This is a genomic window from Marinobacter sp. UBA3604, assembly GCF_002375325.1.
GTDB lineage: Bacteria > Pseudomonadota > Gammaproteobacteria > Pseudomonadales > Oleiphilaceae > Marinobacter > Marinobacter salarius.
The window spans coordinates 1-54,960 of sequence record NZ_DFMB01000055.1; the positions used below are offsets into that span (position 1 = coordinate 1).

56 protein-coding genes are annotated in these 54,960 nt (G+C 58.8%); 34 read left to right on the forward strand and 22 right to left on the reverse strand.

Features of this window, described 5'->3' with window-relative positions:
* Positions 1-4 precede the first annotated feature (4 nt).
* A complete protein-coding gene (locus B2590_RS16070) occupies positions 5-187 on the reverse strand; it encodes a hypothetical protein (RefSeq protein WP_286809995.1) in 183 nt (60 codons plus the stop codon).
* A 179-nt stretch (positions 188-366) separates the two neighbouring features.
* The gene (locus B2590_RS16075; RefSeq protein WP_007154203.1) at positions 367-840 is read right to left on the reverse strand and encodes a Dps family protein; all 474 of its coding nucleotides are present in this window, start codon (positions 838-840) and stop codon (positions 367-369) included.
* Positions 841-1,063: 223 nt separating this feature from the next.
* Here B2590_RS16075 and B2590_RS16080 point away from each other — a divergent pair, with 223 nt between their 5' ends.
* Positions 1,064-1,339 carry a DUF2061 domain-containing protein gene (locus tag B2590_RS16080; protein ID WP_007154204.1) on the forward strand — a complete coding sequence of 92 codons (276 nt, stop codon included), beginning with the start codon at positions 1,064-1,066 and terminating at the stop codon, positions 1,337-1,339.
* A 20-nt stretch (positions 1,340-1,359) separates the two neighbouring features.
* Here B2590_RS16080 and B2590_RS16085 read toward each other — a convergent pair whose 3' ends face one another.
* Positions 1,360-2,802: a dihydrolipoyl dehydrogenase gene (locus B2590_RS16085; RefSeq protein WP_286809996.1), complete on the reverse strand. Its 1,443-nt coding sequence runs from the start codon at positions 2,800-2,802 to the stop codon at positions 1,360-1,362.
* Positions 2,803-2,977: 175 nt separating this feature from the next.
* On the opposite strand from B2590_RS16085, the gene B2590_RS16090 reads away from it, so the two are divergent.
* Complete coding sequence (locus B2590_RS16090) at positions 2,978-3,634, forward strand: LysE family translocator (protein WP_286809997.1); 657 nt, start codon at positions 2,978-2,980, stop codon at positions 3,632-3,634.
* A gap of 173 nt (positions 3,635-3,807) precedes the next feature.
* On the opposite strand, the gene B2590_RS16095 is transcribed toward B2590_RS16090, so the two are convergent.
* Complete coding sequence (locus tag B2590_RS16095; protein ID WP_286809998.1) at positions 3,808-4,866, reverse strand: 3-deoxy-7-phosphoheptulonate synthase; 1,059 nt, start codon at positions 4,864-4,866, stop codon at positions 3,808-3,810.
* Between the two features lie 361 nt (positions 4,867-5,227).
* On the opposite strand from B2590_RS16095, the gene B2590_RS16100 reads away from it, so the two are divergent.
* Positions 5,228-6,013: a secretin N-terminal domain-containing protein gene (locus tag B2590_RS16100; protein WP_286809999.1), complete on the forward strand. Its 786-nt coding sequence runs from the start codon at positions 5,228-5,230 to the stop codon at positions 6,011-6,013.
* Positions 6,014-6,019: 6 nt separating this feature from the next.
* Here B2590_RS16100 and B2590_RS16105 read toward each other — a convergent pair whose 3' ends face one another.
* On the reverse strand, positions 6,020-6,538 hold the full coding sequence (locus tag B2590_RS16105) for a DnaJ domain-containing protein (RefSeq protein ID WP_286810000.1): 519 nt from the start codon (positions 6,536-6,538) through the stop codon (positions 6,020-6,022).
* Between the two features lie 314 nt (positions 6,539-6,852).
* Here B2590_RS16105 and B2590_RS16110 point away from each other — a divergent pair, with 314 nt between their 5' ends.
* From B2590_RS16110 to B2590_RS16135, 6 genes are all read left to right on the forward strand, one after another.
* Positions 6,853-7,953: an efflux RND transporter periplasmic adaptor subunit gene (locus tag B2590_RS16110; RefSeq protein WP_286810001.1), complete on the forward strand. Its 1,101-nt coding sequence runs from the start codon at positions 6,853-6,855 to the stop codon at positions 7,951-7,953.
* Positions 7,953-11,036: an efflux RND transporter permease subunit gene (locus B2590_RS16115; protein WP_036211011.1), complete on the forward strand. Its 3,084-nt coding sequence runs from the start codon at positions 7,953-7,955 to the stop codon at positions 11,034-11,036. The genes B2590_RS16110 and B2590_RS16115 overlap by 1 nt, the downstream gene beginning before the upstream one ends.
* Entirely contained in the window at positions 11,033-11,356 is a 324-nt protein-coding gene (locus B2590_RS16120) for a DUF3301 domain-containing protein (RefSeq protein ID WP_007155520.1), read from the forward strand. Before B2590_RS16115 ends, B2590_RS16120 begins: the two co-directional genes overlap by 4 nt.
* A 154-nt stretch (positions 11,357-11,510) precedes the next feature.
* Positions 11,511-12,437: an esterase/lipase family protein gene (locus B2590_RS16125; protein ID WP_036211008.1), complete on the forward strand. Its 927-nt coding sequence runs from the start codon at positions 11,511-11,513 to the stop codon at positions 12,435-12,437.
* A gap of 86 nt (positions 12,438-12,523) precedes the next feature.
* Positions 12,524-13,618, forward strand: a complete 1,095-nt coding sequence (locus B2590_RS16130; protein ID WP_278367052.1) for a lipase secretion chaperone — start codon at positions 12,524-12,526, stop codon at positions 13,616-13,618.
* A 76-nt stretch (positions 13,619-13,694) separates the two neighbouring features.
* On the forward strand, positions 13,695-15,437 hold the full coding sequence (locus tag B2590_RS16135; RefSeq protein ID WP_278367053.1) for a hybrid sensor histidine kinase/response regulator: 1,743 nt from the start codon (positions 13,695-13,697) through the stop codon (positions 15,435-15,437).
* 5 nt (positions 15,438-15,442) lie between these two features.
* Here B2590_RS16135 and B2590_RS16140 read toward each other — a convergent pair whose 3' ends face one another.
* Complete coding sequence (locus tag B2590_RS16140) at positions 15,443-16,105, reverse strand: response regulator (RefSeq protein WP_051947072.1); 663 nt, start codon at positions 16,103-16,105, stop codon at positions 15,443-15,445.
* A gap of 186 nt (positions 16,106-16,291) precedes the next feature.
* Between B2590_RS16140 and B2590_RS16145 the strand changes: the two genes are divergently transcribed.
* From B2590_RS16145 to B2590_RS16155, 3 genes are all read left to right on the forward strand, one after another.
* Entirely contained in the window at positions 16,292-17,032 is a 741-nt protein-coding gene (locus B2590_RS16145) for a substrate-binding periplasmic protein (RefSeq protein WP_036211002.1), read from the forward strand.
* Between the two features lie 92 nt (positions 17,033-17,124).
* Complete coding sequence (locus tag B2590_RS16150; RefSeq protein WP_036210999.1) at positions 17,125-18,420, forward strand: pyridoxal phosphate-dependent aminotransferase; 1,296 nt, start codon at positions 17,125-17,127, stop codon at positions 18,418-18,420.
* Between the two features lie 49 nt (positions 18,421-18,469).
* Complete coding sequence (locus tag B2590_RS16155; protein WP_286810004.1) at positions 18,470-19,294, forward strand: inositol monophosphatase family protein; 825 nt, start codon at positions 18,470-18,472, stop codon at positions 19,292-19,294.
* Here B2590_RS16155 and slmA read toward each other — a convergent pair.
* The 9 genes from slmA to B2590_RS16200 all read right to left on the reverse strand — a co-directional run bounded on the left by slmA (position 19,285) and on the right by B2590_RS16200 (position 27,866).
* Positions 19,285-19,881: a nucleoid occlusion factor SlmA gene (slmA, locus tag B2590_RS16160; protein ID WP_286810005.1), complete on the reverse strand. Its 597-nt coding sequence runs from the start codon at positions 19,879-19,881 to the stop codon at positions 19,285-19,287. The genes B2590_RS16155 and slmA overlap by 10 nt on opposite strands.
* 190 nt (positions 19,882-20,071) lie before the next feature.
* Positions 20,072-20,881 (reverse strand): thiazole synthase, encoded by an 810-nt coding sequence (locus tag B2590_RS16165; RefSeq protein ID WP_286847998.1) that lies wholly within the window; start codon positions 20,879-20,881, stop codon positions 20,072-20,074.
* 54 nt (positions 20,882-20,935) lie between these two features.
* Positions 20,936-21,136, reverse strand: coding sequence for a sulfur carrier protein ThiS (gene thiS, locus B2590_RS16170; RefSeq protein ID WP_286810012.1), 201 nt, complete (start codon positions 21,134-21,136; stop codon positions 20,936-20,938).
* A 27-nt stretch (positions 21,137-21,163) separates the two neighbouring features.
* Positions 21,164-21,484: a DUF423 domain-containing protein gene (locus tag B2590_RS16175; RefSeq protein WP_278368397.1), complete on the reverse strand. Its 321-nt coding sequence runs from the start codon at positions 21,482-21,484 to the stop codon at positions 21,164-21,166.
* 61 nt (positions 21,485-21,545) lie between these two features.
* Positions 21,546-22,346: a symmetrical bis(5'-nucleosyl)-tetraphosphatase gene (locus B2590_RS16180; RefSeq protein ID WP_036210987.1), complete on the reverse strand. Its 801-nt coding sequence runs from the start codon at positions 22,344-22,346 to the stop codon at positions 21,546-21,548.
* A complete protein-coding gene (gene rsmA / locus B2590_RS16185; RefSeq protein WP_036210985.1) occupies positions 22,339-23,169 on the reverse strand; it encodes a 16S rRNA (adenine(1518)-N(6)/adenine(1519)-N(6))-dimethyltransferase RsmA in 831 nt (276 codons plus the stop codon). Before rsmA ends, B2590_RS16180 begins: the two co-directional genes overlap by 8 nt.
* A complete protein-coding gene (gene pdxA, locus B2590_RS16190; protein ID WP_278368391.1) occupies positions 23,166-24,167 on the reverse strand; it encodes a 4-hydroxythreonine-4-phosphate dehydrogenase PdxA in 1,002 nt (333 codons plus the stop codon). Before pdxA ends, rsmA begins: the two co-directional genes overlap by 4 nt.
* The gene (locus B2590_RS16195) at positions 24,164-25,486 is read right to left on the reverse strand and encodes a peptidylprolyl isomerase (protein WP_278368392.1); all 1,323 of its coding nucleotides are present in this window, start codon (positions 25,484-25,486) and stop codon (positions 24,164-24,166) included. Before B2590_RS16195 ends, pdxA begins: the two co-directional genes overlap by 4 nt.
* 64 nt (positions 25,487-25,550) lie before the next feature.
* The gene (locus B2590_RS16200; RefSeq protein ID WP_286810013.1) at positions 25,551-27,866 is read right to left on the reverse strand and encodes an LPS-assembly protein LptD; all 2,316 of its coding nucleotides are present in this window, start codon (positions 27,864-27,866) and stop codon (positions 25,551-25,553) included.
* A 329-nt stretch (positions 27,867-28,195) separates the two neighbouring features.
* Here B2590_RS16200 and B2590_RS16205 point away from each other — a divergent pair, with 329 nt between their 5' ends.
* The 4 genes from B2590_RS16205 (at position 28,196) to B2590_RS16220 (ending at position 31,071) form a co-directional block, all read left to right on the forward strand.
* On the forward strand, positions 28,196-29,233 hold the full coding sequence (locus B2590_RS16205; protein WP_127401891.1) for an aminoglycoside phosphotransferase family protein: 1,038 nt from the start codon (positions 28,196-28,198) through the stop codon (positions 29,231-29,233).
* On the forward strand, positions 29,230-29,910 hold the full coding sequence (gene murU / locus B2590_RS16210; protein ID WP_127401892.1) for an N-acetylmuramate alpha-1-phosphate uridylyltransferase MurU: 681 nt from the start codon (positions 29,230-29,232) through the stop codon (positions 29,908-29,910). The genes B2590_RS16205 and murU overlap by 4 nt, the downstream gene beginning before the upstream one ends.
* Positions 29,911-29,913: 3 nt before the next feature.
* Positions 29,914-30,669: a DnaJ domain-containing protein gene (locus B2590_RS16215; RefSeq protein WP_127401893.1), complete on the forward strand. Its 756-nt coding sequence runs from the start codon at positions 29,914-29,916 to the stop codon at positions 30,667-30,669.
* Between the two features lie 114 nt (positions 30,670-30,783).
* Entirely contained in the window at positions 30,784-31,071 is a 288-nt protein-coding gene (locus B2590_RS16220; protein WP_127401894.1) for a type VI secretion system PAAR protein, read from the forward strand.
* 7 nt (positions 31,072-31,078) lie between these two features.
* Here the strand turns inward: B2590_RS16220 and B2590_RS16225 are convergent, their stop codons facing one another.
* A complete protein-coding gene (locus B2590_RS16225) occupies positions 31,079-32,104 on the reverse strand; it encodes a DUF3530 family protein (RefSeq protein ID WP_127401895.1) in 1,026 nt (341 codons plus the stop codon).
* A 148-nt stretch (positions 32,105-32,252) separates the two neighbouring features.
* Here B2590_RS16225 and rpe point away from each other — a divergent pair, with 148 nt between their 5' ends.
* The 6 genes from rpe (at position 32,253) to trpC (ending at position 37,762) form a co-directional block, all read left to right on the forward strand.
* Entirely contained in the window at positions 32,253-32,939 is a 687-nt protein-coding gene (gene rpe / locus B2590_RS16230) for a ribulose-phosphate 3-epimerase (RefSeq protein WP_127401896.1), read from the forward strand.
* Positions 32,936-33,625, forward strand: coding sequence for a phosphoglycolate phosphatase (locus B2590_RS16235; protein WP_127401897.1), 690 nt, complete (start codon positions 32,936-32,938; stop codon positions 33,623-33,625). The genes rpe and B2590_RS16235 overlap by 4 nt, the downstream gene beginning before the upstream one ends.
* Before the next feature lie 176 nt (positions 33,626-33,801).
* On the forward strand, positions 33,802-35,289 hold the full coding sequence (gene trpE, locus B2590_RS16240; protein ID WP_127401898.1) for an anthranilate synthase component I: 1,488 nt from the start codon (positions 33,802-33,804) through the stop codon (positions 35,287-35,289).
* A gap of 16 nt (positions 35,290-35,305) precedes the next feature.
* Positions 35,306-35,887 (forward strand): aminodeoxychorismate/anthranilate synthase component II, encoded by a 582-nt coding sequence (locus B2590_RS16245; protein WP_036210957.1) that lies wholly within the window; start codon positions 35,306-35,308, stop codon positions 35,885-35,887.
* 11 nt (positions 35,888-35,898) lie between these two features.
* Positions 35,899-36,927 (forward strand): anthranilate phosphoribosyltransferase, encoded by a 1,029-nt coding sequence (trpD, locus tag B2590_RS16250; RefSeq protein WP_127401899.1) that lies wholly within the window; start codon positions 35,899-35,901, stop codon positions 36,925-36,927.
* A gap of 13 nt (positions 36,928-36,940) precedes the next feature.
* Positions 36,941-37,762 (forward strand): indole-3-glycerol phosphate synthase TrpC, encoded by an 822-nt coding sequence (gene trpC, locus B2590_RS16255; protein ID WP_286810009.1) that lies wholly within the window; start codon positions 36,941-36,943, stop codon positions 37,760-37,762.
* Positions 37,763-37,924: 162 nt separating this feature from the next.
* Here trpC and B2590_RS16260 read toward each other — a convergent pair whose 3' ends face one another.
* From B2590_RS16260 to B2590_RS16275, 4 genes are all read right to left on the reverse strand, one after another.
* Positions 37,925-38,539, reverse strand: coding sequence for a DUF4202 domain-containing protein (locus B2590_RS16260; RefSeq protein ID WP_286810010.1), 615 nt, complete (start codon positions 38,537-38,539; stop codon positions 37,925-37,927).
* Positions 38,540-38,543: 4 nt separating this feature from the next.
* A complete protein-coding gene (locus B2590_RS16265) occupies positions 38,544-39,161 on the reverse strand; it encodes a glutathione S-transferase family protein (protein WP_036210943.1) in 618 nt (205 codons plus the stop codon).
* 96 nt (positions 39,162-39,257) lie between these two features.
* Positions 39,258-39,992, reverse strand: a complete 735-nt coding sequence (locus B2590_RS16270) for an alpha/beta fold hydrolase (RefSeq protein WP_127401901.1) — start codon at positions 39,990-39,992, stop codon at positions 39,258-39,260.
* Positions 39,993-39,994: 2 nt separating this feature from the next.
* Positions 39,995-41,095 (reverse strand): M14 family zinc carboxypeptidase, encoded by a 1,101-nt coding sequence (locus tag B2590_RS16275; RefSeq protein WP_085678757.1) that lies wholly within the window; start codon positions 41,093-41,095, stop codon positions 39,995-39,997.
* 297 nt (positions 41,096-41,392) lie between these two features.
* Between B2590_RS16275 and B2590_RS16280 the strand changes: the two genes are divergently transcribed.
* The 4 genes from B2590_RS16280 (at position 41,393) to B2590_RS16295 (ending at position 45,541) form a co-directional block, all read left to right on the forward strand.
* Complete coding sequence (locus tag B2590_RS16280) at positions 41,393-42,361, forward strand: ABC transporter substrate-binding protein (protein ID WP_127401902.1); 969 nt, start codon at positions 41,393-41,395, stop codon at positions 42,359-42,361.
* Between the two features lie 104 nt (positions 42,362-42,465).
* Complete coding sequence (locus B2590_RS16285) at positions 42,466-43,500, forward strand: ABC transporter permease (RefSeq protein ID WP_091642485.1); 1,035 nt, start codon at positions 42,466-42,468, stop codon at positions 43,498-43,500.
* Between the two features lie 11 nt (positions 43,501-43,511).
* Positions 43,512-44,570 (forward strand): betaine/proline/choline family ABC transporter ATP-binding protein, encoded by a 1,059-nt coding sequence (locus B2590_RS16290; protein ID WP_036210930.1) that lies wholly within the window; start codon positions 43,512-43,514, stop codon positions 44,568-44,570.
* A 104-nt stretch (positions 44,571-44,674) separates the two neighbouring features.
* Entirely contained in the window at positions 44,675-45,541 is an 867-nt protein-coding gene (locus tag B2590_RS16295) for a substrate-binding periplasmic protein (RefSeq protein WP_036210927.1), read from the forward strand.
* Here the strand turns inward: B2590_RS16295 and B2590_RS16300 are convergent.
* Positions 45,516-46,478: an META domain-containing protein gene (locus B2590_RS16300; protein WP_127401903.1), complete on the reverse strand. Its 963-nt coding sequence runs from the start codon at positions 46,476-46,478 to the stop codon at positions 45,516-45,518. The genes B2590_RS16295 and B2590_RS16300 overlap by 26 nt on opposite strands.
* Before the next feature lie 139 nt (positions 46,479-46,617).
* Here B2590_RS16300 and B2590_RS16305 point away from each other — a divergent pair, with 139 nt between their 5' ends.
* A complete protein-coding gene (locus B2590_RS16305) occupies positions 46,618-47,355 on the forward strand; it encodes a glutathione S-transferase family protein (protein ID WP_127401904.1) in 738 nt (245 codons plus the stop codon).
* Here B2590_RS16305 and B2590_RS16310 read toward each other — a convergent pair.
* Complete coding sequence (locus B2590_RS16310; RefSeq protein ID WP_127401905.1) at positions 47,345-48,364, reverse strand: helix-turn-helix domain-containing protein; 1,020 nt, start codon at positions 48,362-48,364, stop codon at positions 47,345-47,347. The genes B2590_RS16305 and B2590_RS16310 overlap by 11 nt on opposite strands.
* Positions 48,365-48,498: 134 nt before the next feature.
* Between B2590_RS16310 and B2590_RS16315 the strand changes: the two genes are divergently transcribed.
* The 7 genes from B2590_RS16315 to B2590_RS16345 all read left to right on the forward strand — a co-directional run bounded on the left by B2590_RS16315 (position 48,499) and on the right by B2590_RS16345 (position 54,855).
* Positions 48,499-49,422, forward strand: a complete 924-nt coding sequence (locus B2590_RS16315; protein ID WP_127401906.1) for a sterol desaturase family protein — start codon at positions 48,499-48,501, stop codon at positions 49,420-49,422.
* A 98-nt stretch (positions 49,423-49,520) separates the two neighbouring features.
* On the forward strand, positions 49,521-50,438 hold the full coding sequence (locus B2590_RS16320; protein ID WP_127401907.1) for an alpha/beta fold hydrolase: 918 nt from the start codon (positions 49,521-49,523) through the stop codon (positions 50,436-50,438).
* A 64-nt stretch (positions 50,439-50,502) separates the two neighbouring features.
* The gene (locus B2590_RS16325) at positions 50,503-51,300 is read left to right on the forward strand and encodes an SDR family oxidoreductase (RefSeq protein ID WP_127401908.1); all 798 of its coding nucleotides are present in this window, start codon (positions 50,503-50,505) and stop codon (positions 51,298-51,300) included.
* A gap of 23 nt (positions 51,301-51,323) precedes the next feature.
* Entirely contained in the window at positions 51,324-52,124 is an 801-nt protein-coding gene (gene modA, locus B2590_RS16330) for a molybdate ABC transporter substrate-binding protein (RefSeq protein ID WP_127401909.1), read from the forward strand.
* Positions 52,124-52,804: a molybdate ABC transporter permease subunit gene (gene modB / locus B2590_RS16335; protein WP_127401910.1), complete on the forward strand. Its 681-nt coding sequence runs from the start codon at positions 52,124-52,126 to the stop codon at positions 52,802-52,804. Before modA ends, modB begins: the two co-directional genes overlap by 1 nt.
* Positions 52,801-53,877, forward strand: a complete 1,077-nt coding sequence (gene modC, locus B2590_RS16340) for a molybdenum ABC transporter ATP-binding protein (RefSeq protein WP_127401911.1) — start codon at positions 52,801-52,803, stop codon at positions 53,875-53,877. Before modB ends, modC begins: the two co-directional genes overlap by 4 nt.
* A 96-nt stretch (positions 53,878-53,973) precedes the next feature.
* Entirely contained in the window at positions 53,974-54,855 is an 882-nt protein-coding gene (locus B2590_RS16345; protein ID WP_075194218.1) for an alpha/beta fold hydrolase, read from the forward strand.
* The last annotated feature ends 105 nt before the right edge of the window (positions 54,856-54,960 follow it).

Here is a 54,960-nt window from a genome sequence, read left to right on the forward strand (position 1 = left end):
ACTTTTAAACCGGCGTTGACACAAAAGCACCGCTTGCATAGGTACCGAGGGTATTCAACTCGATCAGGGTCTGGCTGGTGCCGGGCGAACCCGCGCTGCCATCGTCGCCATCATCACCGTCGCAGGCCATCAGGCCCAGGGTGGATGCGAGGATGGCTGCCGTAAGGAGTGACTTCTGGAATGTCATGTTTGCCTCTTCTGTCGTTACACGTGTGGTTGTACACGACACTCTATGGAGAAGAGGTGACAAAAATGCGTCACTTTTAAGTCAGGACTGTTCAGGAGAGGCGGTACCAGCAAAAAAAATGGCGACCCTGCGGTCGCCATTTTCAACGTTTGCTCAAGTTATTAAGAGCATCAAGGGCTTTATTGGCCGAGGTAGCTGCGGTACATCCATACCGTCTTTTCCTGCTGAGAGATGTAGTCACTCATCAACGCAACGGTGCCCTCATCGTCTGCATCGCCAGCCAGGTGTAGCAACTCCCGCTGCTTGCCAATCAGTTTGGCGAAACTGTCTACGATGTTTTCAACAGCATCCTTACCATCGGCCACATCCTTTCGCTCTGGCACTTCGGATTTTTCGATGTAGGTGCTGTAGGCGTGTGCGGGCCGATGCCCGAGTGTAAGCACCCGCTCAGCAATTTCATCAATCTTCAGCAACAGATCGTCATAAAGCTCCTCAAACTTGGCGTGCAGTTCGAAAAAGTTGTCGCCTTTGATGTTCCAGTGATAGCCACGAACGTTCATGTAGAAGATCTGGTAATTGGATAGCAGATCGTTCAGTGCGTTCGCCAGGCTCTGGGTCTTTTCAGTGTCCAGCCCAATAAAGTTCTTGCTCATAACGTGTCTCCTTGACAGTTATCGGAATGTACTGGCCATTAAACTAACCAGAAACAATGAATAGATAAAGTTTAGTTTTCCAATATTATCGATAGCTATTGACAATCCATGGCAGCAACAAATGATAGCCAGGGACTATCAAAAATCTGAATATTATTTATTTAACAACAATTCTCAATTGCTATTGAATGGACCCATATCCATCGCACCTGCGGAGCTGTCTATGAGTGCCCTGAAGATGTTTTTCCATGACCATGGTTCAAAGGGTGACAACTCGTTGCTGAAAACCATCACATTTGCCATTACTCACTTCACCGTGGCCTTTACCGTTGCTTACCTGCTGACCGGCGACCTCCTGATTGGCAGCCTGATTGCCATGGTGGAACCAGCGATCAACACGGTTGCCTATTTCTTTCATGAGAAGATATGGGCGCGCAGGCAACAGATTACAAGGGGCGCCCCTGGTGCGGAGACAACCCCGGTTGCACAAAGTTTCTGAGCGGGGCGGTCCCCTTGACTCTAGCCACCCGGACCGCAATCCAGGCAACGCTCAATCGGTTGTGGGCCGATATCCAGCTTACGGTTGAGGTCACGTAACGCTGTTCGGACCCCCTCCTCGATCACCGGGTGGTAAAACGGCATAGTCAGCATCTCGCTCACGGTCATGCGCTTTTGCAGCGACCAGGCCAGCAAGTGGCCGATGTGTTCGGCTGCGGGACCAAACATCTCCGCGCCCAGAAATAACCCACTGCCTCGCTCCCCATATACATGCAGCAAGCCCTTGTTGGCGCCAATAACACGGCTGCGCCCCTGCCCTTCAAATGAGACCTCACCAACGGCATAGCCCTCCTTACAACGCTCATTGGCTTCTTTGAGGGTCATCCCCACCGTGGCAATCTGTGGATCGGTGAACACGATGCCCAATGGCACCCTGCGCAGTCCGGCCCGCACATCCGGGTATCGAGCCGCATTATCGCCGGCTATTCGCCCCTCATCAGCCGCCTCATGGAGCAGTGGCACTTCATTGTTGGCATCTCCCCCGATGAAGATATGACTGTCACCGCACTGAAGTGTGTAGTGATCGAACAGTGGCGAGCCATGATCATCCTGGGCAATATCCGCATTCTGCATGTCCAGACTGTCGACATTGGGGCGACGGCCGGTGGCCGCCAGCACATAGTCGAACGTTTCCGTGATCTCACCACGGTCCGCGTCCGAAAAACGAATGCGAACACCATCGTCCGTTCGCTCAACCGACCGGACCTTGGCGCTGGTATCCAACGGAAATTCTTCATTGAATGTTTTCAGTGCGTAGTTGCGGATTGCGTCCTCCTGAAGCGGCCCGAGGCTTCCGCTGACACCGAACATCCGCACCCGAACCCCCAGCCGACTGAGCGCCTGCCCCAGCTCCAGGCCGATTATGCCGGGACCGAATACGGCAACGGAATCAGGCAGGTCGTCCCACTCGAAAACGTCATCGTTCACCACCAGTCGGTCCTTGGCGTCCTTGAGAAAGCCGGGGATGTTCGGCCGGGAACCGGTGGCAATGACCACACGCGCGGCCTCCACTTCCACTTTCTCGCCGACAACAATCCGGTGGGGCGACAGGAACCGGGCCTGACCACGAAGTCGATGAGCGTCGGGGAACCCCTCTACCGCCTCCACCACAAAGCTGACGAACCGGTCCCGCTCCCTGCGAACACGCGCCATCACCTCTTTGCCATCAATTCGGACATCACCGGGGTGAACACCGAATATCGGCGCCTTTTGCAACTGATGGGCGCTGTCTGCTGCCGCAATCAAGAGCTTGCTGGGCATGCAGCCCACACTGGCACAGGTGGTACCGTAGGCACCGCCTTCAATCATAACGATATTGTCCGTATGCTTGCGGGCAGCGCGATAGGCGCTCATGCCGGCAGTACCCGCGCCAATAACAGCCACATCGACCTTACGTTTTTCCACGTCTACCTCTCCCCTGACCCGAATGCGAAATTCATGGTGTAGCCTGAGTATAGGAGTGAATACAGAAAACGGTTTAGTACCAAATCAAAGAAATTACCGTAGTCGGCACAGGACTTTTTTGGCCGCGCCTTCTAAACTGACGCCCTGCACCGGAGCTTCCCAGGAGAAAAAACGCATGCACAACTACTGGCCGGAATTCATCACCGTCGCCCTCGTCCATTTCCTGGCCGTCGCCAGCCCGGGGCCAGATTTTGCCGTGATGCTTCGCCAGGCGCTGTGCCAAAGCCGCCGCAACGCCCTGCTGACGGCCGTCGGTATTGGCACCGGCATTCTGATTCACGTGGGGTATTCCCTTTTGGGCATTGGCCTGATTATCCAGCAGTCGCTGGTGCTGTTCAGCATTCTCAAGATTATTGGCGCCCTGTATCTCACCTGGATCGCGATACAGTGTCTGCGCTCGAAAGCCGGTGGTATTCATGTAGAAACGGAAAACGGTGAGCTGCAATCCGGACTGGCGGCCTTTAGGCTTGGTTTCCTGACCAATACCCTGAATCCGAAGGCAACACTGTTCTTTGTGTCACTCTTTTCCGTGATCATCAGCCCGGGTACGCCGATTGCGATTCAAACGGGTTATGGCGCCTATATGGCGGTGGCCACGGGCCTGTGGTTCATGGCCGTGGCAGTGTTCTTCACCCTGCCGCAGATCCGCAAGGGGTTTAACCGTTTCGGCTATTGGCTGGACCGGCTGATGGGAGGCGTTCTGTTGTTGCTGGCGGGGCAGTTGCTGTTTTCAACGGTTTCCGGAGATGGAAACCTTCCGGGAAAAGAATGATCAGAGCGGTCCTGGCCCGTTTTCAGGCAAACCAGGCAAGCCGGGGCGCCGGTCTGTAGGCCTCTCCCAGAACCGTGGAGCGCCAGGGATGGCGCGACCGAGCCCTACAGGGACGTATTTACGGGCGTGTTCTGGGAGAGGCCTACAGACCGGCGCATGCGCCAAGCCATAACTCACAAGCTACGCAACAGCTCTTCCGTTTGCTTCCAGCCAATGCAGGGATCTGTCAGGGAGCATCCGTAAATCAAATCGTCGCTATCATTCTGACGCCCCTCTTCAAGAAAACTTTCCAGCATCAAACCAACGATGCGTGAATTACCTGCGCGTTTCTGGGCCATCACTTCGCGAGCGATAACAAGTTGCCGCTCAGATTGTTTCTGTGCGTTGTCATGACTGCAATCGACCATCACCGAAACAGAAACACCTGCGCCGGACAAGGCACCCATGGCCTCGCGAATACTCTCGGCGTCGTAGTTTGTAATACCTCGCCCGCCCCGTAATACCACGTGTGTATCGGGGTTGCCCTCAGTGGTAATCATCGCGGGTGCGCCATTACTGCCAACGCCGAAGCAGTGATGGGGACGGGCCGCAGACTTCATGGCATTGATGGCAACGCCAATACTGCCGTCGGTGCCATTCTTGAAACCGGTCGGCATCGGCAGACCGCTGACCATTTCACGGTGAACCTGGGACTCGGTGGTGCGGGCACCGATGGCGGTCCAACTAACGAGGTCGCCGAGGTAATCCATGGCGAACGGGCTCAGGGCTTCCGTGGCCAACGGCAGGCCCATGTCTGACAGGTTCAACAGCAGGCGCCGGGAACGCAACAGGCCTTCGTTGAGATTTCCGCTGCCAGTGCGCTCGGGGTCATAGAGCAGGCCTTTCCAGCCAACGGTGGTTCGGGGTTTTTCGAGGTAGGTACGCATCACGATCAGGAAACGGTCGCTGACATCATCCGCCAGGGCTTTGAGCTTCTCGCCATACTCCAATGCCGCCACTTCGTCGTGGATGGAGCAGGGGCCGACGACCACCAGCGTTCTCGGGTCCTCGCCGTTGAGTATCCGGCGAATAGCATCCCGGTGCTGGCGAATCCGCGCCTGCAGGTGAGCAGGAACCGGCAGGCTGGTTCGCAGTTCGGCTGGTGTCGGCAGCGGCACTTCCCGGGTTCCCGGCTCAGCCTTTGATGGCTGCTGGGTCTCGTTCAGTGTCTCAATGTTCAGCGACATGTTCATGGTCAGTGTTCCCGTTTCCCTGTGTCAGAATCAAAAAAGCCCCGGCTGGTGGCTACCAGTCGGGGCTTTTTGAGTCCGGTGGCAGCCTGGGTTTCTGCCGGGCTGCCTTCCTCGTTATTCGGTCGATGAAGATCTTATGGGCGGCCCGGGCTCTGGCTAAAATAGCCATAACCAAACCACCAGAAAAACACAGCAGCGACCGCAGCGATCGATTTTTCACCGAAAGCTTGCAGAACATTCAATTGACAGGTCGCGTGTGTCGTCTTCATGCTTTCCAATATATATCCCCGGTTTCCGGCTTTGCAACCCGTAAATTCGGTTTTTTGCCGGTATTGCGGCCCTACCAGTCCCGGAGTCACTCATGAACACAGCGATGAATCGTCGGCCTTCGCTTTCTTTGTTGCTGATCCTGCTGCTTTTTTCAGGCGCTCTAGCAGCGGCGCCTGAGGCCCGCACCTACCAGTTGGCACAGCGCTCCGCAGAGGGTGTGGCGCAACAGATTCGCGAACTTTACCCGGATGGCCAGGTGTCCATCACCGCTCGCGGACAGCAAATGGTGGTTCGTGGTGAACCAGAGCTGCTGGATGAAATCGGTAGGCTGGTGCATACCATGGACGTCGCCCCCTCACAGATGCGCATAACGGTTCGGTCCCGTCACAACGTGGATGCCAAAACTGGTGGCGGCGGGTTTTCCGTCAACAACAACCAGGTCAGCGTACAGGCAGAGCGCAAGGTCACCACAACACGGCGGAATCAGGAACGCACGCTGATCGTTCAGGATGGGCAATCCGCTCATATTTCCTCTGGCCAGGTCCGCACCGTTCCTGTCGCCATCCGCGGGGGCCGTAATCCAGCAGCGTTTCTGGGACAGATCGAAACCCGAAGCGGCTTCCTGGTCAGTCCGCAGGTGATTTCAGATCAGGCGGTCGAATTGAACATTGTCTCTTTTGAGGAAGACCCGAAGGGCAACCCGCCCGGCTACGACACCGAGGCAGTGATGACGATACGTCGGGTAGAACCCGGTGAATGGGTGGAACTTGGCAGCACGCGCCAACAGCGAGTAGGCGAGCAGTCCGGCATCACCTACCAAACCGGGAACAGCCGCCGCCAGAACCAGACCTTCGAGGTAAAGGTTGATGTTCTTTAAGGCCTGTCAGGCACGGCGTTTCAGCAAGACACTCTTGGCTTCGTTGATTTTTGCCGCCAGGTAATCGTTGCCGCCTCGATCGGGATGGAGTTTCTGGATCAAACGTCGATGCGACTGCACAATCTCGTCGTCTGTGCAGTCTGGCGCAACCCCCAGAACCTCACAGGCTTCGCTAACCGACATATTGCCGGAACTGGCGGCTGCCTGCCCGCGTTGCCCGCCTTGATAGTGGTCGGTGTTTTCATAATCAGGTTCACGGTGCCGGTTTTGACCGAACAGGCGGCTGGCCATCGGGGCAAACTTCAGCAACGCTGGCAGCTTTCTCAGCAGCGGTAAAAGGGCGGCCACTGCGGCGGTCAGTACATGCACCCGCCCCGTCAGCACCATGAATAGAAGCACTGCAGCGCCTGCCACCAACACGATTTTCCAGGTGGCGGCCTTTTTCTTCTCCGGCGATAACGCGCCCCACTGTTTCAGGACAATAAATACGGCTGCCGCCAGTGCAATACCAAGAATCCATTGCATTCGCCAATCCTTATCGATGACCGGGTCGTAAATCTGTCATTCTTGTTTGGCAACCTAGTGAACGGGATGAGCCCTCGGCCCCGCCTGGGCAAGGCAGGTGAAGGCGCCTGGAGCACAGTAATTGTACGCATTTTCACTGACAAATCAGTGACAGCAACCCTCTCGCTTGTATAGGATGCTATTCTTTACGGTTTGTTGACGACTCCTTGCCAACACAGCCCCCGGCGAGCCGGGCAACTCCATCCCTACGGGATCAGGAGCCTGCAAAGCTAACACGATTACCTGTAACGGACATACGACCCAGGACCTGAATTATGCGCACTGCCTCCCGCTTCCTGATTGTACTCATCTTTCTCGGTGTCGTGCTCGGCGGCATTTTTGGTTACAAGTTCTACCAGTTTGGCCAGATGAAGGAACAGTTTTCCCAGCCGCAGCCGCCGGCGAAAATTTCCGCGACCATGGCCAGCACTGAGATGTGGACACCTGAGATCAAAGCCGTTGGCAGCGTGGAAGCCATCAACGGTATTGAAGTGGCGAACGAAGTTTCCGGTGTGGTTGAGACCATCGCGTTCGAGTCAGGTGATACGGTGAAAAAAGGCGACATCCTGATCCGTCTGGACGCAGCCATTGATGAAGCTGCATTGCGCACTCGCCGCGCCGAGGCACAGCTCGCGGAGCAGGAGTTCAAGCGAGTGTCCGACCTGCTTCCCAAGCGCGCCGTGTCGCAATCCCAGTACGATGAAGCCAAGGCCAATTTTGACGCAGCACGGGCAAGGGTCAATGAAGCCGAAGCCCAGTTGAGCAAGAAAATCATCCGTGCGCCTTTCGACGGCAAGCTTGGCCTTCGGCTGGTGGATCAGGGCGAATACATCGGTACCGGTACGCCGATTGTCGAAATCAATATGCTCGATCCGATCTACGTGGATTACACCCTCTCGGAAAAAGACCTGCCCATGGTGCAACAGGGCTACGACGTAGTGGCCACTGTCGCTGCCATCCCCGACAGTCATTTTGCCGGCCAGGTCAGTGCCATCAACACGTCGGTTAACCCGCAAACCCGTACCGTCCGGATTCGTGCCACGCTTGGCAACGAAGACAATCAGCTTCGCCCGGGCATGTTCGCCACGGTAGCAACCAGGCAACCCCAGGACCGGGAAGTTGTCACCGTGCCGCGAACCGCCGTTTCCTACAACACCTACGGCGATTTCGTGTTCGTTGTCGAAGAGAATGATGACGGTGAATTGGTCGTCAATCGTCGCACCATCCAGACCGGCAATACCCGGGATAGTCGCGTTGCGGTGCTTGATGGCCTGAAAGAAGGCGAGCAGGTCGTCTCTAAGGGTCTGCTGAGATTGAGGGCGGGCCAGCGCGTTGAAGTCCAGGAAGATGAACAGCCGGCGGAGGCGTCCAAGTAATGCGTTTCACCGACATATTCATACAGCGCCCCGTCCTGGCGACGGTGGTCAGCCTGCTGATCCTGCTGCTCGGGGCCCGGGCAGCGATGGAGATGGAAATCCGTCAGTACCCGGAACTTGAGAGCACCACCGTCACGGTGACAACCGCCTACCCCGGTGCGGGCTCTGAGCTGGTAAAAGGGTTCATCACCACGCCTTTGCAGCAGGCCATCGCCGAAGCCAGTGGCATCGACTACCTCACGTCCACAAGTTCCCAGGGACAGTCCACCATTGAAGCCAAGATGGTGCTGAACTACGACGCCAACGCGGCGCTGGCCGAGATTCAGGCGAAAGTGGCCAGTCAGCGCAATGTACTGCCCGCCGATGCGCAGGACCCGGTCATAACCTCCACAACCGGCGATTCCACCGCGTTGATGTATATCGCCTTTTACAGCGATGAGCTGGAGGTGCCCCAGATCACGGACTACCTGACGCGGGTGGTACAGCCCAAGCTGCAGGCATTGTCCGGCGTCGGCAAGGCCGATCTGCTGGGGCGGCAGTTCGCCCTGCGGGTCTGGCTTGACCCCGAGCGCTTGTCTGCTGTCGATATGACGCCGCAGGAAGTGGTGGATGTACTGCTGCGCAACAACTATCAGGCGGCCGTAGGCAATACCAAGGGCAAATACACCAAGATCAGTATGACCAGCGACACCGACGTCGGTGACCCGGAGCAGTTCAAGGATCTGGTGGTCAAAGAATCCGACGGCTCACTGATCCGCCTGCGGGACATTGCCCGCGTTGAACTGGGTTCCGAAACCTACGACCAGCTCGCCCTGTACAAGGGGCAGCCAGCAACCTACGTGGCCATTGAGCTGTCACCTGGCGCTAACCCGTTGACGGTCGCAAAGCTGGTCAAAGATGAATTGCCGGGTATTGAAAGCCAGTTGCCGTCCGGCATGAACGTCCGTCTGGCCTACGATGCATCCGACTTTATCGACAGTTCGATCAAAGAGGTTATCCAGACACTGCTGGAGGCGCTGGTTATCGTTCTGGTGGTGGTCTTCATCTGCCTGGGCTCGGTCAGGGCGGCGGTGGTTCCGTCCGTGGCGGTGCCTCTGTCTCTGGTTGGCGGCGCCTTTTTCATGCTGATGATGGGCTTTTCACTGAACCTGCTGACACTGCTATCGATGGTACTCGCCATCGGTCTTGTCGTGGACGATGCGATCATCATGGTGGAAAACGTTCACCGCCACATTGAAGAGGGCGAGTCCCGCTTCAACGCGGCCCTGAATGGGGCCCGCGAAATGGCAACGCCGATCATCGCCATGACCACCACCCTGGTGGCGGTCTACGCTCCTATCGGGTTCATGGGGGGACTGGTTGGCTCACTGTTCACCGAGTTCGCGTTTACCCTGGCCGGCACCGTCGTGATTTCCGGCATCGTGGCACTGACTCTTTCGCCGATGCTGTCCGGCAAGATCCTCAAGCCCCACGGCAATCCGGGTCGGTTCGAGCAGGTCGTGGAGCGCTCCTTCGGCGGCCTGGCCAATGGGTACAAACGTGCTCTTGCGTCATTGATGGACACCAAGTCCGTGGTGATCTTCTTCGCCATCGTGGTGTTGGGATCCATCTATTTCATGGTGGCCATGAGCCAGAACGAGCTGGCACCCACTGAAGACCAGGGCATCCTGTTCTATCAGGGGCTTGGTCCCCAGACGTCCACTCTCGACTATCTCCAGGAACACGGAGATGAGGTGCAGGAGCGCATGTCGACGGTACCCGGCTACCATGAGGATTTCATGATTCTCGGCATTACCGGGCCCAACGCCGTGTTCGGCGGCTTCAAGATGAAGCCCTGGTCCGAGCGTGACATCAGCCAGTTCGAGGTTCAGCCACAGCTTGACCAGGAACTGAAAAACGTCACCGGCCTGCAGACCGCCGTTTTCCCCAGGCCTTCCCTTCCGGGTTCCGGTGGCGGCCTGCCATTCCAGTTTGTGATCACCACGGGCGAGGACTACGAGCGCCTGAATGACGTTGCCAATGACCTGCTCGGACAGGCCATGCAAAGCGGCAACTTCATGTTCCTGCAGAAATCCATCGACTTTGACCGCCCGGTTACCCGCATCAACGTCGACCGTGACCGGGTGGCGGATCTTGGGCTGTCGATGCAGGACGTTGGCCGTGCCATGTCCAGCATGCTGGGCGGTGGCTACATCAACCGCTTCAACATGCAGGGCCGCTCCTATCAGGTCATTCCCCAGGTCGACCAGGATTTCCGCCTGGACGAGCAGGCGCTCAATGACTATTACATTCGTGCCGACAGCGGCAGCCTGGTTCCGCTATCAAGCGTCATCAGCTTCCAGAAAGACGTGGAGCCGTCACAACGCACCCAGTTCAACCAGTTGAACTCATTGACCCTGCAGGGTGTTGTGACGCCGGGCGTGACAGTGGGCGATGCCATGGCCTTCATGGAGAATGCCGCCGCAGACAGTTTCCCGCAGGGTTTCTCGTTCGACTACACCGGGGAATCGCGTCAGTTCGCGAATCAGGGTAGCGCATTGGTGGTTACCTTCTTCCTGTCATTGCTGGTGATCTACCTGGTGCTGGCAGCCCAGTTCGAAAGCTGGCGCGACCCGTTCATCATCCTTGTATCAGTACCGATGTCGGTGGCCGGGGCCATGGCCTTCATTGTGCTCGGCTTTGCCACCATGAACATCTACACGCAGGTGGGCCTGATCACCCTCATCGGTGTCGTGTCCAAGAACGGGATACTGATCGTGGAGTTTGCCAACCAGCTGCAGGTGGACAAGGGCCTGAACAAGCGCGAGGCAGTCGTGGAAGCGGCGGCCATCCGTCTGCGCCCGATCGTCATGACCTCCCTGGCGCTGATCTTCGCCATGGTTCCACTGTTGATTGCAGTAGGCCCGGGCGCGGAAAGCCGGTTCGCCATCGGCCTGACCATCAGTGCAGGCCTGGGCATCGGTACGCTGTTCACCATTTTCGTGTTGCCCGCGTTCTACATCCTCCTGGGCCGTGACCACCACGGCTCCGCGGCGGATGACGACGCAAATGGCAGCACTGGGAACACGGCTCACGCCCAGTGACCCTCGGAACGCTCTTCTGGCTGTTTGTAGCCGGCTTCGCCACCTGGTACTGGTGGCGGGCCAAGGCCATCAAGGACTTTGTGCTTCAGGCGGCCAGGAACTACTGCAAGAAAATGGATGTGATGCTGCTGGACGACGCCGTGTACCTGCGTGGCGTATGGTTCAAGCGTGACGACAACGGCCGTACCCGGGTGTGGCGCCGCTTCCTGTTTGAATTCACATCAACCGGAGAGGAACGCTACCTCGGCCGAATCATCATGCTCGGCCCTCGCATCATCCATATGGAGCTGGACCCGCACCGTTTCGGCCCGGACCTCTAACCTCCGGGCACATCCCCCCGTAGACGCGACAGATCACCTCCCCCAAATGGGCGATTCTTACTCCCGACCCAATCGCAAATAATCCTCCACGCATTGGCGACAAAAAGCGGCCCTCACAGGGTGTGCTTTCTCACAAAAACAACAGGAGTCAACCATGCGTAAACTCATCACTTTCGCGGTGATCATGAGCTGTGCCGTGCTTGCAGCACCCACACTCAGCCATGCCAGCTATACCAAAACAAAGCATCCCATCGTTCTGGTCCACGGTGTGACCGGTTTCAACACCATCGGTGGCTTGATCAATTACTTCCACAACGTTCCCTGGAACCTTGAGCGCAGCGGCGCCCGGGTATATTCCGCCAGTGTGTCCTTTGTGAACAGCAGCGAGCAGCGTGGCCAGCAACTCGCCAATTACATCAACGGGCTTGGGCATTCGAAGGTCAACATCATGGCCCACAGCCAGGGCGCGCCCACCTCCCGCGTGACCGCCTCGCTTATTCCCCACAAAGTTGCCTCGGTAACATCTATCAATGGCGTCAACAAAGGCTCAAAAGTCGCGGACGTCGCGCGGGGAATCATTCCACCCGGCAGCTATGTCGAAGGTGGAGCCGGCGCCATTGCCAACGCGCTTGGCGATCTGGTCAACGCACTGTCTGGCTCCAACAACCCACAGGATGGTATTGCCGCTCTGGAAACCCTGACCACACCGGGCACCACGCAGTTGAACAACGCCCTCGGCTGGAAAGGGGTGAACCGGTGGTCATGCGCGGGCACCAATGAAGACGTGTGGATCAACGGCAACCGGATCAAGTTCTTCTCCTGGACCGGCACATCGGTCTGGACCAACTGGACCGACATCACCGACCCGTTCCTGGGTGTTACCTCGCTGGCTTTCGGCAACGAGCCCAATGATGGCCTGGTCGGCGAATGTTCCACCAAGATGGGCAACGTCATCGGCACCCATTACGACATGAACCACGTAGACGCCATCAATCACCTGTTCGGCGCTCGTTCGTGGCGGACCAATCCGGTCTCGCTCTATCGCAGCCATGCCAACCGCCTGAAAAATCGCGGGCTGTAACCCTCGCGCTTTCGAGTCTGAACCGTCGCCGGGCGCCCCGCTGATGCGTGCCCGGCGACGACAGTTGCCAAGGCAGGATAATGGGTATGAACAATAGCGACAGACTGAACAAGAAGGCTTTACTTCCCCTGATCATGACCGTTCCGGTGGTGTTTGCCTGTGTGTGGTTCCTGTTGGCGGACGAGCCACGCGGTGAAGCAATAACAAAGGCGGCGAGCACTCCCGCCACGACCTCAGAACAACCAGAACCCGGTATTACCGAGTCGCCACTTGCCGTTGGCGAGGATACGCCCATCCCCTACCAGACACCCGATAGCCTGGGAGACCAACCGTTTGCCAGCTCCCTCGCGGGTACCAATATCGACGGCAACTTACGGGCCGACGCCAACGGCGAATTGATCGTTGATCTGGAAACCCGCGACTTCTTCGACTACTTCCTGAACACCATTGGTGAGGTATCAGCCGAGCAGGCACTGGACCAGATCAGAACCCTGGCCCAACAGAGTCTGCCGGAAAGCGCCGCCCGCGAAGCCATGGCCCTGCTCAACCGGTACCTGGCGTACAAGGATGCCTCACTGGCACTTGGCAACCAGGGCCTTGACCCCGCCCGGCAGCACGACCCCGCCTACCAGTTGGAAATGCTCAAGGGTGCATTGGCCGACATGAAACAGCTGCGCCGGCGCATGTTCTCCGCCGACACTCACGAGGCCTTTTTCGGGCTGGAGGAGGCCTACGGCGACTATACCCTCGCCACCCTTGATATCCAGCAGCGCACCGACCTGTCCGCCGAAGCAAAAAACACACTGGCTGAATGGCATCGACAGCAGCTTCCTGAGGTCATCCGCCGCACCGAAACCCGCATGATTGTGGAAAGCCGGGACCACCGGGCAAGACAACAGGCGTTATCCGACGCCGACTCACCGTCCGAGGCCGGACGCAGACTCCGGGAACTGGGCGTTGATGATGCCCAGGCCAGAGAAGTGGTCGCCTACATGGAGGAACGGGAGCAGTTCGACAGCCAATACCAGCAGTTCCAGCAGGCACTGGCGAGTCTGGACAACTCAGGGTTGGCCGAAGAGGACAGGGCAACCCAGAAAAACCGGTTACTGAATCAGCACTTTGATACCGAACAGAGCCGCACCTGGGCCCGACTGCGAGCATTGGAGTCACAATCACCATAGTGTGCTCCAATGCCATTCCTGACTGTCTGGCCGGCGTAAACTGGAGGTAACGACAACGACAACCGGACAGTCCTCGATGAATTTTTCCCAGCTTCGGGATCAACGGGCCAACGGGTTTCGACGGCTGCGGTTTGAGCCTGCGCTGGAAGCCCACTATCGCAGAGTCAGGGACGAAGGCATACGATCACGCGCACGACTGGTCTCCGCCAGTGCGCTGACGCTGTTCCTGGTATATACCCTGCTGGATTCCCTGATGCTGCCCCCGGCCATCGCACGGGATACCATCGCAGTACGGCTTATGGTCACTTGCCCGGTCATCATCGGCGTGTGGTGGCTGTCCTATCGAGACATTCGCGACGATCATTTCGTTAAGATCTATGCGCTCGCCTATCTGGTTGGCGGCCTCAGTGTGGTGGGCATTATTGGGCTTGCACGCCTGGAGAACCACCCACTGCCCTATGAAGGCATCCTGCTGATGCTGATGTTTGGCTACTTCGTAATGGGCATCCCGTTTCGCACGGTTTCCGGCGCCTCCCTGCTGGTTATCGTTGCCTATCTTTGGGTGGAGCACGCCACCGGTTCGGGGGCTCACCAACTCATGATTAACGGGTTTTTCATCGGCACTGCCAACATCATCGGGATGGTAGGGTCCTGGCTCAGTGAACACCGTCAGAGAGCCCACTTTTTGGATCGCCAGATGCTCAACGCCTCCAAACAACAGGCCGAACAGGAAAATCACCGCAAGACCCGACTTATTACTGTCGCCAGCCACGACCTTCGTCAACCCCTGAATGTCATCAGCCTGATTCTGGAAAACCTCACCGCTGACGGTCTGCCAGTCGAACAGCAGTCGCTGGTGTCGCGACTGAAATCCTCGGTCACCCATTTCAACAACCTGCTGGCCTCGGTTCTGGATATCTCCCGCATCCAGGAGGGCATGATCTCCCCTGAGCCCACCAGGCTTTGTACGTGGCAGGTCATACGGCAGGTATCTGAGACGTTTAGCGAGCAGGTACAACGCCCGGGCGCGCAGCTAGTCATCCATAAACCCGCCACCGGCAGTGGGGTGTTTGCAGACCCGCAGTTGCTGCACCGCGTGCTCCAGAACCTGGTAACGAATGCCCTGGAACATAGCGACGCCACCCGCATTGATCTTCGAGCCCATCAGGACAACGGAAAGCTGTGCTTCGAGGTACAGGATGATGGCCGGGGCATTGATGACGGCAGCCTCGAGCAGATCTTCACTCCCTTTTTTCGCAACAGTCAGCGCCAGCGTAGTTGCCCCGGCCTGGGGCTCGGGCTGGCCATTGTCCATGAGCTGACGGGCATGATGGAGGGACATTGCAACGTCAGTTCATCGCCAGGGCAAGGCGCCTGTTTCCGGGTTTTCCTACCGGCAACGCCCGCACCACAGACAACAGAGTCCGTTTCCGGAGCGGCTGTTCCACCTTCCGCTCACTCACCCTCACTGGTGGTTGTGGAGGATCACGATGAGGCTCGTCACTGGACCTGCGAAACCCTGGCGTCCTGGGGCTACAGCGTGAGAGGCGTTGCCAGCGCGGAACAGGCAATCACCCGTTGGGGCGCATCGTCCAACGCTATTCTGGTCAGTGACGTCCACCTCCCGGAAATGTCTGGCGATGCCCTCTACGATCGGCTTTTCGCTCGCAAGTCGGTCCGCGGTGGCATCCTGATGACGGCTGATACAACGATTCCCCAGGGTTACGACTCTGAACGCAGACTCTGGGTACTGCACAAACCGCTGATAGCCATGAGACTGCGAGCCGCGATTACCCAACTGGATCGTCTTGCTGACTGATCGCGTCAGAGCAGTCCCAGCGCTCTTGCCTCGGCGACACATTCGGTCCGGTTGTGAACACCTAAATGGGTGAAAATCGCTTTCAGGTGAGTCTTCACTGTGTGCTCGGTGAGGTCGAGGGCCTGGCAAATCCGCTTGTTGGGAAGCCCATCCGCCAAGAGTGTAAGAACCTCCAGTTGGCGTGGGGTCAGGTGCTCCGGGCTCAGGGAAGGAAACGGCAACGACGGATAGAACAACTGGCCGTTGCTGACCCGCTGTACCATTCGAAGCAGCGAGCGGCGGCCAGCAGACTTGGGCAGGAACCCCACGGCGCCCGCAGAGCGTGCCGCTCGTACTGAGGCCTCGTCCTCGCGGCTGGAGATGACCACCACGGAAATCGGCAGCCCGATCTGTTCAAGCTCGGAAAACAACGACAGGCCGGCCTCCCCTTGCAATGTCAGGTCCAGCAGGACAAGAGAGGTTTCCGGCCGCGAACGGAGATCGTCCACCGCGTCCGCGACCGAGGCTACCGTTGCAACCTCCCGGGCGAGTTGCTCCTGCTCAAGAATCGCCGTAATTCCAAACAGGAAAAATGGATGATCATCCACGATCAGCACGCGGGCCAGGGGAAGGCAGTCTCCGGATGACAGTAGCGCACAGTCGGCGTTATCAGCCGTTCTGGTGTCCATGGGTTTCTCCGCAAAATGGCTGTTATTGTTACTGCGGTGCGGAATACTATACGGATGAAAACCGGAATCGACCGTTCGCTGTTTAACAGTTTTGATGCATGCCCCTTCCACCACCTGTGCAGGTGCGGGGTGTAATCGCTATACTGGCGCCACGACACTTTCTCACCTGCTTGGATCAAGGCACTGATGTCTGGACGTTTTCTGGCACTTCTACTCGCTGTGCTCATTCCCGTTATTGCCCATGCCGACCGCCCCACAATGACGGTTGTCACGTCGATCTATCCGCCTTACCAATACCTGGATAACGGTGAGGTGAAGGGTACCCACACGGAAACCCTTCGCCAGGTCCTGACGAGGATGGGCTATGACCCCGTTTTCCGGCTTGTACCCTGGGCCCGGGCGGAAGCGAGCGCTCGTGCTGGAACCGCCGACCTGATCTACTCCCTGACATACTCGCCAAGCCGCGCCCGCCACTACTACTTCACCAACCCCATCAGCGAGGCCCGGGATGTGTTTTTCAGCCTTTCCGACCGGGGCCTTCAGTGGCAGGAGCTGGATGATCTCGCCGGCCTGAGGATTGGGCTATCCGCGTCCTACAGTTATGCCCCCGAGTTCATGGAATGGCTGGCCGCCGGCAACGCCCGGGTTGTTCAGATTAGCCAGGAATCCCCGGAACTCACGGGGCTGAAAATGATTGCCTTTGGCCGTATCGACCTGTTCATCTGCGAGGAAACCGTCTGTCGGTATCTGATCGACAAACACATCGCCGACCATCCGGAGCTGGCAAATGTGTCCGCAATGCCACGGACCGTTGGCGAAGTGCGGGGGTTTCGGGCGGCATTCTCCCGCCAGCATCCGAAGGGGGAGGCGCTCCGCGACGAATTCAACAAGGTGCTGGCCGAGCTGAGAACCAGCAATTCCAACTAGCGTCTGCGGCAATCACCTATCTGCGAAACCACACAGGCGCAAAAAGGTTTCCTATACTGCGGGTTGTACCCCTCAACCAACAGACCGGGACCATGGACATCCAGACTGATCACCGCTACGCCATCAACCTGAACGTCAGAGGCATCCAGCCCTCCGCTACCCTCCGAATCAACGAACTCAGTAATCAGCTTCGCGCCGAAGGCCGGGACATTATCAAGCTGGGGCTCGGCCAGTCGCCATTTCCGGTGCCCGACCGTGTGGTCGATGCCCTGCGCGAGCATGCCCATGAAAAGGACTACCTTCCGGTGAAGGGCCTTAAGGCCCTGCGGGAATCGATTTCGGGCTACATCAACCGCAGTGAGCGCATGCGCTGCACCTGGGAAGACGTACTGATTGGCCCCGGCTCCAAGGAGCTGCTGTTCATGCTGCAGCTCGCCTACTATGGCGACTTGCTGATCCCGCGCCCAAGCTGGGTATCCTACGCGCCGCAGGCACGCATTATCGGCCGCTCAGTACACTGGTTGCCAACACACGCGGAAAACAACTGGCAGCTGACCGCGGAAGAGTTGGACATCATCTGCCGCGACGACCCGTCACGACCACGTATCCTGATCATGAACTATCCGTCCAACCCAACGGGCTGTACCTACACAGACGACCAGTTGCTGGCTATCGCCAACGTCGCTCGCAAGTACAAACTGATCCTGCTGTCGGACGAAATATACGGCGAAGTGCACTTTGAGGGACGGCACAAGTCCATCGCCCGCTATTACCCGGAAGGCACCATTATCAGCACTGGCCTGAGCAAGTGGGCTGGCGCGGGTGGCTGGCGCCTCGGCACGTTTATTTTTCCGCCCGAGCTGCGCCCTTTGCAGGACGCCATGGCGATCATCGCCAGCGAAACCTACACCGCAACCAGCGCTCCGATCCAACATGCGGCCATTGCTGCGTTTAATGGTGGCGAAGACCTGGATGAGTACCTGAAGCAGTCACGCCGGGTGCTCAAGGTAGTAGGCGAATACCTCCATCGTCGCCTGACGGATATGGGGGCCGTGGTGCAAAAGCCCGAGGGTGCGTTCTACCTGTTCCCGGACTTTTCCAACTTCCGCGAAGCACTGGCCCGTCGCGACATCAAAACCAGTCAGGCTCTGTGTCAGTCGCTACTGGAAAATACCGGTGTGGCCATCCTGCCGGCCAGTGATTTCGGCTTTGTCCCGGACCACCTTGCCGCACGTCTCGCGTTTGTGGACTTTGACGGTGCTGAGGCTCTGGCGCTGGCCGGAAAAGAGTACGGTGAACAGGAACTGAGTGACGATTTCGTCAAACAGGCCTGTCCGCGACTGGTGACAGCCATGGACAAGATGGAGCAGTGGCTCACCGGCCTGTAACAGGGTCATGATAGACTGGCGCCCTCATTTCAGATCGGAGGGCGCCATCATGTCTAACCCGGAAGCCATTACCGCCATTGCGGAATTCGCCGAAGAGCTGGCCCTGAAGGCCGGTGAGTTGATCAAGCACGAACGAGAACAGAACACCCTTCGTACCGATTACAAACAGCAGTCGGAGCTGGTCACCCACGCCGACGTAATGGCCGACGAGATGATCACCGGCGCCATTCGCGAGCGCTTCCCCGACCATCGCATCCTCTCCGAAGAAACCATGCCGGACTTGAGCCAGGCCGAACACCTGGACACTCCGCTGTGGATCATCGACCCCATCGACGGCACTGTGAATTACGCCTACGGCCACCCCCAGGTCGCAGTCTCCATCGCCTATGCGGAAAATGGGCGGGTGCAGGCTGGCGTGGTACACGCGCCATTTTCTGGTGAAACCTTCCGTGCCACACGAGGTACCGGCGCCACCCTGAATGGCTGCCCCATCAAACACAGTGGGGCGACACTGCCCAGGGATTCGCTATTCGCCACCGGATTCCCCTACACCAAGGACAGCCTTGAACCCCTGCTAAGCCGGCTGGGAGCGATGATTCATCAATGCCGGGATCTGCGGCGTGTCGGTTCCGCGGCGCTGGACATCTGCTGGGTGGCCTGCGGACGGCTGGACATCTACTACGAGAACGTCAGCCCCTGGGACTTCGCGGCGGCGCGGCTGATCGCTCTGGAGTCAGACGCGACGGCGGGGCATTTCGGTGAAGTACCGGAGGGCTATCCGGCGGACTTGTGGGGGCGGGATATCCTGATATCAGCCCCGGCGGTCTGGGAGCCGGTTCGCGACATCCTGCGAAAGGCGTCGGGCTACGATTGAACACCCCAGACGGCTTCTGACACCAGGCCCCACGCTTCGTCAAAATCGTTGGAGGGTAATCGGGAAAATGAGGAACGTACGTAGCGCTGAACCCGGCCCTCCATAAACACGAGCACAAAATCCGCGCCCCTTGCCGAACTGGTTCTCGGGCGCAAACCCTGGCGAATCTCGCCTTCTTTGAGTGCCTGGCGTACCTGGGTTTCCAGGCGTTCGAAGAACTGCGACGCTCGCTTGCGAAGGGTTTCATCCTCCCCCATCAACGCATCACCGGTCAGCACCGTACAAAGCCCCGGATTGCGTTCGGCAAACACCAGCACCAGATGCACGAGTTGCTGTAGTCGAACCCGAACATCCTCTTGTTCCTGCAGGATGACCTGGCAACGCGAAAACACCGCCTCCTCGGCAAACTCGATCAGCGCCTCGAACATTTTCCGTTTGCTGGGGAAATGGCGATACAAGGCCGCCTCGGTGACACCCACCGACTTGGCCAGGCCAGCAGTGGTAATTCGTGCTCCCGGATCTTTCTCCAGAAGCTCCACGAGGGCATGAAGAATCGCTTCACGGCGACTGATTTTTTGTTCTGTCATGGCAGGACTACAGGCTCTGTTTAACGTTTCAGGACTTCAGATCTGTGAGTACGGATACAGACAGGCAGGGTCATTCGGGACACGCCGTGAATACATCCCTGTAGGCTCGTAAAAAACATCCCTGTTTTTTACGGTCCCGAATGACCCTGCCCGCCTGTATCCGTGTCGAGTCTTGAGAGTGTCGCTCACATCAGAAAAAGGTGCCATCGAGAGGTGACGACGCACTGGCATAAAGCTTCTTCGGCATACGCCCCGCCAGATAGGCATCGCGGCCGGATTCAATGGCCAGGCGCATTGCCTTGGCCATGCGGATCGGATCCCGGGCCTGGGCGATGGCAGTGTTCATCAGCACGCCATCGCAACCCAACTCCATTGCCAGGGTTGCATCAGAAGCAGTACCTACACCGGCATCCACCAACACCGGTACATTGGCGTTCTCGACGATCAGGCGGATGTTGTAGCGGTTCTGGATACCCAGGCCGGAACCAATGGGTGCGCCCAGCGGCATGATGGCGATACAGCCCATTTCCTCAAGACGCTTGGCCAGCAACGGGTCGTCCGAGCAATACACCATCACCTTGAAGCCATCGCGGATCAGTTCCTCTGCGGCCACCAGGGTTTCGGTCATGTTCGGGTACAGGGTTTTTTCCTCACCCAGCACTTCCAGCTTGACCAGGTCATGACCATCCAGTAGTTCCCGTGCGAGCTTGCAGGTACGCACGGCATCTTTTGCGGTGTAACAGCCAGCGGTGTTAGGCAGCATGGTGTAGCGCTCAGGGGATACCACGTCCAACAAACTCGGTTCATCCGGGTTCTGGCCCAGATTGGTACGGCGCACGGCAAAGGTGACAATCTCAGCACCGCTGGCTTCAATCGCATGGCCGGCTTCAGCCATGTCCCGATATTTACCGGTGCCTACCAGCAACCGGGACTGGTATACCCGGCCGGCAATTTCGAGCGGTTTGTCTTCGGGAAGCGGTTTTTCGGAACGGTCACTCATGCTAAACACCTGAACTTGTTGATAAAATCGTGAAAAAGAATGGCAAGGCTGCAGTTAACCACCGCCAATGGCGTGGACCACTTCAACCCTGTCGCCGTCATTGAGGCTGAACGTGGCGTGCTGGCTGCGGGGAACAATATCTTCGTTGACTTCCACAGCGAATCGCTTGCCAACCAATGCCATCCGCTCTATCAATACCGCGACAGTGACTTCTTCGGGAAGCTCCATGGCGTCGCCGTTCACCTGTACCTGCATAACGTTACCTGCCTTAAACATCTGTCTCTAACGCCTGAATCCCGCCATCAGAACCAATATCCAGCCCACCATAAAGCCGATTCCTCCGACCGGCGTAACCGGCCCTATCCAGCGAAGGTCCGTTAGTACCAGAAGGTACAGGCTGCCACTGAACAACAGGATTCCGGCAACAAAAAAGCCGGCCGCAATGCCGAGCAAACGCCGCGACAGACCCGCAACCGGGAGTATCGCGACAAGAATTAACGCCAGTGAATGGTATATCTGATATGTGACGGCAGTCTGGAAAACTTCAAGCCCCCGCGCGTCAACTACACCACGCAACCCGTGTGCACCAAAGGCTCCTGCCATCACCGCTAACAGGGCAAACAGCGCGCCCAACACCAGTGCCGGGCGAAGGGGTTCTATCTGTCTAGCAGTCACAGTGGATCTTTTCCCCGGTATCAAGATTCATCAGGGTAAGCTTTCCACCCCAGACACAACCGGTATCCAGCCCGAAATAACGGGTGCTTTCAGTCTGGCCTTCCAGTGCTGCCCAATGTCCGAACACCACACGCACATCATCCTGGCGAGGGAAGCGAAACCAGGGTGCATAGCCATCCGGCGCCGACGCGGCCGACTCTTTGGCGGCGAGTTCCAGGGTGCCATCCTCGGCAATAAACCGCATACGGGTGAAATAGTTGGTAATGACCCGCCACCGATCCATACCACTGAGGTCCGGGTGCCAGCGTTCAGGCCAGTTCCCGTACATATCTGCAAAGTAGCTTTCGGCCTCGGGCCCGCGAATCACCGCTTCCACTTCCCGGCTGTAGCCGACCGCTTCTTCCACAGACCAGATGTGTGGCAGCCCGGCATGGACCATCACCAGATTGCGGTCTTCATCATGAACACAGAGATTCTGCTGCCGGAGCCAATCGAAAAGCCGTTGGTGATCCGGCGCTTCGAGTATATCGGCGAGCGTGTCCTTGTTCCTCAGAGCATGGCCACCCATGGCCACCGCCAGCAGGTGCAGGTCGTGATTGCCCAGCACCACCACTGCAGAGCTACCCAGGCTTTCAACGTAGCGCAGGGTTTCCAGCGAAGACGGGCCGCGGTTGATCAGGTCGCCGGCCACCCAGAGCCGATCCCGCGACGGTGAGAAATCCACCTTGGCGAGCACATCCAGGAGACGTTCATAGCACCCCTGGATATCGCCGATGGCGTAATCAGTCATGACTTACCTCATCAGCACCGAAATTTTCAGGTTTACTGTCGGCCAACAAATCGGCAATCGCAACATACTCTGCCAGGCCAAGGTTTTCCGGGCGCAGGCCATCGTTGATGCCAACGCTGTTGAGTTGATCCACGGAAACCATGCCGGCCAGCGCCTTTCGGAGGGTTTTTCGCCGGGCACTGAAGGCGGTGCGCACCACCGCCTGCAACAGCTTATAATCCTTTGCTGGATGCGGCAGCGTCTTATGGGGCACCAGCCGAACGATGGCGGAATCCACTTTCGGCGCTGGCCGGAAAGCGCCTGGGCCGACTTCAAACAACGGCTGCACCCGGCAGAAATACTGGGTCATGATCCCCAACCGGCCGTAGTTGTTGTCTCCGGGCACCGCCGCCATCCGTTGAACCACTTCCTTCTGCAGCATGAAATGCATGTCCTGCACCACGCCGGAATGCCCCAGCAAGTGGAAAATCAATGGCGTGGAAATATTGTACGGCAGGTTGCCGATGATCCTCAGGGGCTTGTCGGCAACCAGTTCGCCGAAATCAAACTTCAACGCATCCGCTTCATGAATGCGGAAGTTGGGGTAATTGAAGAATTTGGTCCTGAGCACAGGAATCAGGTCCCGATCCAGCTCCACCACCTGGAGGTTCGAGTTAACGGCAAGCATTTCCTCGGTGAGAGCGCCCAGTCCAGGCCCGATTTCCACAAGGGCATCGTCCGGCTTGGGATGGATAGCGCGAATAATGCGTTCAATCACGCCGGGGTCGTGAAGAAAGTTCTGACCGAAGCGTTTCCGGGCCTGATGGCCGTGTTTGCTACTCACTCGATAGGATCTCTTTTCGCTGAAGTTGCCATTCGTTCGCCCACCCGGATTGCCGTTTCCAGGCTGCCGGCATCTGCCCTGCCCGTGCCGGCCAGATCAAGGGCGGTGCCATGGTCGACGGAGGTTCGCACAATGGGCAGGCCCAGGGTGATATTGACCGCCCGGCCGAAGCCCTGGAATTTGAGAACCGGCAAGCCCTGGTCATGGTACATGGCCAGTACCGCGTCGGCGTTATCGAGCCAATGAGGAGTGAACAGGGTGTCCGCCGGCAATGGGCCCGTCAGGTCGATGCCTTCCCGGCGCAGCTTGTCCAGGGTCGGCTCGATGACGTCGATTTCTTCCCGCCCCAGATGTCCGCCTTCACCAGCGTGGGGGTTAAGCCCTGCAACCAGGATTCTGGGATGCTGAAGGCCGAAGAACTTGCGCAGGTCATTGTCCAGAATACGGGTGACCTGGGTCAGGCGCTCGGCCGTAATCGCCGCAGAGACGTCCTTCAGGGGCAAATGGGTGGTCACCAGTGCCACTCTTAACTCGTCCGTGGCCAGCATCATCACCACACGCTCAACACCACAGAGCTCCTGCAGGAACTCGGTGTGGCCACTAAAGGCGATGCCGGCGTTGTTGATAACGCCCTTGTGAACCGGTGCCGTCACCATCCCATCGAACGTACCATCAAGGCAGCCCTGGGCGGCTACTCGCAGGGTTTCCAGAACATAGGCGCTATTCGCCGGATCCAGCTGGCCGGCCGTAGTGGACGCCAATCCATCAACGGAAAGCACGGAGAGCCGGCCCGGTTCAGCAGTGGCTGGTGCTCCCGGCGCCCAGTCTTCCAGCTCTACATTCAACCCAAGCAGTCGGGCCCTCGCCTCCAGCAGAGGTTTGCTGGCCACCAACACAATGCCGGGCCCGCGTTTTTTCAGGGCCAGTTGCAAACAAAGCTCCGGGCCAATGCCCGCAGGTTCGCCCGCTGTCAGTGCGAGGATGACCGGCTGTGTCATGATTCGCTGTCAGCTCCGTAACCGCTCTTGAACTCAATAAACGCCTCGTCGCGGATCTCCCGCAGCCAGTTCTGCAGTTCGGTATCAAACTTGCGGCGGTAGATGGCCTGCCGCGCCTCGGATTCCCGTACATCACTGCTGATGTCCTGCTGACGACGGTCCTGCACCTGCAGAATGTGCCAGCCAAACTGGGAGCGGAACGGACCCTTGAGCTCGCCCACATCCGCTTCCATCATCGCCTGCTCGAACTCCGGCACCATCTGTCCGGGGCTGACCCATCCGAGGTTACCACCGTCAGAGCCGGAAACCGGGTCATCAGAGTGCTCCCGGGCGATGACGGCGAAATCGGCGCCATTATCGATTTGCTGATAGAGATCGCGAATGGTTGCTTCCGCCTGGGCTTCCGACACGGTTTCCGAGGTGCGTACCAGGATGTGACGGACTTTCGACTGCTCAATGAACTGAGCTTTATCACCACCGCGGCGATCCATCACCATCACCAGGTGGAAACCGCTGCTGTTCCTGAGTACCGGGGAGACGGTTCCGGTTTCAAGATCCGGGACCACATCGGCCACCAGTGACGGCAGTTGGTTCTCGGCACGCCATCCCATGTTGCCACCGTCGAGGGCATTGCTGGCATCGGATTCGGCAACGGCAACAGAGCGGAAGTCCCGCCCCTCAGTAATTTCTTCACGCAGTTGCTCCACCTTTTCGCGGGCAGCGCTGACCTCTTCCTCGTCATTAAAATCGTTCACTTCAATGAGGATATGGGCAAGCTCATACTCTGCATTGCTACGGCCCTGCCCCTCCATTGCCGCAAGGTAGTTCTCAACTTCCCGATCCGTAACCCGCACGCGATTGCCAACCTGACGCTGCTGTACCCGGCTGGTAATCATCTCGTTGCGAATCTGCTCACGGGCCTCGCGATAGGTGACGCCCTCCTGGACCAGTTGTTGCTCGAACTGGGCCAGCGTCATATTGTTGCGCTGGGCAATGGATGCCAGGGTTTCATTGAGCTCGTTGTCGCTGATGCGCATCCCGGCCCTGTCTGCCATCTGTAACTGGATGGACTCGCTGATCAGCTGCTCCAACACCCGTTCTTCCAGAATATCCCTGGGGGGCAATCCGGTTCCCTGAGCGCGCAGGCGTCCGGTAATGGTGCTGATCCGTGCCTCGAGCTCGGACTGAAGAATAACGTCGTCGTTAACGACCGCCACCACTTGATCAAGCAGTTTACGGTCCGCCTGCACGGTTGCGGATACCATCACAACCATCAGTGCCAGCATCATTTGTGCGCAATGGCGAAGGTTCGCCTTCATAGTCACCTCTAGTATGGAAGAATACTGCCTGTCACCCCGGCATCCCGAGCCTGACTGTCAGGCATCAGCGATCACCGAAACGGCGACGTTCCCTTTCGTCAAAGCCGTAGATGGCTTCGGAAATCTGGCTGGACGATCCGCCGCTCCCGCCCAGTCCTTTGAGCTGGATCTGGAACAGCATACGACTCTCAAGCTGTTCGTCGTCCGTCAGGTAGTTCTGGTGCACCAGCTGCACACTCCAGCAACAATTATTGTATTCCAGCCCGGCCAGTGAACCGACCGTACGATCAAGCTCGGAATCGTAGACCCAGCGGCCGATCAGACTAACACGGTCTGTGACAGGAAAAACGCCCCCGATATCCGACTGTTCAAATTCATCAGCCACGTAGGTGTGGCCCAGGCTGGCCAGATATCGGTAATCATCGGAGTGAAAAACCAGCTGGCTACGACCTTCCTGGGTCTCGTTTGTGTCTGGTTCCCACAGACCTGAACTGCGGATTTCCAGGCCGTCCACAGGCCGCAGAACCACTTCACCGGCCAGAGGCGAATCACTGGCATCCGAGGCACCCTTCCCGTCCAGCAGCTCCACCTCCCGGTCGTCATAATAGTGCACCTGACCAATGCTGAAACGCGCTCGCTCAGCACCTGTCACCAGGTCATTGAAGCGGCTGGTCAGTGCCACTGTTAGCTGATTACTGTCGCCTACCCGATCACCACCGCTAAAGCGGTTACGTTCGAACAGCTGGTCAAAACTGAACGAGCGGATGGCGGTGTCAAAGTCCGGAATGTAGGACTGGTCAGACTCTGCGTCTGCCCAAGCATAGTAGAGTCGCGGTTCAAGGCTTTGATTGTAGGGAATATCAAACAGAGTGGACTGGCGGTCGAAGTACAGGCCGGAATCCCATTCCGCTACTGGAACGGTGCGGTCGAAACCGGGATCTCGTGCCGTGTAATCCTCCAGTTCGTAACGCGTGTAGTCCACGCTGACTGAAGGTCTGACATAGCCCCAAAGAGCCCGCATAGGCAACGCCACTTCGGGTATGGCCCGTAAGCGATGGCCGTTCGCCTGGTCGAGCCCTGTCAGGTCGTCATTATCGCGGTAAAAATAAGTGTATTGGCTTTCCAGGTTCAGTTCCGCTGGCCCCGCATCAACGCTGGCACCGTACAATACTTCCGGCAACTGTGAGTAGGGAATGTCCTCGTCGGCGATAGTATCAGTGATCGTCTGGTAGCCATTAAGATAGGTCTCGAAATACTGGGAGGAATCCCGGTAGCGCACGCCACCACGGCGCCGTAGGTGTGTCGCGCTATTGATCTCGAGGTTGCGATTGAGGTCACTGAGGTAGTCGTCGTCGCTAACCACGGAATAATCTCCGTAGCCGGTCCAGCCGTATCCGAATCTCGCCTGGGTACTGAAATCAAGACCCCAGCGTTCGCCGCCTTGCGAGGGAAATTCCTCCTCGTACTCGGTGTCGTTGCCCGCGTAGCCTAGCTGAAGCACCGATTCGCCCAGACTGCTGAGGTAACGCCCCTCCGCCTCGGTAAACAATCCACGCCCATGTATGTACTGGGGCGTCAGCGTCGCGTCGTAGTGCGGCGCCAGGTTGAGGTAGTAGGGAACCGACAGGAAAGCGCCGCTACCCGCATTGGAGGTACCGAAAGACGGATAGAGAAAGCCTGTCTTGCGGCGGTCGTCAATAGGGAAGCTGGCATAGGGCCAGTAGAACACCGGGATATCACTGATCTCAAGGCGCACATGCTTTGCCGTGCCCACACCTTCGCCCTGGTCCAGGTGGATGTCCGACGCCACGATGGACCAGTCGTTGTTGTCTGGGGCGCAGGTGGTCAGTGAGCCGCCACGAATCCGCACCTGGTCTTCCGCCGTGCGGGAGAGCTGAGTGGCCGAACCCCGCATTTCCGGGCCGTGCAGGAGAAAGGTCGCCGTATTGATGTCAACCCGGCCGCTGTTGACGTCGTAGTCCGCACGCTCGCCGGTCAGCAGGAAGCCATCACCGCGGCTGGTCAACGGCCCTTCAATGGCCACCGCACCGGTTGCCTGGTTGTAGCGGGCCTCGGAGCCAGTCACCCGGAACCCCGGCTGCTCCAGACGAACATCTCCCCGCAGAAACAGTTCGTTGTCGAGTTCATACCGCGCATTGAGCCCACTGGCCTGTAGGGGCGCCTGACCATTTTTCGCTGCCGGCTCACCTGCGTTTCCCTTTCCCACCCCCGGGACCGCGGAAGGCAAATAGCCACCCCCGCAGAAGTCCGGCAGGGATCGACGGACATCCTCCGGCAAATCAGACTTGGGCCGCCACTCAATCTCGGCAGCCGAAGGGGCGGCTTCCTGAGCATAAACCACCGAAACTGGTGCCAACATTGTGCACCCCGTAACGGACGCAAACAGCAACCCGAGACGGTGCCGCATGCGGGGCGTTGGCATTCGCAGCTTCCTTGTTGGGGCTGGCACGGTGAGCAGGTTCCTGTCCAGAATGGATTCGCGGCTGTCGGAGATACTTAACAGCGGCCTAGTTTACACGGCGCCCTTTGCCTTGTTAACGGAAACCGGCCTTTGTTAACGGAAACCAGCCATTGCTGCAAAACCGTTTTACCGCCTCTATACTGATCTGCTAACTTTCGGCCATGGGCCCGCAGGTTCGTTGCGGCCAGGTCACCGATAACTTCTGAGCCAGGAAAACAGCCAATTTCATGGATACCCGCCTGACAATGCTCACCCAGTGGGTCAGAGACCTTCCCGGTTTTGACCAGGCGACACCCGAGCCAGTATCCGGGGACGCGAGCTTCCGCCGCTACTTCCGCGTCAGCGGCGACCCTCATGGCACCGGGCCACAACCCTATATCGTGATGGATGCGCCGCCCGAGCATGAAGACTGCCACCCCTTCGTAGCTATTGCCCATCACTGGCGCAGCCTTGATATCGCTGTGCCGGACATCGTCCACGAAGACCTGACCCGGGGGTTCCTGCTGCTGGAAGACTTCGGTGACGCCCTGATGCTCAGCGCCGTGAACCACACCAACACTGACCGGCTTTATGGCGCGGCAATGGATGAACTGGTCCGCATACAGCAGGCCGACGACGCACCCGACTACCCACTTCCCGCTTATGACATCGCCCTGCTGGATCGGGAAATGGCCTTGTTTCCGGACTGGTTGCTGACACAACAATTGGGGCTGACTCTCTCCAACGGCGAACGCGCGCTGCTGGACACCACCTTCGCCTTCCTGCGTGAGAGCGCCCTGGCCCAACCGAACGTGGCAGTGCACCGTGACTACCATTCCCGCAACCTACTGGTCCGCCCCGGCAACACGAGGCCCGGCGTAATCGACTTTCAGGACGCGGTGCGCGGCCCGGTCACTTACGATCTGGTATCGCTATTGAAAGACTGCTATATCCGCTGGCCGGAAGAACGCATCGACCAGTGGACAGACCATTTTCGCGTACTCAGCGCCGAGGCCGGCCTTCACAAGGCTGACAGGGACACCTTCCGCCAATGGCTGGAGCTCATGGGCATGCAGCGCCATCTGAAAGCTGCGGGCATCTTTGCCCGGCTGGCCATACGTGACGGCAAAACCGGCTTCCTGAAGGATGTTCCCCGTACCGTGGGCTATCTGGTGGAGGCCAGCAGCCGTCAGGCCGCCCTGCGCCACTTCCACGAATGGCTCACGGAAACCGTGGTGCCACCCATTGAGCAACGGATCGGCCCTGTGGAGACATTCGGCCAGTGAAAGCGATGATTCTCGCGGCCGGCAAAGGCGAGCGCATGCGGCCGCTGACCCTGACCACTCCGAAGCCGCTCCTGTCTGCCGGCGGTAAGCCGCTGATCGTGCACCACCTGGAACGGTTGAAAGCCGCTGGTTTCCGGGAAGTTGTGATCAACCATGCCTGGCTGGGCACACAGATCGAAACGGAACTGGGTAACGGTAGTAATGTCGGGCTGGCCATTGAATACTCGCGGGAAAGCGACCCCCTGGAGACCGCCGGCGGAATTCTCCACGCATTGCCCCTGTTAACCAGCAGCGGCGACGAGTGGTTCGTTGTGATCAACGGAGACATCTGGTGCGATTTTGATCTCGCGCAACTGACGCCACCCGAAAATGCAGACGCGTTACTGGTCATGACGGGTAACCCTGACCACAACCCAGCGGGCGACTTCTGCCTGCAAGCGGATGGTACGGTGATTGACAACGGCCCCGAAACGCTGACCTTTACCGGCATCAGCCTGCTAAACCGAAACCTGTTTTCAGGGTTGCAACCGGGCGCCCGGAAGCTGGCTCCAATCCTGCGAGATGCTATGACCCGGGGACGCGTCACAGGCATCCGTCACACCGGACACTGGATGGATATCGGTACACCGGAACGGCTACGCGAGCTGGATCGGATGCTTAAGGAAGGCGGGGGCTGAGCCATGACCTCTGAGACCAGAGACAATAACCTGCCCGCACGCATGGAAGCGGAGTTCAGTGAGCTGCTTGGAGAGCTGACCGCCTGCGGCCACCAGGCCAACGAATTGCTGGTCAGAACCCGACTGCCGCGTTGGTGCCGCCGGAGCCTGTTCTTTTTCCTGGGCTACATCGCCAAATCGGAAGGACGGGTTACGGAGAAAGACATCGGTTTCGCCGAAACCCTGATGAAGGCCCTGAAACTCTCCGGTCGCCAGCGGCGCAAAGCCATTGACAATTTCCGCAAGGGCAAGAGCGCTGAGCGCATCCCTACCCTGAAAGCCCTGCGCCTGCGACTGACCCACAGAATCTGGCCTTCGCCCTCGCTACGCGTTGCCATCTGCCTTTGCCACGCGGCGCAGCTGCAGGGACGCCCCGAGAAGCCCCGCCGCTATCGCTGCGAAGACGCCATTGACCAGATGGGGCTGCCGATCAGAGTCAGCGATGACATTCTCGAAAGTTACGCCAGCAAGGTCTGGATCACCGAACCGGAAGGCCAGCCACGGCCCTCCAGCTTCGAGCAGGCCTGCCAGGTCCTCGGCGTTACCCGCCGTGACAGCCGCGAGGTTATCAAACGGGCCTACCGGAAGAAGGTGTCTGAATGCCACCCGGACAAGCTGGCACAACAGAAGCTGAGCCCGGCGGAACTGACCAGGGCGAAAGACCGCCTTCTTCGCTACCAGCAGGCCTGGGAACTGATCAGCCAGCGCCTTTCGGTTTGAATCCGACATTTTGAGTTCGACGCCAAGCTTGCTAGACTTCGGCATCAGTATCACTTATTGAAGGCATGCCCACGGACCAGCGGCGTGCAAGACCCACTGAAAAGGAACATTCCCATGGGTAAGAAACTCATCCTGCTCGGCGACATCGGAACCGATCACCAAGGCTTCCCTCCAACCCCCGTCATTACCGGCAGCGCTACCGTGCTGATCGACGGCAAGCCCGTTGCTCGACTCGGCGACCAGCTCGCCATGCACTCCAAGCCCAAGCATCCACCACACCCCCGCACCATCGCAGTTGGAAGCCCAACCGTGCTGATTGAGGGCAAGCCGGCCGCTCTGACCGGCGATGCTGTGAGCTGTGGTGGAGTTGTCATCGGCTCATCCACCGCCGTGGGTGGCTGATCATTTCCTAGCGTTCGGAGGCAAGCCAGGCTGAGACGCGATTGGTAAGCGCTTGCGCCTCCCTGGGCTGTGGCTGTTCAGCCATTGCGACAGGTTGTCGGGAGTAGCCTGCAATCCCTGCCCGCCGGAATGCAGCCTCCCGTTGCTTTGGCGACCTTTGAGTCGCGCCCCCGGCGTCCAACGAGCTGCGGGCACTGTAAAGCTCCAGCACTTTCAGCGCGCCAGACTCACCAAGTGACTCCGCCAGGGCTTTCGAATCGCTCTGATCAAACACCGGCGCAATCCAGACCAGCGCCGACACATCCTGCCCCCCGCTGGCCGTGGCCGCGTGGGTGACATGACCAGCCGCCCGGCCGACGCCAGCCATGGCCACCCGGCTGTAACCACGACCAACCAGGTTGCCAACCGCCGCAGCCAGGGCCTTCTGGATGCGGGCGCGGTACTGGCTTGCCAATGCCTCGACATCCTCACTGGCCATCACATCAATCATCACCGACTCGTCGTCCACAGATTTTTCGCTCGTTTCATCGGCGGCGTCCGTTTCCGGCATGCCAGCGTCTTCGGGTGACCCGAAGTCCCGTTGTCGACGCGCTTCCTGTAGCTCATACGGCGGTGTCTCAAGCCCGACCACCATGACGGCCCAGCCGGCACGTGCCATCGGTTGCCGCAGGGCGGCAGCCAACCCGGAGGCGGGTGATTGCCCCTCATCGGCAAGAATCACCAGTGCGCCCTTCGCGGGGGTCTCGGATTCTGGCTCAAACAGGGCCAGCACAGGCTCTTCTTCCGGCGGTTCCAGCCATATTGACGAGTCCGGCCAGATTCTGGCGATTGCATCCGAATCGAGCCCCGTCGATATCAACGGCCTTTCAACAGCCGCCCCGGCGGGTTTTTCAGCTTCCTGGCCGGTCGGGTTGGCACTCTGGTCCTGCGCGTCTTTCTGCGCCTGCGCCAACGCTGGCGGGGCCCAAAAAGCAATAAGGCAGGCCAGGATGACCAGACCCTGCGTAACCGTTTTTTCAATCCATCTGCTCACAGGCTGTCACTCATTCCGTGCGAAAAATCACCATCAAACTGGTAGACTAGCAGCTTTGCGGCCCAGCAGCTTTTTGCAGCCTTTTGCAGAGAGAACCGCTGTACGCGCCATCATCGATATCACTATCAATACGTTCAAGAGAGCCGTCATGAACCCTTTCCAGATTGCCCCGTCCATCCTCTCAGCCGATTTTGCCCGACTGGGCGAGGAAGTCGATAACGTACTGGCCGCCGGCGCCGACATTGTCCACTTCGACGTCATGGACAATCACTACGTACCCAACCTCACCATCGGCCCCATGGTCTGCGAAGCATTGCGCAAACACGGGGTTACCGCTCCAATTGACGTGCACCTGATGGTATCGCCGGTAGACGACTTGATCCGGATGTTCATTGATGCCGGCGCCAGCTACATCACCTTCCACCCGGAAGCCTCCAAACACATCGACCGTTCCCTGCAGTTGATTCGTGAAGGTGGGTGCAAGGCGGGCCTGGTGTTCAACCCGGCCACACCACTGCACTACATTGATCACGTGATGGATAAGCTGGACATGATCCTGCTGATGTCCGTAAACCCCGGTTTCGGCGGCCAGAAGTTCATTCCAGGCACTCTCGACAAACTGCGTGAAGCCCGCAAGCGCATTGATGCCAGCGGCCGCAATATTCGCCTGGAAATCGACGGTGGCGTGAAAACCGACAACATCCGCGAGATCGCCGAGGCTGGCGCCGACACCTTCGTGGCCGGCTCCGCCATCTTCAACACCGACGACTACAAGACCACCATCGACGGAATGCGGGCGGAACTGGAACTGGCCCAAAAAGGCCTGAACCAATGAGCCTGGCGGGGCTATTCAACCAGCGCTGGCCGGGGGTTGCCCTGTTTGACCTGGACGGCACACTGGTAGACAGTGCCCCCGATCTGGCGGCGGCCATTGATGCCATGCTGGAACAGTTAGGTCGCCGCAAGGCCGGCATCGACAACGTGCGCCAGTGGGTCGGCAACGGTGCCGGCGTGCTGGTACGCCGCGCCCTGGCAGGCCAGGCGGACTGGGAACCAGTCAGCCCAAAGGACGACGCCCTGTTCAACGATGCACTGACCATGTTCTACCATGCCTACGAAAACCTTAATGGCCGGCATGCCGTACTCTACGGCGGCGTGGAGGACTGCCTGACCCGTCTTGCCGCCCACGGCTGCCGCATGGGCATCGTCACCAACAAGCCGGAACAGTTTGTGGCACCGTTGCTCGAGCAGATGGGCATAGAACACTGGTTCGATATCAGCATCGGTGGAGACACCCTGCCGGTGCGCAAACCAGACCCGCAACCGTTGATCCATGCCATGACCGAATTGGGCGGCACCCGGGGCACCACGGTGATGGTGGGCGATTCGGTCACCGACATCAGCGCGGCCCTGGCAGCAGGCATTCCTTCGGTGGCGGTACGATACGGCTACAATTACGGGGCGCCCGTGGATTCGCTCGGCGCGGATGCCGTTGTTGATTCCCTGGCCCAGCTTTTGTAATCTCACAGGATATTGATTTGAAACCTTCAATTCGGGAGATTCCTGCCGTGCAGGGACTGAGTCTGATGACAGCGCGTGGCGTACTGACAACCCGCGCGACACGATGGTGGCGATGGCGCACCGGCTGAATGCCGCCCGAAAGTCCTCCATACAGATCAGATTCAGGAACCGTTATCATGACACCCGAGCAATTCGCCGAGCTCGCCAAGGCCGGCTTTAATCGTATCCCCGTATACCGCGAAGTCCTTGCCGATCTGGACACGCCCCTGAGCACCTATTTCAAGCTGGCCAGCGGCCCCTATTCCTACCTGTTTGAATCCGTCCAGGGCGGTGAAAAGTGGGGCCGCTATTCCATCATCGGCCTGCCAAGCCGGGAAGTTCTAAAGGTCTATGATCACACCGTCACCATTACCCGCGAGGACAAGGTGATCGAAGAAACCACGGTCGACGACCCACTGGCCTTTGTGGAAGACTACCAGGCCCGCTTCAACGCGCCGGACCTGGAGGAGTTGCCCCGCTTCAATGGCGGCCTGGTTGGCTATTTCGGTTATGACACCGTGCGTTACATCGAAAAGCGCCTGCGCAACACCTGCCCGCCGGACAAGATCGGCACGCCCGACATCCTGCTGATGGTGTCCGACGATGTGGTGGTGTTCGACAACCTGCGCGGCAAACTGCACCTGATTGTCCATGCCGACCCAAATCAGGAGGGCGCCTACGAACAGGCACTCCAGCGAATTGACGACCTGGAGTCCCGCCTGCACCGGCAGACGGCCAACGCGCCCCGCACGCCGGAACATCTGCGCGGTAAAACCGTGGATGAGAGCGACTTTATTTCCGGGTTCAACCAGGAAAAATTCGAAGCGGCCGTCGGCCACATCAAGGAATACGTGCTGGACGGCGACGTGATGCAGACGGTGATCTCGCAACGCATGTCGATTCCATTCGAGGCGCCACCGCTGAACCTGTATCGCTCTCTGAGGGTGCTGAACCCGTCCCCCTACATGTATTTCCTGGATCTGGGAGACTTCCAGATTGTCGGCTCCTCGCCGGAAATCCTGGCACGGGTGGAAGATGACGAAGTCACTGTGCGCCCCATCGCCGGCACCCGAAAGCGTGGCGCCACCGATGCCGAGGACCGGGCCATGGAATCGGAACTGCTGGCCGACCCCAAGGAAATCGCCGAGCATCTGATGCTGATCGATCTGGGCCGCAACGACGCTGGCCGGGTGTCTGAAACCGGCACGGTGAAGCTGACGGACAAGATGATTGTGGAGCGTTACTCCCATGTGATGCACATCGTCTCCAACGTCACCGGTCGTCTGAAAGACAACACCAGTTGCCTGGACGTGTTGCGCGCCACCTTACCCGCCGGCACCCTGAGCGGTGCCCCCAAAATTCGCGCCATGGAAATCATCGACGAACTGGAGCCGGTGAAGCGCGGTGTCTATGGCGGCGCCGTGGGTTACCTGTCGTTCAACGGCAACATGGATACCGCCATTGCCATCCGCACGGCGGTAATCAAAGACAACACCCTGCATATTCAGGCAGGGGCCGGCGTGGTGGCCGACTCGGTGCCCCGCCTTGAGTGGAAGGAAACCATGAACAAGGGCCGCGCGATTTTCCGCGCCGTCGCCATGACCTACAACGATTTCGACCACTGAGGCGGAGGATAAGATTATGTTGCTGATGATCGATAACTACGACTCCTTCACCTACAACGTGGTGCAGTACCTGGCCGAGTTGGGCGAAGATGTTCATGTCTACCGCAACGACGAGATCACCGTGGAGGGCATCGAAGCCCTGAAACCGGAGCGCCTCGTTGTCTCTCCCGGCCCCTGCACGCCCAACGAGGCCGGCATTTCCATGGCCACCATTCGCCACTTTGCCGGCAAGTTGCCGATTCTGGGCGTTTGCCTCGGCCACCAGGCCATCGGGCAGGTATACGGCGGGAAGGTTATTCGCGCCGGGCAGGTGATGCACGGCAAGGTATCTGCGGTCTACCATAAGGACCAGGGCATTTTCCGTGGCTTGAGCAACCCGCTGAAGGCGACCCGCTATCACAGCCTGGTGATCGACAAAGACACCCTTCCGGATTGCCTTGAAGTCACTGCATGGACTCGCAATGACGATGGCTCGGTGGAAGAAATCATGGGCGTTCGGCACAAAACACTGCCCATCGAAGGTGTACAGTTCCATCCAGAGTCTATTATGACGGAACAGGGCCATGAGCTGCTGCGCAACTTTCTGAAGACACGATAAGAGGCCACCACATGGACATGAAAGAAGCACTGAACCGCATCGCCTCCAACCTGGACCTGTCCACGGAGGAGATGAAGGACGTTATGCGCATCGTCATGAAGGGTGAAGCCACCGATGCGCAGATTGGGGCCTTTCTCATGGGGCTGCGCATCAAGAGCGAAACCATCGACGAAATCACCGGCGCCACCGAAGTCATGCGGGAACTGGCCACCCGCGTGACGGTCAACGCCGACCCACTGGTGGATATCGTGGGCACCGGCGGTGACGGTGCCAACTTGTTCAACGTATCCACCGCGGCGTCTTTTGTGGTCGCCGCAGCCGGTGGCTTTGTGGCCAAGCATGGCAACCGTGCCGTGTCCTCCAAGAGCGGCAGCGCGGACCTGCTGGAAAAGCTGGGTATCAACCTGCAGATGGCGCCTGAGGAGGTTGCACGCTGCGTGGAGGAGATCGGCGTTGGCTTCATGTTCGCCCCGGCCCATCATGGCGCCATGAAACACGCCATTGGCCCTCGCAAGGAACTGGGTTGCCGTACCCTATTCAATATCCTTGGCCCCATGACCAACCCGGCCAGCGTCAAGCGCCAGTTGATCGGTGTGTTCACGAAAGAGCTGTGTCGCCCCATGGCGGAGGTTCTGCACCGCCTGGGTGCCGAACACATTATGGTGGTGCACTCGAAGGATGGCCTGGACGAAATCAGCCTGGCCAGCGCCACCCATGTGGCGGAGCTGAAAAACGGCGAAGTCACTGAGTACGACATCACCCCGGAAGACCTGGGCATCAAGAGCCAGGCGCTGGTTGGTCTCACGGTGAATACCGCCGAGGACTCCCTGAAACTGATCCGTGCCGCGTTCGGTCGTGGTCATGATGAAATGGCTGAGAAAGCGCGGGATCTTATCGCCCTGAACGCCGGCGCAGCAATTTATGTGGCAGGCCTGGCGAAGACGACGGCGGAAGGCGTGGAGATGGCGCTGGACGCCATGGGCTCAGGCTTGGCAGCCGGCAAGATGTCCGAGCTTGCTGACTTTTCGCAGTGTTTCTAATACGAGCCTGACAATGACTGACAGACATCTGGACAAGACGCCTACCATCCTGCGAAAGATCGTTGATCGGAAGTGGGAGGAAATTGATGAGCGTACGCGCAGGGTTTCTATTGGCGATCGGAAGGCCATGGCTGGCAATCAACCGCCAGCGCGGGGCTTTGCGAGCGCCCTTCGCCGACGCATCGAACAGCAAACGCCTGCGGTCATTGCCGAGATCAAAAAAGCCTCCCCCAGCAAAGGCATTCTCCGCGATCCGTTTGTTCCCGAGGCCATCGCCGAAAGCTATGAAAAAGGCGGTGCCGCCTGCCTGTCAGTACTCACTGACAAGGATTTCTTCCAGGGTCATGAAGACTACCTCCAAGCCGCCCGCGCCGCCTGCAGCCTGCCGGTCATCCGCAAGGACTTCATGGTGGCGCCGTATCAGGTCTACGAGAGCCGGGCTATTGGCGCCGACTGCATCCTGCTGATCGCCGCCTGCCTGACCAGGGACCAGATGCAGGAGCTGGAAGGCATTGCCCATGAAATTGGCCTGGACGTGCTGGTCGAGGTTCACGACGGCGAGGAAATGGACGATGCCCTCACCCTGAAAACACCGCTGGTGGGCATCAACAACCGCAACCTGCACACCTTTGAGGTCTCACTGGATACCACCTTCGACCTTCATGAACGGATTTCGGCCGACCGCCTGACGATCACCGAAAGTGGCATCATGACCCGGGCCGATGTGACAGCCATGACCGATCGCGGCATCTACGGCTTCCTGGTGGGAGAGTCGTTTATGAGGGCTGAAGAGCCAGGAAAAAGACTGGCCGAATTCTTCTTCCCTGACTGCTGAATTTTCGATGAAGCTTTGGAAGACTACCTCAGAAGTCTGAGCACTTTGTCGGATTTATGATTCAGAAATTGTGCGGAGCCAGGGATGGCGGAGCCCAAGCGCACACGGACGTGTTCATAGCGTATTTCTGAATCATAAATCCGACAAAGTGCCGGCACCAAACTAATCTTCAGGCTTCTCCAGGGCCTCTTGCAGCAATTCGAGTAAATGCGCTGGCATCCCTTCGGCCAGCTTCAGCGCGGCTTCATGCCCACGCGGAGACATCTTGCCCCAGGTACGGCGGACAATGCGCAGCCATTTCTCCCGGTCGTAATCGGCTTTTTCCTCATAGAAATCCGCGAAATAGCGTTCTAGGAAGACCATGCAGGCAACGTCTTCCAGCAGCTGTGTGTCTGCGTCCTTGCGCAACTCCCGCTTGGTCAGGATGGTTTCCACCTTCTGGCATTCTTCCTGTGGGTAGCCACATTCCTCCATGATTCCGGCGGCCCGGCGGCCATGCATGCGGCCACAGGCCTGGCGCCATTCGTAATAGGCCTTGCGACCTTCCGGGAAATCGCTACGGGGGATGGTCCAGCGCTCGATGTGCTGGGCGCGGCAGGCAATCTGCATGCGTTCGGAGGGCTGCGGCTCAAGCTCAAACAGCCAGCGGGTCATGTGCTGGCTGTAGGCGTATTCCTTGGGCAAGGGTATTCCGCCAACCTGCTCGATGTTGGGGTCTGCACGGTTGGCGGTATCGATTCTATCAAGAACACAGGCCAGTAGGGTCTGTTGGGTCATCGGGTCATACCTGGGCGGAAGGACGTTGCTTGATGCGATCATACCAGGCCTGGAGGTTGGCCTGCTCCGGCTTGATGCGAATATCCACCACACGGGCGAAGGCCACCGTGGTAAAGGCATTAATATCCGCGGCCGTGAACCGGTCGCAACAGATGTATTCCCTGCCATCCAGATGCTTGTTCAGGAAGTGCATGAATTTTTCCACCGACGTGCGGCACTCCTCACCCCATTCCTTGATCGGGTTCATGCGGTCCTTGAAATAGCCGCTGGTATGCTGAAAACACATACCGGTGGGAAGGAAAAAGGAGAACTCGATCCACCGCAGCCACTGTTCCACCTGCGCTTTCTCCAATGCTGTGTCCCCAAGCAGGGTTGGCGCATCCGGATAGCTTTCTTCGAAATAGCGGCAAATCGCCATGGTTTCGGCGATGCAGGTGCCGTCGTCCAGTTCCATCACGGGTACTTTCTTCATGGGGTTCCTGGCCGCGTACTCCGGCGTCAGGTTCTCACCCTTCTGCAGATCGATCTCAACAAACTCAGCCTTGTCCAACAGGCCCTTTTCAGACATGAACATCCTTACCCGGCGTGGGTTGGGCGCTGTCTTGGTCTCAAAAATTTTCATTGTTATCGACTCCAATCCAAAAAAGTAACTCGGGGTGAATCTGAGGAATTGTGTAGAAGACTGACGCGGAACACCGGTTGCGTCAAGCAACCGTAATCATTTGGGCAGCCAGTTTTTTATCTGCTGGATGACCCATTCAGGGTCGTCCATTGGCAGGTCATGGCCGGCGGACGAATGGACTTTCAGCGTCCATTGCCAACGCTGCTCAAACACCTTACTGCAGCTCCAATGGACAATACGGTCACCCTTGCTGGCGAGTACAAGTGCGTTCGGCAGAGGGCGTTGAGGCAGGGGTTTGTAGGCCATCGCCGCTTTCATCTGGGCATAGGCGTTGGCATAGCTGACTGGCCGCTGGCGCTGGATGCTGTACCAGTGTTTCATGACATCGAGGTCGACCGGTCGATTGCTCGTCAACCGCAGAACATCCACCTCACGATCGAACAGTTCCCGGCGCGTCAGGAGGCGAACGATACGAGGCCAGGCCCTCGGACGCATCCGTCGCCAGGGCAGGCTGAATCCGGAACTCGTGTTGATCAGCACCAGGTTCTGAATTTCACCCTCGGTGACATGCTGAGCCCAGTCCAGGGCGACCATCCCGCCCATGGACAAAGCGATGAGATTGTATGGCGCTGGAATGTGACCAACACTGCGGCGAACCTTCTCCCGGATCTCCGCGATACGGTCAGGGCTGGAATCCTTGAAGTGCACGCCCGTGCCCGGAAGATCAACCAGATGAAACTGATGACCGGGAAAGGCTTCCTCAAGCCTGTGGGGAAAAGAGCCCCAGTGTGACTGCTCCCGGGTCAGTCCGCGCAACAGAATCCAGTGCATTGTCAGTGATGATCCCTGTACCAGTGGGCGATGGCGGCCTCCCTTAGCATGGACGCCTCATCCGAGTGCGGCAACCAGTTTTCGTGATGGGCGGCGGCGCTGACCAGGAAATCGATAAAGGTCAGGTGACTTCGCAGTACGCGCCGATGGCGATGGGGTACCAGCGGATTGAAAAAGCCGTCCAGTCGCAGCAACTGTCGTGGGCGCTTCTTGATCCATCGCCAGGAGCCCAGTTCCAGGGTAAGGGGAATAAAGGCGCCCTCACCGCTGCGGTTGATCTTCTTGTAGAAATAGTCCCACAGATCGCCGTGGGTCAGGTAATGACGGGACTGGGGCTCGAAGCGATAGTTGTGTTCCGGCCAGGCCTGCTCCCAGATCAGCTTCAACGCCATCACCGATTCGATCCGTCGCATGGGGCGACGACGGTAGGCATAGGGGAACCAGATCTGGTCCTGCCAGCCGAAACCGGAATGACAGTCCAGCGCGACACTGAAAGGACGGCCTGGCAGGAGCTCCGAGATCACCGACTCAAGGGCCTGGTTCTCCGCTTCCATACCCTGCTCGGGATCACCAATGAACCACGGCAGGCGCGGAGAGAAGCGCTGCCCGCCCAACAGGAACGCACTGCGGTCCTGGGCGGTGATCGGTGCGTTGCGCATCAGGTCGACCCCGTTGGGATTGCTGCGCTGATTCAGGTACATGCCGCCAGGGTTGAGGATGGGCAGCAGGGTAACCCGCACTTTTTTCAGCAGGGCCTGGAGATGCCCGTCCCAGGACATCCTTGCCAGCAGATTGCGCAACCAGGCCATGACGACTTCGCTGCCGATGCGTTCAAGACCGTGAACGCCACCCACCAGCATCACCACTGGCGCATCGGGCGCCTCGCTGCCGAGGTCTACCCGGTAGATCGGCAGGTCAATGTGTTTCAGCGCAACCCGAGAGAGCGTCTTCACAGTAACCTGTCCCGGCGCTTCCGCCAGCACACGCTCAAGACGAATCATCTCCGGCAGAAAGGTTCTCAGCAGATGGCGTTGGCGGCTATCCCGACGGGCCTGTTCGGCAGGAATAGCAGAATGGGGGGTCAGTTTGCGCAATTCAGTCATGGGGCTCTCCCGTTTCAGACAACCCTTCAAACTACTGCTGAATTGCTTCAGTTCGTTGACACTGGGGCTCAAAACACCGGAAAGCATGTGCATTTTCTGGCGACATTTTACATGAATGGCTTGTAACTCACGCTCAGGGCGTTACTCTAAAGATACGTAGTAACCGAGGTCACAACATTTGTCTTGCCCTCTGAAAACGCAGTATCAATACGGCGTCTTCACCTCTAGAGCGGTCTTCAGAACCGCTCCAGCGGATCTGTTTCCGCGTATTTTCAAAATCCATAAGGAGAACCAATCATGCGAAAGCTAACGCCAGTCGCGCTGCTTTGCGCGATGTCCGTGCCTGCACTTGCTCAGGCCGATTGCGGTGAAGTTTCCATCACCGAAATGGGCTGGGCATCCAACACGGTTGTCACCAGCGTCGCCAAATTCATCATGGAGCAGGGGTACGGCTGCGATGTCACCGTGGTTCCCTCCGACACCGTCCCCGCTGTTACCTCGGTCGCCGAAAATGGTGAACCGGACATCGTTACCGAACTGTGGCTCAACTCCGCAGGTGAGGCCTACCTGGAACTGGAAGAACAGGGCAAGATCGAGCGCCTGACAAAAGTACTGGAGCCCGGTGGCGTTGAGGGCTGGTGGATTCCAACTTACCTGGCCGAGAAGCACCCGGAACTGACCACCATCGAAGGTGTCATGGCTAATCCGGAACTGGTGGACAACCGCTTCAACAATTGCCCAAGTGGCTGGGGTTGTCGTGTGGTCAGTGACAACCTGGTTAGGGCGCTCGACCTGGAAAACTCTGGCATTGAGGTGTTCAACCACGGTTCCGGTGAAACCCTGGCCTCGTCCATGGCCTCCGCCGTGCAGTCTGAAGAGCCCTGGTTTGGCTATTACTGGGGCCCCACTGTCCCGCTCGGCAAGTTCGACATGACCCGCGTCGAACTGGGTGATTACAAGCCGGAGGTTCATACCCGTAATCAGACCCAGGAAGCGGACAACCCTGGCGTGTCTGAATTTCCTGCCGCCACCGTACTGACATCCGTGACCACGGACTTCAAGGATCGTGAGCCGGAAGTCGCGGAAATGCTCAGCAAGCTGACATTCAAAACCGACACCATGAGCGCCCTGTTGGCGTGGATGGATTCCAACAACGCGTCTGCAGAAGAAGCGGCCGTGTATTTCCTGAGCAACAACAGCGACGAGTGGTCAAGCTGGCTGAACGATTCGGCCAAGAAACGCCTGGCTTCGGTGCTGGGAGAGTAATCTCTCCACCTACCCTGACAGGGCCGTCTCCCGGCCCTGTCAAACCGAACAGGCGAACTCACATTACCCATTTTCATCTGAACGCTTCTGGGAACTGACCGCAAATGGCGACCTACGATTTCGTGTTTTCATCACTGGGTCTGGAAGACTGGTGCTCTGACGGCCAAAGTGATGCCCCCATGTCGATGGCGGCGTTGCTGCAAAAAACCAAAGGAACGGACGCCGAAGCAGAGTCACTATGGGACCTGCCTTTTCCATCCATGGACGCGCTTAACGAGTCCTGTGCGGCCTTCCCCAAATCCAGGGAACTGACAAAAGGTCTTGAAGAGGGCTTCCTGTCCATCAAGGACAGTCTGAGTGTTGTTCTGGACCCTTTGACCCAACCACTAAGCTGGTTTCTGGACGGGACACTCTACGGCATGCTGAACACGCCCTGGTGGATCGTGATACCGGCGCTGCTGGCCGTGGTGTTTGTCGTCACCAAATCCTGGAAACTGGTGGGATTTGTGGCGGGCAGCCTGGTTCTGCTGGCCTTTATTGACTACTACCAGTATGCGATGGAGACGCTGTCGATCATCTTTGTCTGCGCGTTCCTCTGTGTGCTGCTGGGCGTGCCCATCGGCATTGCCATGTCCCGCAGCGACATGATGCAGCGCCTGACCATTCCCGTGCTCGACATGCTGCAGACACTGCCGCCCTTTGTGTACCTGATTCCGCTGATCTTCCTGTTCAGCGTGACCGAGTCCAAGCTCTACGGCATTGCCATCATCCTGTACGCCATTGTGCCGGTCATCCGTCTCACCAACCTGGGTATCCGCCTGGTGGACAAGGATGTAATCGAAGCCGCTGACGCCTTCGGGATGACCAGCCAGCAGAAACTCTTCAAGGTCCAGATTCCACTGGCGCTGCCCAACATTATGGCGGGTGTAAACCAGACCATTATGATGAGCCTGGCCATGGTTGTTATCGCTTCCCTGGTGTCGGCACCGGGGCTCGGGGTGCTGGTGCTTCAGGGCATTCGCAACCTGGAGCTGGGTGTCGGGCTGGTTGCCGGCCTTGGCATCGTGATTCTGGCGGTGATCCTTGACCGGGTAACCAAGGCCTCACTGGCGCGCATCAACGCCTCACAGAAACAGTAAGGGAGCGAATCGTGGACCGGGATATCAAGATTTCCATCCGGAACCTCTACAAGATTTTCGGCCCCATTCCCGATGTCGCCCTGGCGTATGTGCGCCGGGGTATGGGAAAGGCCGAACTGCTGGAAAAGCACAACCACGTACTGGGTCTCCAGGATATCAACGTGGATATGCGAGAAGGCGAGATCACCGTCATCATGGGTCTGTCGGGCTCAGGCAAGTCCACGTTGATACGCCATCTCAACCGGCTGATCGAACCCACTGCGGGTGAGATCAAGGTGGATGGCAAAAACGTACTCGCCTTCGACGAGGACGGATTGCGGAAGCTGCGGCGTGAACAAATGTCGATGGTTTTCCAGAAATTCGCCCTGCTTCCCCACAAGACGGTGCTGGAGAACGCCGGCATGGCGCTGCTGGTAAGAGGCCATACGGTGCGGGACTTCGAGGACGAAGCCAAGAAATGGCTCGCCCGGGTGGGGCTGGAAGGCAACGAAAACCAATACCCGCACCAGCTATCCGGCGGTATGCAGCAGCGCGTGGGCATTGCCCGGGCACTCGCATCCAACTCGCCCGTGATGCTGATGGACGAGGCCTTCTCCGCCCTGGACCCGCTGATTCGCTCCGACATGCAGGACCTGCTGCTGGAGTTGCAGGAGGAACTGAAGAAAACCGTGGTGTTCATCACCCACGATCTGGACGAGGCGCTAAAGCTGGCTGACCACCTGGTTATCCTCAAGGACGGACACATCGTCCAGCAGGGCGAACCCCAGGAAATTCTCATGCATCCCAACGATCCGTACATTACGGATTTCATCAGCGACATCAATCGTGCACGGGTTCTGAGAGTGCGTTCCGTGATGGCAAAAACCACGGAACCCCCCGCTGACAGTGCCGGCGACATTTCCGATCGGGACAACCTGGAGTCGGTGATCGCAAGGTCCGACGGCGATACCGACCTTGTCTATCGGGTGGTCAAAAAAGGCAACCAGGTAGGCATTCTCGAGATGAAAGAACTGGTCAAGGCACTGGTGCCGGTCGATGCATCGGAAGGAGACAATCGCAGCCGTTACTGATCGGGGGCCATCCCGGTGGAGGTGGGCTCCTGGATGACAGCAGCGTGACAGACGGGCTATTATAAATAGGTCGCCGTAGCTTCGCGGTGCCCCAGACAACGATCATGCCCAGACTGGCAGTGGCTCTACTAACCGTACTCCTGTTGCACGGCTGCTCACCTCCTCCTGACGAAGAGAGCCCTTCTTCAGACGTCGACACGCAGACGCCAACCAATGAGGCCCTGTCCGCTGCCCTTTCCAATACGACACCCCGGCCCCGGACGATCGTTATCGCATCCGATCCCTGGTGCCCCCATAACTGCGAAGCGGGGAGCGATCGCGAGGGCTACATGGTGGACATTGCCCGCGAGGTCCTTGGCGAAGCCGGCTATACCGTGGAGTACGTCAACGTTAGCTGGGCACGGGCGCTGCAATTAACGCGTGAAGGTCAACTGGACGCAGTGGTCGGTGCCTTCACAACCGATGCCCCGGATTTCGTGTTTCCAGACACCCCCCAGGGGCGCTCAGCCATTGCGCTGTTTACCCACCCTGACAACCGCTGGGTATACGACGGGCTGGCGTCGCTCCATAACCAGAAGCTGCTGGTCATCAATGGGTACTCCTATACCGATGAGCTGGACCAGTACATTGAGGAGCATCAGGCCAACCCGGAACGAATCTGGGTGATCGCGGGGCCGTCACCCCTTGATCGGGCCATCTACCTGCTGGACCAACACCGTACTGACATTTTTGCGGAAGATATCTACGTGATGGCCTGGTGGGAAATGAACAACAACGACACTGTCCCCGCGCCACGGCAAGCAGGGTTGGTCGACGAAATCGATGCCTTCGTCGCGTTTTCCCCGGTACGGGAAGACGCAAAAGAACTTGCGAAACTCTTAACGGAAGGCACCCGACAACTCATGGACAGCGGCCGGGTACAGCAGATCCTGGACCAATACGGTCTCAGTCTGTGGACTGAAATGCCCTGATCAGACGTCCATCTCCGGTCACCAGCAGCAACTCACCGTTCCGGCCAATGTCGAAGCGTCGAACCTCACCCAACAGCGACAGGAATCGGTCTTCCTGGTTCATCAATGCCGGCGCACAGGCTTTTCTGGTTGACGCCATCCGGGTGAACTCGAGCCCTTCACCCGTCAAATTCCATCCACCGCTGAATTGATTGCAGGACGCACGCCCTGCCACACGCTGATCCGCCAGGAAGTTCAGTGTCACCCGGGAACTGTCAATAATCCCGCGGCCACCAATGTCTTCAACAACCCACTCAGTTCCCCGAAGCAACCGCTCAGGATCCCCTCCGCAGCCCTGGGATTCTTCTCCGTTTACGGCCAGCCGCACCTGTCGAGGATAGGGCATGCCGGTCATGGAATCGCGACACAGTTGGCTTGCTGTCTTCAGCGATACCCGAACGCCATCACCTTCAGCCTCGAAAGTACGTCCCGTGGTCGCGCTCTCGACAACCTCGTAGCGTAGTGCAATCGGCTCCTTGCCCATTTGCTCCACCACCAGTTGCCCCGGCTCAAGAACTGCCCGCCAGAACGGCTCGTTCCCCCGGGCGATAAACGGCTTCTCGACAGCGCCCGGAACCAGGCATAGCGGCAACGCCTGCCCGTCTATTGTCAATGTGGCAGTGTCACCCTTGCTCCAGAACTGGGTGCCATCGTTGTCGGGGTCCACAAAGCGCGCACCGGAGGCACTTTCCTTTTGCTTCAACACCATTTTGTCGCTGCCGAACGTTATCGTCAGACCACTGCGGTCTTCGTGGTAGTCGAGGCCTATATCAGCCTGGCCGCATGCCATGGTATTGACGGCAAGGCCGTCACCGGCGCGTTGATCCTCGGTGGATGCACAGCCCGCGACCAGCAGGACGCTGACCAAGGCCGGCAAAGAGGCGGCGATTCCTTTCATTGTTTATTCCTCATTCCCTGTGGTTGTAACAGTTGCAGATTATCCATGATGGCTGCCGATTTTAAAGCAGAGCCGTTACCATTTCCTGCCTTAAAGCATTACGCTTAGGCCATCAAAACACCCGGGAGTATTCCACGTCATGGCGATAAAACTCTACCAGTTTGCTATTTCACACTACTGCGAAAAGGCTCGCTGGGCCCTGGATCACAAAGGTCTGAGCTACGAAGCCATCAGCCTTCTGCCCGGCCAGCACATCAACACCATCCGCAAACTGACGGGCGCTGATTCATCGGTACCGGTACTGGACCATAACGGTCACCGGGTTCAGGGATCGAAAGCCATCATTGACTATCTGGACGACACGTTTCCCGAGAACCCGCTTACGCCGACCGACCCGCAGGCCCGCGAGGCCGCGCTGTCCTGGGAGCAGCGGCTGGACGACGAAGCCGGCCCCAGCGTGCGCTGTTACTCCTACCACCACTTCCTGCAACGCCCCAAGGTGGTCGTTCCCATGCTGGCTGCGGGCACGCCCTTCTACAATCGGATTCTACTGAGACTGGCCTTCAGCCGGGTGGACGAGGTCATGCGCAAATGGATGAAGATCAACGAGAAAACCGCCGCGCAGTCGCGGGAAACCATGGAGCGCTACCTGACCGAACTGGCGAATGCCTACCAGGAGAAGCCCTACCTGGCTGGAGACAGCTTCTCCCGCGCCGACCTCGCCGCGGCCTCCTTGTTCGCACCCATGTTCCAGCCCGGCCAATACCCGGTGCCCTGGCCCAAACCGGCGAAAATCCCCAAAGACATCCAGGCCTGGCTGGATCAATGGCAGCCACAGATCCACACGCTGGAAAAGGTCTACACTGCTAATCGCTGAGCCACTGACGGCGCTCTCGGCCGGGTGAATTGCCGGTCCAGCGGCGGTAGGCCCGGGTAAAAGCACTTTGCTCGGAAAAGCCCAACAGCAGAGCAATGTCAGTCAGCGTCAGGGAGGTGTCGTCCAGGTACTGTCGCGCCAGCTGTTCCCGGTTCCGATCGAGCCACTGCTGCCAGCTCAACTGATACCGGGCCAGGCGTCGCTGCAGCGTTCGCGGTGACATGTGCATGGCATGGGCTGCACGCGCAAGGGTGGGCTCGCCATCAGACAACAGTTTCAGCAGTACCTGCTGTAGCTGGCGATCAATGCCCGAGCCCGCCTGTGACGCCTCCGGCAACGCCCGCAGCAGGGCACGGGCCTGCCGGTCCAGCAACTCGCGAAGTGTCGGGTCTCGCCGGGGCATGGGCAGGCTGAGGTAATGCAGCGGAAACCGGACTCGCACATGGCTGTCGTTCCAGGTCACCGGGCAGCCAAAAAACCGTTCGTATTCCCTGGCCGCCTCAGCACTGACGTCACCCAGAAAACTCACTAGCGAGGGCGGAGGGGGCTGATCAATCTGGCGACGCATAAAGGTCACCAATGCTGCAATTGCAGCGCCGTCCGCCTGCTGGCCAAGCTCATTCTCCGAGGGCGGCCAGCGCATTTCCGCCTGATCGCCGACGACCTCGATTTCCGCCAGGCTGGCACCATAAAACAGGGTTTCGTAGCGCTGGTAGGCCAACATGGCCTCGCCGAGGGTGTCGGACGCCAGCACCAGATAGCCGAGCACACCCACATGGGCAGGACGCACACAGGCCCCCACCTTTAGCTCGGGAGCGGCATACTGAGGCGCCAGCGCCAGAGCCAGTCCCTGCGCCAGCAGGTCACGCCACACCGGCACCGGTACGTTGTCTTCCGACGCCCAGCGCGCCAGCGCTATCCTGACCGGGGCATTCTCCAGTCCCTCCTGTTCAAGCCAGTCCGATAGCAGTCCCGTCCAGGCGCCGGTTACCCGCATTACCTTGGCCATGGTTCACCGTCCTCCACGCGCTGCGTCATTCATTGTTGGCACTAATCATCAATTTTGTGGCGTTTATTGTCAATTTATGGCGTCGCCATCGGCGCAGAATACACTCACACCTACAATCACAATACGGTTTCACCATGGCATTGTTGGACATGATGAGGGCGGTTCTTGAGGAGAGCGGGTTGCTGCCCCTCTGGAACACCCTCGCCCCCTGGCTGGCACTGGACGAACGCCAACTGATATTCGTTGTCGCTACGCCGGTGTTTATTGCCGTCACCCTGTGGGAGTACCTGCGGATTCGCCACGACCCCACGCGCATGGACGTACCGGAAGCCCTGCGGAATTTTGCCCTGGGTGCCGGCTACCAAATGACGGAGTTGCTGTTCGCGGGCCTGATCGCCTTTCCCGTATACGCATTCCTCTACCATCACCGCCTGCTGGATCTGAAACTGAACTGGGCAACGGGTCTTCTGACGTTTGTTGGAGTGGATTTCTGTTTTTACTGGATGCACCGTTCCAGCCACCGCATACGCTGGTTCTGGGCCGCCCATGTGGTCCACCATTCCTCCGAGCGTATGAATTTCTCCACCGCCATGCGCCAGAATGCCACCAATATCTTTAACGGCATGTGGCTGTTCTATGTGCCCCTGGCGTTGATCGGCTTCAATCCTGTGTGGATCGGCGTGGCTTATGCCCTCTCACTGGTGTACCAGTTTTTCATTCACACCACGCTGGTTGGCAAACTGCCAGGCTGGGTGGAAACCGTATTCAACACCCCCAGCCATCACCGGGTTCACCATGGCCGCAACCCCGGCTATATCGACCGCAACTACGGTGGCACCCTGATCGTCTGGGACCGACTGTTCGGCACCTTTGTCGCCGAAGACGAACAGGCACCACCGGACTACGGCATTACCCGACCGATACACTCCAGGAACCTGCTGGTGCTGTGGACCCACGAGTACGTGGACCTGTTCCGGGCCATGGCCCGACCAGGCGGCCTGCAAGCCCGCCTGAAGCACCTGTGGAAGCCACCCGAATGGGATCGGGACGCGGACTAGCGCCACAAAAGCCGGATTTTCCGGCTCCGTCTCACATTAAGGCCCGATTTCCGGCTAGACTCCCGTTTACGCCACCAAACCGCCCGGAATCGACCAACATGGACCTGCAGGAAAGTTTCATCAACAGCCCCGATCACCATCGAATTCCGTTGCTGTCGTGGGCGGCGGAGGCCCCGTCGGCCGTGCTGGTCATTGCCCACGGCATGGCGGAGCATGCAGCCCGCTACCAGCCGCTGGCGCTCTGGCTGAACCAGCAGGGGGTATCGGTGATTGCGATCCAGCATCGAGGCCACGGACCGCATTGCCCCGAAACTGACCTTGGCCATTACGCCGACCACAAGGGCTGGCAGAAAGTAGTGGACGACCTGCAGCAAGTCGTTGTCCATGCCAGAAAGCAACACCCCGACCTCCCGCTAACGCTGTTCGGCCACAGCATGGGTTCGTTCATCGCCCAGGCCTTCAGCCAGCAGTATGGTGACCAGATCGACAGACTGATCCTCTGCGCGACCAATCGTATCGACAAGCCGAAGTTGCTGACCTCCCTGGCACTGGTCCGCTCTCTCCGGGCACTGCGCGGGAAACGGCACCACAGCCGCCTGATCGACAATATGACCTTCGGTGCCTTCAACAAGGCGTTCTCCCCCAATCGCACCAGCCATGACTGGCTCAGCCGCGACCCGCAACAGGTGGACCGCTACCAGAGAGACCCACTCTGCGGCTTTCCCTGCACGGCAGGCCTATGGTCCGACTTCATTGGTGGCATGCTGACCATCAATCCAAAAACATGGCGCAAGGACCTTCCGATACACCTGCTGGCCGGTGACAGCGACCCAGTTGGCGAGATGGGACAAGGTTTCAACCGGCATGTTGCCAACCTTCGTGGCGCCGGCCTGCTCGTTGCCTCCGACCGTCTGTTTCCCGGCGCCCGTCACGAACTGGTCAATGAAACCAATGCTGACGAGGTCTGGCACCACATCCTCGACTGCCTGCGTACCGAGGCAGACTCCGGCGCGTAAAAACATGACGCCGACCGGCCCGGGGCGCTAAGATCAATGCCACCCAACTAATCGGAGTAAGCCCATGTTTACCAACAGAGTCGTGTGGATCACCGGCGCGTCATCCGGCATTGGTGAGGCCTTGGCGGCCAGGTTTGCGCGCGAAAATGCAAGAGTTGTTCTTTCGGCGCGACGCCAGCCAGAGCTGGAGAGGGTCCGCCAGCGCTGCATTGATGCCGGCGCCGCCCCGGAAAACATGCTGGTATTGCCTCTTGACGTTACCGACCTGCCCTCACTTCCGGTAGCTGCCGACCACGTCATCAGTCACTTCGGCCAGATCGACCTGCTGATCAACAACGCCGGCCTTTCCCAACGCTCTCTGTGCAAAGATACCGATCTGTCGGTGTACCAGAAGCTACTGGATGTGGATGTGATGGGGCAGATTGCGCTGACCAAGGCCGTGCTCCCCCATATGCTGGAGCGCCAATCCGGACACCTGGCGGTGACCGCCAGCGTGGCCGGTAAAGTCGGCGTCCCCCTGCGCACCGGCTACTGTGCCGCCAAGCACGCGGTGATGGGCTTCTTCGACGCCCTGCGGGCCGAGGTGGAAGACGATGGCATTCTGGTCTCCACTATCACCCCCGGTTTCATCCGCACGGACATTTCCCGCAATGCCCTGGCGGCCGATGGCTCTGCCTTCGGCGAGGAAGACGAGAACATTGCCGGTGGCATGGACGTCGGCGAGTGCGCGGATGTCATCGTCAGCGCGCTGGCCAGGGGAAAGCGAGAGATTCCCGTCGGCAAGGGCAAGGAAATGGCAGCGCTTTGGGTCAAGCGTGTCGCTCCCGAGATGATGTTTAAGTTGGCGCGCAAGCAGAACTGAATCTGGAGTCACTGAAAACGGTTATGTACCAATCCACGTCAGCGGATCATCTACCAAGAGTCTGTCTCTTACGCATTGCCACGCTGCTGTTTTTTTCAATAGCCAGCCCCCCGGTCATGGCCGGTGACGTCAGCCTCGGCGTTGCTGCTAATTTCACCGACACCACCCGCGAACTGGCCAAACAGTTTGAAGCCAAGACCGGCCACACGGTTTCAGCCAGCTTCGGGTCCACCGGCAAGCTGTACGCCCAGATCCGGAACGGTGCGCCCTTCGACGTGTTCATGGCCGCCGATGCACGCAGGCCGGCGCTTATTGAGAAGGCGCGGGCCGGCGCCCCCAATACCCGCTTCACCTATGCCCGGGGCAAGCTGGTGCTTTGGAGCCCGACCCCGGACGCTTTCGGGGACGCTGAGAGCTACCTGGCCCAGCAAACGTTCGCAAGGCTGGCCATGGCAAACCCGAAGACCGCGCCCTACGGCCTTGCAGCACAACAGGTTCTGGAACATTTAGGCCATTGGCAGGCACTGCAGGCGAAGCTGGTTCGTGGCGATTCCATCGCCCAGACCTTTCAGTTTGTGGTCAGCCGCAACGCCCAGGCCGGCTTTGTAGCCCTGTCTCAGGTAACATCCTGGGACGACAAGGAAGGCTCCCTATGGAACGTGCCCCAGGACTATTACCAACCCATTGACCAACAGGCTATCCTTTTGAACCGGGGAACCAGCAATGAGGCAGCCCTGGCCTGGATGGATTTCCTGAAATCGAACACTGCCATCGCCACGATCCGGGGCTATGGCTATGACCCCGCTTACGACACGGCTGACTGATGCTTGAAACCTACTGGGACCCGGTCTGGCTGACACTCAGGCTGGCCACGACCACCACATTGTTGCTGCTGCTCATTGGCACGCCCATCGCCTGGTGGCTGGCCCGCTCCCGGCGCTGGCTGCGCCAGCCGGTTGCAGCGATCGTCGCCCTGCCCCTGGTGCTGCCACCCACAGTGCTCGGTTTCTACCTGTTGCTGGTCATGGGGCCTGACGGCTGGGTTGGCCAGATAACACAGTCCCTCGGGATCGGCCTGTTGCCATTTACCTTTGAGGGCCTGGTGGTGGCGTCGGTCATATACTCCCTGCCATTCACCGTTCAACCTCTGCAGAATGCCTTTGAAGCCGTAGGCGAGGGGGTCATGGAAGCCGCCGCAACCCTTCGTGCCGCCCCGTGGGAGCGGTTCCTGTTTATCGCCGTGCCCCTGGCAAGAAACGGATTCCTGACCGCCTCCGTGCTCACCTTCGCCCACACCATCGGTGAGTTCGGCGTGATCCTGATGATCGGTGGCAACATCCCGGGTGAAACCAAGGTGTTGTCGGTGGCCATCTACGACCACGTGGAATCCCTTGAGTACGCCCAGGCCCACTGGCTGTCCGCCGGCATGGTGGTGTTCTCCTTTGTGGTTCTGGTGACCCTCTACGCGCTTAACGGCAAAGCCCGCGCGGGAGCTCTCAGATGACCGCCACTATCCATGCCCGCTTCCGGTGTGCCTTTCCGGGGTTCGACCTGGACGTTGACCTGACCCTCCCGGGTACCGGCATTACCGCCCTGTTCGGGCACTCCGGTTGCGGCAAGACCACGCTGCTTCGGTGCATGGCAGGCCTTCAGAACGCGCCCGGAACCATGACCGTTCTGGGCGAACCCTGGCAGACGGAAGAGCTCGTCCGGCCGGTACACAAGCGCGCCCTGGCGTACGTGTTCCAGGAAACCCAGCTTTTTCCCAACCTGAACGTCCGCAGGAACCTGGAGTTCGGTTACCGCCGTATTCCCGCCGGCGAACGACAGATCAGATTCGATGACGCCGTTCGCTGGCTTGGCCTGGAATCCCTCCTGGAGCGCATGCCGGCCGGACTTTCCGGCGGTGAGCGCCAGCGGGTCGCGATTGCGCGGGCACTGCTGACCAGTCCAAGGCTGTTACTGATGGATGAGCCGCTGTCTGCTCTGGACCGAGCCAGTAAACAGGACATCCTGCCCTACCTCGAGAGGCTCCGGGACACCCTCGCGATTCCCATCATCTACGTGTCCCACTCCACGCCAGAGGTCGCCCGCCTGGCCGACCACATCGTGATGATGGAGGATGGCCGGGTGGTGGCCCAGGGCCCGCTGCAGGAAACGCTCGCCCGCACCAACAACCCCTTTCGACTGGAAGACGATGCCGGGGTTCTGCTGGAAGGACGGATCGACCATCTGGACCCACGCTGGCATCTGGCCCTGTTCAGGTTCGACGGGGGCCAACTGTGGTTGCGCCAGGACGACCGGCTGACACCGGGAGACAGGGTTCGTGTGCAGGTCCTGGCGCGGGATATCAGCCTCGCGCTGGCTGAGCATTCCGACCAGAGCATCCAGAACCTGGTTCCGGCCATCATCGATCAGGTCGATCCGGATGTGGCGCCGGGCGTTAGCCTTGTCCGGCTTCTGGCGGGGCCAACCCCGCTGTTATCAAGGCTGACCACCCGCTCCGTAGACCAGCTCGGCCTTGAACCCGGCAAGACCGTGTGGATGCAAATAAAGTCCGTAGCTCTCGTGGACTGACACCTTTGGCCCGGTGTTTGGCCCGCCCTGCTATCCGGCGTCGGCGCCAGGATGGTTACCCTGACCTGACTCTCAAACACAGGGCAGGTATTGATTGTGGGCAATCATCAAACACACTGGGTGCACAGCGGCGGGCTCACTATCCATGCCGTTACCGAAGGCCATCCGGACTCGACGCCGCTGGTGTTGGTTCATGGCTACCCGGACAATCTTCAGGTCTGGGACAAGGTCAGCGCCGCCTTGAGCCAGGAGTATCTGGTGATCCGTTACGATGTCCGTGGTGCCGGCAAGTCCGGCAAGCCCCGAAAAACCCGGGATTATCGCCTGGCCCTGCTGGCCGACGACCTCCAAGCGGTGGTAGACACCCTGATCCCCGGACGCGAGTTCCACCTGATCGCGCATGACTGGGGGGCGATCCAGAGTTGGGAGTCCGTCACCGGAGAGCCCTTGCAGAATCGCATTCGCTCCTACACCTCCATTTCCGGCCCCTGTCTGGACCACATCGGCTTCTGGCTCCGGAAACAGCTGGAAACACCCGGGCTGGCAGGGGCAGCGAAGGTACTCCAGCAACTCACAAGCTCCTGGTACGTGTTCCTGTTCCAAGTGCCTGTGATCCCGGAAATGATCTGGAAAGCCGGCCTCGACAGGCTCTGGCCAGGGTACCTGAAGCATCATGAGCAGGTTGCCGATGCCAGGTTCAGCGCCTCCCAGAAGTCCGACGGGCTGTATGGGGTCAAGCTTTACCGGGCGAACTTCCTGACCCGGTTGCTGCGGCCACGAACCCGCGTGGCGCGCTGTCCGGTCCAGGTAATCATCCCGACCAGGGACGCATATGTGCGCCCTCAACTGAACGAGCATCTGGTTCGCTGGACCGGAAAATTAACCCTGCAAACGCTGGATACAACCCATTGGGCGCCACTGACGGAACCCGAAGCCGTATCTCGTGCCGTCCGCACATTCGTGGCTGCACACCCCTGAGCTGCCCCATACATCGAGTAGGAGGGGGAGTTACCTTCCCCGTCCTCTCACACCACCGGGCATACGGTTCCGTACCACGGCGGTTCATGGTCGGCTCTGAAGCCG

Excerpts from the sequence above, each read along its gene's own strand:
- B2590_RS16270 (WP_127401901.1), bottom strand. The coding sequence starts at position 39,992 with ATGCACTGGATTCTGTTGCGCGGACTGACCCGGGAGCAGTCACACTGG.
- B2590_RS16165 (WP_286847998.1), bottom strand. The coding sequence starts at position 20,881 with ATGAGTGACCGTTCCGAAAAACCGCTTCCCGAAGACAAACCGCTCGAA.
- B2590_RS16295 (WP_036210927.1), top strand. The coding sequence starts at position 44,675 with ATGCCCAGACTGGCAGTGGCTCTACTAACCGTACTCCTGTTGCACGGC.
- trpD (WP_127401899.1), top strand. The coding sequence starts at position 35,899 with ATGGACATGAAAGAAGCACTGAACCGCATCGCCTCCAACCTGGACCTG.
- B2590_RS16315 (WP_127401906.1), top strand. The coding sequence starts at position 48,499 with ATGGCATTGTTGGACATGATGAGGGCGGTTCTTGAGGAGAGCGGGTTG.
- B2590_RS16305 (WP_127401904.1), top strand. The coding sequence starts at position 46,618 with ATGGCGATAAAACTCTACCAGTTTGCTATTTCACACTACTGCGAAAAG.
- trpC (WP_286810009.1), top strand. The coding sequence starts at position 36,941 with ATGACTGACAGACATCTGGACAAGACGCCTACCATCCTGCGAAAGATC.
- B2590_RS16150 (WP_036210999.1), top strand. The coding sequence starts at position 17,125 with ATGGACATCCAGACTGATCACCGCTACGCCATCAACCTGAACGTCAGA.
- B2590_RS16200 (WP_286810013.1), bottom strand. The coding sequence starts at position 27,866 with ATGTTGGCACCAGTTTCGGTGGTTTATGCTCAGGAAGCCGCCCCTTCG.
- thiS (WP_286810012.1), bottom strand. The coding sequence starts at position 21,136 with ATGCAGGTACAGGTGAACGGCGACGCCATGGAGCTTCCCGAAGAAGTC.
- B2590_RS16135 (WP_278367053.1), top strand. The coding sequence starts at position 13,695 with ATGAATTTTTCCCAGCTTCGGGATCAACGGGCCAACGGGTTTCGACGG.
- B2590_RS16175 (WP_278368397.1), bottom strand. The coding sequence starts at position 21,484 with ATGGCAGGAGCCTTTGGTGCACACGGGTTGCGTGGTGTAGTTGACGCG.
- B2590_RS16115 (WP_036211011.1), top strand. The coding sequence starts at position 7,953 with ATGCGTTTCACCGACATATTCATACAGCGCCCCGTCCTGGCGACGGTG.
- B2590_RS16155 (WP_286810004.1), top strand. The coding sequence starts at position 18,470 with ATGTCTAACCCGGAAGCCATTACCGCCATTGCGGAATTCGCCGAAGAG.
- B2590_RS16205 (WP_127401891.1), top strand. The coding sequence starts at position 28,196 with ATGGATACCCGCCTGACAATGCTCACCCAGTGGGTCAGAGACCTTCCC.
- B2590_RS16280 (WP_127401902.1), top strand. The coding sequence starts at position 41,393 with ATGCGAAAGCTAACGCCAGTCGCGCTGCTTTGCGCGATGTCCGTGCCT.
- B2590_RS16100 (WP_286809999.1), top strand. The coding sequence starts at position 5,228 with ATGAACACAGCGATGAATCGTCGGCCTTCGCTTTCTTTGTTGCTGATC.
- slmA (WP_286810005.1), bottom strand. The coding sequence starts at position 19,881 with ATGACAGAACAAAAAATCAGTCGCCGTGAAGCGATTCTTCATGCCCTC.
- B2590_RS16090 (WP_286809997.1), top strand. The coding sequence starts at position 2,978 with ATGCACAACTACTGGCCGGAATTCATCACCGTCGCCCTCGTCCATTTC.
- B2590_RS16070 (WP_286809995.1), bottom strand. The coding sequence starts at position 187 with ATGACATTCCAGAAGTCACTCCTTACGGCAGCCATCCTCGCATCCACC.
- B2590_RS16140 (WP_051947072.1), bottom strand. The coding sequence starts at position 16,105 with ATGGACACCAGAACGGCTGATAACGCCGACTGTGCGCTACTGTCATCC.
- trpE (WP_127401898.1), top strand. The coding sequence starts at position 33,802 with ATGACACCCGAGCAATTCGCCGAGCTCGCCAAGGCCGGCTTTAATCGT.
- B2590_RS16300 (WP_127401903.1), bottom strand. The coding sequence starts at position 46,478 with ATGAAAGGAATCGCCGCCTCTTTGCCGGCCTTGGTCAGCGTCCTGCTG.
- B2590_RS16220 (WP_127401894.1), top strand. The coding sequence starts at position 30,784 with ATGGGTAAGAAACTCATCCTGCTCGGCGACATCGGAACCGATCACCAA.
- rpe (WP_127401896.1), top strand. The coding sequence starts at position 32,253 with ATGAACCCTTTCCAGATTGCCCCGTCCATCCTCTCAGCCGATTTTGCC.
- B2590_RS16260 (WP_286810010.1), bottom strand. The coding sequence starts at position 38,539 with ATGACCCAACAGACCCTACTGGCCTGTGTTCTTGATAGAATCGATACC.
- B2590_RS16095 (WP_286809998.1), bottom strand. The coding sequence starts at position 4,866 with ATGAACATGTCGCTGAACATTGAGACACTGAACGAGACCCAGCAGCCA.
- B2590_RS16105 (WP_286810000.1), bottom strand. The coding sequence starts at position 6,538 with ATGCAATGGATTCTTGGTATTGCACTGGCGGCAGCCGTATTTATTGTC.
- B2590_RS16130 (WP_278367052.1), top strand. The coding sequence starts at position 12,524 with ATGAACAATAGCGACAGACTGAACAAGAAGGCTTTACTTCCCCTGATC.
- B2590_RS16285 (WP_091642485.1), top strand. The coding sequence starts at position 42,466 with ATGGCGACCTACGATTTCGTGTTTTCATCACTGGGTCTGGAAGACTGG.
- modC (WP_127401911.1), top strand. The coding sequence starts at position 52,801 with ATGACCGCCACTATCCATGCCCGCTTCCGGTGTGCCTTTCCGGGGTTC.
- B2590_RS16215 (WP_127401893.1), top strand. The coding sequence starts at position 29,914 with ATGACCTCTGAGACCAGAGACAATAACCTGCCCGCACGCATGGAAGCG.
- B2590_RS16310 (WP_127401905.1), bottom strand. The coding sequence starts at position 48,364 with ATGGCCAAGGTAATGCGGGTAACCGGCGCCTGGACGGGACTGCTATCG.
- B2590_RS16125 (WP_036211008.1), top strand. The coding sequence starts at position 11,511 with ATGCGTAAACTCATCACTTTCGCGGTGATCATGAGCTGTGCCGTGCTT.
- B2590_RS16245 (WP_036210957.1), top strand. The coding sequence starts at position 35,306 with ATGTTGCTGATGATCGATAACTACGACTCCTTCACCTACAACGTGGTG.
- B2590_RS16145 (WP_036211002.1), top strand. The coding sequence starts at position 16,292 with ATGTCTGGACGTTTTCTGGCACTTCTACTCGCTGTGCTCATTCCCGTT.
- modA (WP_127401909.1), top strand. The coding sequence starts at position 51,324 with ATGTACCAATCCACGTCAGCGGATCATCTACCAAGAGTCTGTCTCTTA.
- B2590_RS16080 (WP_007154204.1), top strand. The coding sequence starts at position 1,064 with ATGAGTGCCCTGAAGATGTTTTTCCATGACCATGGTTCAAAGGGTGAC.
- B2590_RS16110 (WP_286810001.1), top strand. The coding sequence starts at position 6,853 with ATGCGCACTGCCTCCCGCTTCCTGATTGTACTCATCTTTCTCGGTGTC.
- B2590_RS16265 (WP_036210943.1), bottom strand. The coding sequence starts at position 39,161 with ATGAAAATTTTTGAGACCAAGACAGCGCCCAACCCACGCCGGGTAAGG.
- B2590_RS16320 (WP_127401907.1), top strand. The coding sequence starts at position 49,521 with ATGGACCTGCAGGAAAGTTTCATCAACAGCCCCGATCACCATCGAATT.
- B2590_RS16075 (WP_007154203.1), bottom strand. The coding sequence starts at position 840 with ATGAGCAAGAACTTTATTGGGCTGGACACTGAAAAGACCCAGAGCCTG.
- pdxA (WP_278368391.1), bottom strand. The coding sequence starts at position 24,167 with ATGACACAGCCGGTCATCCTCGCACTGACAGCGGGCGAACCTGCGGGC.
- B2590_RS16195 (WP_278368392.1), bottom strand. The coding sequence starts at position 25,486 with ATGAAGGCGAACCTTCGCCATTGCGCACAAATGATGCTGGCACTGATG.
- B2590_RS16325 (WP_127401908.1), top strand. The coding sequence starts at position 50,503 with ATGTTTACCAACAGAGTCGTGTGGATCACCGGCGCGTCATCCGGCATT.
- B2590_RS16275 (WP_085678757.1), bottom strand. The coding sequence starts at position 41,095 with ATGACTGAATTGCGCAAACTGACCCCCCATTCTGCTATTCCTGCCGAA.
- B2590_RS16180 (WP_036210987.1), bottom strand. The coding sequence starts at position 22,346 with ATGACTGATTACGCCATCGGCGATATCCAGGGGTGCTATGAACGTCTC.
- B2590_RS16235 (WP_127401897.1), top strand. The coding sequence starts at position 32,936 with ATGAGCCTGGCGGGGCTATTCAACCAGCGCTGGCCGGGGGTTGCCCTG.
- modB (WP_127401910.1), top strand. The coding sequence starts at position 52,124 with ATGCTTGAAACCTACTGGGACCCGGTCTGGCTGACACTCAGGCTGGCC.